This is a genomic window from Flavobacterium circumlabens, from assembly GCF_004345565.1.
Classification (GTDB): domain Bacteria; phylum Bacteroidota; class Bacteroidia; order Flavobacteriales; family Flavobacteriaceae; genus Flavobacterium; species Flavobacterium circumlabens.
The window spans coordinates 173,015-230,685 of the sequence record NZ_SLWA01000003.1 but is presented as its reverse complement, the minus strand read 5'-3'; the positions used below and the strand labels follow the sequence as shown (position 1 = coordinate 230,685).

43 protein-coding genes and 1 tRNA gene (2 of these 44 running past the window's edge) are annotated in these 57,671 nt (G+C 34.7%); 16 read left to right on the top strand and 28 right to left on the bottom strand.

All coding sequences use genetic code 11. The features are described from left to right. Nucleotides 1-413: the start of a chorismate-binding protein gene (locus EV142_RS09295; RefSeq protein WP_132035548.1), read on the bottom strand. The gene continues 652 nt to the left of window position 1, outside the view; only the first 413 of its 1,065 coding nucleotides appear in the window; the start codon lies at nucleotides 411-413; its stop codon lies off the left edge, out of view. 7 nt (nucleotides 414-420) lie between these two features. Beyond that, nucleotides 421-849: a PaaI family thioesterase gene (locus EV142_RS09290; protein ID WP_127338604.1), complete on the bottom strand. Its 429-nt coding sequence runs from the start codon at nucleotides 847-849 to the stop codon at nucleotides 421-423. A gap of 246 nt (nucleotides 850-1,095) precedes the next feature. Between EV142_RS09290 and EV142_RS09285 the strand changes: the two genes are divergently transcribed. The 3 genes from EV142_RS09285 (at nucleotide 1,096) to purL (ending at nucleotide 9,101) form a co-directional block, all read left to right on the top strand. Further along, entirely contained in the window at nucleotides 1,096-2,610 is a 1,515-nt protein-coding gene (locus EV142_RS09285) for a hypothetical protein (protein ID WP_132035545.1), read from the top strand. Nucleotides 2,611-2,967: 357 nt separating this feature from the next. Next, nucleotides 2,968-4,815 (top strand): endonuclease, encoded by a 1,848-nt coding sequence (locus tag EV142_RS09280; protein WP_132034780.1) that lies wholly within the window; start codon nucleotides 2,968-2,970, stop codon nucleotides 4,813-4,815. A 620-nt stretch (nucleotides 4,816-5,435) separates the two neighbouring features. Beyond that, nucleotides 5,436-9,101, top strand: a complete 3,666-nt coding sequence (purL, locus tag EV142_RS09275; protein WP_132034778.1) for a phosphoribosylformylglycinamidine synthase — start codon at nucleotides 5,436-5,438, stop codon at nucleotides 9,099-9,101. A gap of 295 nt (nucleotides 9,102-9,396) precedes the next feature. Here purL and EV142_RS09270 read toward each other — a convergent pair whose 3' ends face one another. Then, a complete protein-coding gene (locus EV142_RS09270) occupies nucleotides 9,397-9,684 on the bottom strand; it encodes a hypothetical protein (RefSeq protein WP_132034776.1) in 288 nt (95 codons plus the stop codon). Between the two features lie 234 nt (nucleotides 9,685-9,918). Here EV142_RS09270 and EV142_RS09265 point away from each other — a divergent pair, with 234 nt between their 5' ends. The 3 genes from EV142_RS09265 to EV142_RS09255 all read left to right on the top strand — a co-directional run bounded on the left by EV142_RS09265 (nucleotide 9,919) and on the right by EV142_RS09255 (nucleotide 14,856). Further along, nucleotides 9,919-12,324: a TonB-dependent receptor domain-containing protein gene (locus EV142_RS09265; protein ID WP_132034774.1), complete on the top strand. Its 2,406-nt coding sequence runs from the start codon at nucleotides 9,919-9,921 to the stop codon at nucleotides 12,322-12,324. A gap of 144 nt (nucleotides 12,325-12,468) precedes the next feature. Continuing rightward, complete coding sequence (locus tag EV142_RS09260) at nucleotides 12,469-12,903, top strand: hypothetical protein (protein ID WP_132034772.1); 435 nt, start codon at nucleotides 12,469-12,471, stop codon at nucleotides 12,901-12,903. Between the two features lie 171 nt (nucleotides 12,904-13,074). Beyond that, a complete protein-coding gene (locus tag EV142_RS09255) occupies nucleotides 13,075-14,856 on the top strand; it encodes an AMP-dependent synthetase/ligase (RefSeq protein ID WP_132034770.1) in 1,782 nt (593 codons plus the stop codon). Between the two features lie 72 nt (nucleotides 14,857-14,928). On the opposite strand, the gene EV142_RS09250 is transcribed toward EV142_RS09255, so the two are convergent. From EV142_RS09250 to EV142_RS09225, 6 genes are all read right to left on the bottom strand, one after another. Continuing rightward, nucleotides 14,929-20,004: a DUF4132 domain-containing protein gene (locus tag EV142_RS09250; protein WP_132034768.1), complete on the bottom strand. Its 5,076-nt coding sequence runs from the start codon at nucleotides 20,002-20,004 to the stop codon at nucleotides 14,929-14,931. 84 nt (nucleotides 20,005-20,088) lie between these two features. Then, entirely contained in the window at nucleotides 20,089-20,523 is a 435-nt protein-coding gene (locus EV142_RS09245; protein ID WP_132034766.1) for a hypothetical protein, read from the bottom strand. A 168-nt stretch (nucleotides 20,524-20,691) separates the two neighbouring features. After that, nucleotides 20,692-21,318 carry a putative polyvalent protein kinase domain-containing protein gene (locus EV142_RS09240; RefSeq protein WP_132034764.1) on the bottom strand — a complete coding sequence of 209 codons (627 nt, stop codon included), beginning with the start codon at nucleotides 21,316-21,318 and terminating at the stop codon, nucleotides 20,692-20,694. 527 nt (nucleotides 21,319-21,845) lie between these two features. Next, nucleotides 21,846-23,312, bottom strand: coding sequence for a tyrosinase family protein (locus EV142_RS09235; RefSeq protein WP_132034762.1), 1,467 nt, complete (start codon nucleotides 23,310-23,312; stop codon nucleotides 21,846-21,848). A 39-nt stretch (nucleotides 23,313-23,351) separates the two neighbouring features. After that, nucleotides 23,352-23,780, bottom strand: a complete 429-nt coding sequence (locus tag EV142_RS09230; protein WP_132034760.1) for a hypothetical protein — start codon at nucleotides 23,778-23,780, stop codon at nucleotides 23,352-23,354. Nucleotides 23,781-23,797: 17 nt separating this feature from the next. Further along, nucleotides 23,798-24,739, bottom strand: coding sequence for a multicopper oxidase domain-containing protein (locus tag EV142_RS09225; RefSeq protein WP_238698683.1), 942 nt, complete (start codon nucleotides 24,737-24,739; stop codon nucleotides 23,798-23,800). Nucleotides 24,740-25,352: 613 nt separating this feature from the next. On the opposite strand from EV142_RS09225, the gene EV142_RS09220 reads away from it, so the two are divergent. Next, the gene (locus tag EV142_RS09220; protein WP_132034758.1) at nucleotides 25,353-25,889 is read left to right on the top strand and encodes a hypothetical protein; all 537 of its coding nucleotides are present in this window, start codon (nucleotides 25,353-25,355) and stop codon (nucleotides 25,887-25,889) included. Between the two features lie 162 nt (nucleotides 25,890-26,051). Beyond that, nucleotides 26,052-26,453: a helix-turn-helix domain-containing protein gene (locus EV142_RS09215; RefSeq protein ID WP_132034756.1), complete on the top strand. Its 402-nt coding sequence runs from the start codon at nucleotides 26,052-26,054 to the stop codon at nucleotides 26,451-26,453. A gap of 93 nt (nucleotides 26,454-26,546) precedes the next feature. On the opposite strand, the gene EV142_RS09210 is transcribed toward EV142_RS09215, so the two are convergent. From EV142_RS09210 to EV142_RS09195, 4 genes are all read right to left on the bottom strand, one after another. Continuing rightward, the gene (locus EV142_RS09210) at nucleotides 26,547-29,522 is read right to left on the bottom strand and encodes a TrlF family AAA-like ATPase (RefSeq protein ID WP_132034754.1); all 2,976 of its coding nucleotides are present in this window, start codon (nucleotides 29,520-29,522) and stop codon (nucleotides 26,547-26,549) included. Between the two features lie 338 nt (nucleotides 29,523-29,860). Further along, the gene (locus tag EV142_RS09205) at nucleotides 29,861-31,045 is read right to left on the bottom strand and encodes a hypothetical protein (RefSeq protein ID WP_132034752.1); all 1,185 of its coding nucleotides are present in this window, start codon (nucleotides 31,043-31,045) and stop codon (nucleotides 29,861-29,863) included. Nucleotides 31,046-31,056: 11 nt separating this feature from the next. Beyond that, entirely contained in the window at nucleotides 31,057-31,353 is a 297-nt protein-coding gene (locus EV142_RS09200) for a hypothetical protein (RefSeq protein WP_132034750.1), read from the bottom strand. Nucleotides 31,354-31,613: 260 nt separating this feature from the next. Further along, nucleotides 31,614-32,234, bottom strand: a complete 621-nt coding sequence (locus tag EV142_RS09195; protein ID WP_132034748.1) for a hypothetical protein — start codon at nucleotides 32,232-32,234, stop codon at nucleotides 31,614-31,616. Nucleotides 32,235-32,459: 225 nt separating this feature from the next. Here EV142_RS09195 and EV142_RS09190 point away from each other — a divergent pair, with 225 nt between their 5' ends. The 4 genes from EV142_RS09190 (at nucleotide 32,460) to EV142_RS09175 (ending at nucleotide 35,183) form a co-directional block, all read left to right on the top strand. Then, entirely contained in the window at nucleotides 32,460-33,089 is a 630-nt protein-coding gene (locus tag EV142_RS09190) for a response regulator transcription factor (protein WP_132034746.1), read from the top strand. 5 nt (nucleotides 33,090-33,094) lie between these two features. Continuing rightward, a complete protein-coding gene (locus EV142_RS09185; RefSeq protein WP_132034744.1) occupies nucleotides 33,095-33,751 on the top strand; it encodes a hypothetical protein in 657 nt (218 codons plus the stop codon). A gap of 266 nt (nucleotides 33,752-34,017) precedes the next feature. Then, nucleotides 34,018-34,392 carry a hypothetical protein gene (locus EV142_RS09180; protein WP_132034742.1) on the top strand — a complete coding sequence of 125 codons (375 nt, stop codon included), beginning with the start codon at nucleotides 34,018-34,020 and terminating at the stop codon, nucleotides 34,390-34,392. After that, entirely contained in the window at nucleotides 34,389-35,183 is a 795-nt protein-coding gene (locus tag EV142_RS09175; protein WP_132034740.1) for a sensor histidine kinase, read from the top strand. Before EV142_RS09180 ends, EV142_RS09175 begins: the two co-directional genes overlap by 4 nt. Nucleotides 35,184-35,289: 106 nt before the next feature. Here the strand turns inward: EV142_RS09175 and EV142_RS09170 are convergent, their stop codons facing one another. The 12 genes from EV142_RS09170 to EV142_RS09120 all read right to left on the bottom strand — a co-directional run bounded on the left by EV142_RS09170 (nucleotide 35,290) and on the right by EV142_RS09120 (nucleotide 48,318). Then, a complete protein-coding gene (locus EV142_RS09170; RefSeq protein ID WP_132034738.1) occupies nucleotides 35,290-36,348 on the bottom strand; it encodes a nucleotidyltransferase domain-containing protein in 1,059 nt (352 codons plus the stop codon). Next, complete coding sequence (locus EV142_RS09165; RefSeq protein ID WP_132034736.1) at nucleotides 36,345-38,336, bottom strand: AAA family ATPase; 1,992 nt, start codon at nucleotides 38,334-38,336, stop codon at nucleotides 36,345-36,347. Before EV142_RS09165 ends, EV142_RS09170 begins: the two co-directional genes overlap by 4 nt. Further along, nucleotides 38,333-39,085 carry a nucleotidyltransferase domain-containing protein gene (locus tag EV142_RS09160; protein WP_132034734.1) on the bottom strand — a complete coding sequence of 251 codons (753 nt, stop codon included), beginning with the start codon at nucleotides 39,083-39,085 and terminating at the stop codon, nucleotides 38,333-38,335. The genes EV142_RS09165 and EV142_RS09160 overlap by 4 nt, the downstream gene beginning before the upstream one ends. 150 nt (nucleotides 39,086-39,235) lie before the next feature. Continuing rightward, on the bottom strand, nucleotides 39,236-40,036 hold the full coding sequence (locus EV142_RS09155; protein WP_132034732.1) for a TatD family hydrolase: 801 nt from the start codon (nucleotides 40,034-40,036) through the stop codon (nucleotides 39,236-39,238). Between the two features lie 561 nt (nucleotides 40,037-40,597). Further along, nucleotides 40,598-41,470 (bottom strand): phosphatase domain-containing protein, encoded by an 873-nt coding sequence (locus EV142_RS09150; RefSeq protein WP_132034730.1) that lies wholly within the window; start codon nucleotides 41,468-41,470, stop codon nucleotides 40,598-40,600. A 1-nt stretch (nucleotide 41,471) separates the two neighbouring features. Continuing rightward, nucleotides 41,472-42,488, bottom strand: a complete 1,017-nt coding sequence (locus EV142_RS09145) for an RNA ligase (RefSeq protein ID WP_132034728.1) — start codon at nucleotides 42,486-42,488, stop codon at nucleotides 41,472-41,474. 42 nt (nucleotides 42,489-42,530) lie between these two features. Then, nucleotides 42,531-43,271, bottom strand: a complete 741-nt coding sequence (locus EV142_RS09140; protein WP_132034726.1) for a hypothetical protein — start codon at nucleotides 43,269-43,271, stop codon at nucleotides 42,531-42,533. A 2-nt stretch (nucleotides 43,272-43,273) separates the two neighbouring features. After that, a complete protein-coding gene (locus tag EV142_RS09135; protein ID WP_132034724.1) occupies nucleotides 43,274-43,810 on the bottom strand; it encodes a hypothetical protein in 537 nt (178 codons plus the stop codon). Between the two features lie 107 nt (nucleotides 43,811-43,917). Then, nucleotides 43,918-44,487, bottom strand: a complete 570-nt coding sequence (locus EV142_RS09130) for a hypothetical protein (protein WP_132034722.1) — start codon at nucleotides 44,485-44,487, stop codon at nucleotides 43,918-43,920. Between the two features lie 422 nt (nucleotides 44,488-44,909). Further along, complete coding sequence (locus tag EV142_RS09125; RefSeq protein WP_132034720.1) at nucleotides 44,910-47,150, bottom strand: hypothetical protein; 2,241 nt, start codon at nucleotides 47,148-47,150, stop codon at nucleotides 44,910-44,912. Between the two features lie 244 nt (nucleotides 47,151-47,394). Further along, nucleotides 47,395-47,512: transfer RNA gene (locus EV142_RS24030), tRNA-OTHER, on the bottom strand. 260 nt (nucleotides 47,513-47,772) lie between these two features. After that, entirely contained in the window at nucleotides 47,773-48,318 is a 546-nt protein-coding gene (locus EV142_RS09120) for a hypothetical protein (RefSeq protein ID WP_132034718.1), read from the bottom strand. 93 nt (nucleotides 48,319-48,411) lie between these two features. Here EV142_RS09120 and EV142_RS09115 point away from each other — a divergent pair, with 93 nt between their 5' ends. Next, nucleotides 48,412-49,026: an HD domain-containing protein gene (locus EV142_RS09115; RefSeq protein WP_132034716.1), complete on the top strand. Its 615-nt coding sequence runs from the start codon at nucleotides 48,412-48,414 to the stop codon at nucleotides 49,024-49,026. 87 nt (nucleotides 49,027-49,113) lie between these two features. On the opposite strand, the gene EV142_RS09110 is transcribed toward EV142_RS09115, so the two are convergent. From EV142_RS09110 to EV142_RS24235, 3 genes are all read right to left on the bottom strand, one after another. After that, complete coding sequence (locus EV142_RS09110; RefSeq protein ID WP_132034714.1) at nucleotides 49,114-50,115, bottom strand: PorP/SprF family type IX secretion system membrane protein; 1,002 nt, start codon at nucleotides 50,113-50,115, stop codon at nucleotides 49,114-49,116. A 17-nt stretch (nucleotides 50,116-50,132) separates the two neighbouring features. Continuing rightward, nucleotides 50,133-52,832, bottom strand: coding sequence for a PKD domain-containing protein (locus tag EV142_RS24240; protein ID WP_194100207.1), 2,700 nt, complete (start codon nucleotides 52,830-52,832; stop codon nucleotides 50,133-50,135). Nucleotides 52,833-53,146: 314 nt separating this feature from the next. After that, entirely contained in the window at nucleotides 53,147-54,529 is a 1,383-nt protein-coding gene (locus EV142_RS24235) for a PKD domain-containing protein (protein ID WP_194100205.1), read from the bottom strand. Nucleotides 54,530-54,781: 252 nt separating this feature from the next. Here EV142_RS24235 and EV142_RS09100 point away from each other — a divergent pair, with 252 nt between their 5' ends. The 3 genes from EV142_RS09100 to EV142_RS09090 form a co-directional block, all read left to right on the top strand. Beyond that, on the top strand, nucleotides 54,782-55,795 hold the full coding sequence (locus EV142_RS09100) for a helix-turn-helix transcriptional regulator (RefSeq protein WP_132034712.1): 1,014 nt from the start codon (nucleotides 54,782-54,784) through the stop codon (nucleotides 55,793-55,795). A gap of 245 nt (nucleotides 55,796-56,040) precedes the next feature. Continuing rightward, nucleotides 56,041-56,499, top strand: coding sequence for a MarR family winged helix-turn-helix transcriptional regulator (locus EV142_RS09095; RefSeq protein WP_132034710.1), 459 nt, complete (start codon nucleotides 56,041-56,043; stop codon nucleotides 56,497-56,499). A 55-nt stretch (nucleotides 56,500-56,554) separates the two neighbouring features. Then, nucleotides 56,555-57,671, top strand: the beginning of a protein-coding gene (locus EV142_RS09090) for a 3-hydroxyacyl-CoA dehydrogenase/enoyl-CoA hydratase family protein (protein WP_132034708.1). It continues 1,274 nt past the right edge of the window; the window shows 1,117 of its 2,391 coding nt (coding positions 1-1,117); its start codon is at nucleotides 56,555-56,557; its stop codon lies beyond the right edge, outside the window.

Genomic DNA, 57,671 nt, shown 5'->3' with positions numbered 1-57,671 from the left:
TGCTGAAAAGTCGTTATAAAATCAAAATCCGTTACCACCACACTTTCGCTTCTTGATAAGACCACTTTTTTGAACTCTTCGTTTTTAATCGCCTGAATTCCTTTGGCAACTAAATCTTCATATTGTTTTTTAGCAACCGGATCAAAACCGGAATCACTCCTTTCAATCAGACTGAATTCTATATTTTCCTGTTCGGAAGTAATTATTTCAGATTCGTTTTCCGGAATCAGAATCAGTTGCTTTTCATCAAAAGAAGCAAAGACAAATCCCTTTTCGGTAAAATCGGAAACGGTATACAAAACATTATTTTGTTGTAAAAGCCCAATCATTTTAGTTGAATTGGGTTTGGAATAAAGTACAAATGGTAAATTTTGTTCTTTATGCAGTTTTATTTTAGAAAAGAAATTATTCATCATTCCACTAGCTTTTCTTTCGGTCCAGAACCATATTCGTCAATTTGCAAAGTGAAATCAGATTGCCTTCTTCATCGGTAATTTTAATTTCCCAAAGATGGATGCTTCTTCCTTTATGAATGATGCGTGCGGTTCCGAAAACATAACCTTCGCGAATACTTTTCAGGTGATTGGCAGAAATCTCGATGCCCCGGACTTCCTGCTCTTTCGGATCTATAAAGAAAAAGGAGGCTGCACTTCCAACGCTTTCAGCCAAAGCGACTGAAGCGCCTCCGTGTAACAGTCCCATCGGTTGGTGAACCGCTGGATTTACAGGCATTTTTGCAGTCAGAAAATCTTCGCCGGCATCTATATATTCTATTTTCAGGGTTTCCATCAGTGTGTTTTTAGTGAACTGATTGCAACGCTCTAATATTTGTTCTTTTGTGTAATTCATTAAAATGGAATTTAAAGCCGTAAAATTAAAGAAAAGAAGAGATACAAATTATAAAATACAATTGTATTATTAAAATGATCTTCGAACCTGTCAGTTTTTTGTTATTTTTACACAAACAATCAATATTCATCTTTGGCTGAAATTATTTTTTTGCCACAGATTATCACCGATTAAAAATTTATTTATTTAAAGTAGAAAATCATTTAAATCTTTAAATCTGTGGCAAAAAACAACAAACATATTCAGATGCGTCATTACTATATACTCTTCATTTTCGGAATATTTTTAACTGCCAGTTCCTGTCGAACTGATTTTGACACCGTAGCCAGTTCCGGAAATTTAAAGTTTTCAAAAGATACCGTTTACCTGGATACGGTTTTTAAAAACATAGGTTCAAGTACGTATCAGCTTAAAGTGTACAACAAAAGCAAAGATGATATTTCAATTCCCGTTATTCAGCTTAAAAAAGGATTAAACTCCAAATACCGAATGACGGTAGACGGAACAAGCGGAAACAATGGTAAAATTTTCAATAATATTACCCTTTTGGCCAAAGACAGCCTGTATATTTTTATAGAAACAACAGCAGATATCACCGATGCCGATCCGACTGATTTTTTATATACCGACGAAATTCAATTTGACAGCGGAGCCAATCTTCAAAAAGTAGCTTTGGTTACCTTAATTCAGGATGCCGTTTTTTTATTTCCCAAACAAAATCCGGACGGAAGCAAGGAAAAAATCCAGATCGATGGTAAACCTGTGGATGGTTTTTATCTGGATCAAAATGATGCTGCAAACGGAAATGAGCTTCTTTTTACGAACAAAAAACCGTATGTCATTTACGGGTATGCAGGAGTGCCTGAAAATAAGACTGTCACTTTCGAAGCCGGTTCCAAAGTGTTTTTTCATGCTAATTCAGGGCTTTTCGTGGACAAAAATGCTTCCCTGCAAATTAACGGAACGATTTCTACAACTGAAAAATTAGAAAATGAAGTCTTTTTTGAAGGCGATAGGTTAGAATCCCTGTATTCGGATATTCCCGGACAATGGGGCGCCATTATTCTGGCTGACGGAAGTACCAATCATTCCATCAATCACCTGACACTAAAAAATGCAACCATTGGTTTATCGATCAGGAATCAGGATGCTACGACGGTTCAGATCAAAAACACACAGATTTACAACTGTTCCCAATATGGCATTTTAGCGCAGCATGCACGAATCAAAGCAGAGAATATCGTTATTAATTATGCCGGTTTGGCTAGTTTATCCTGTATTTATGGCGGAGATTATAGCTTTACGCATGCTACTTTTTATAACAACTGGCAAAGTAGCGACCATTTTGCCGTTAACTTAAGCAACCGCCTGTCCGGAGCAACTCCGGAAACGAAAGACCTGACTCAGGCTACGTTTAACAATTGTATTATTTATGGTTCCAGTACCAATGAATTTAATCTGGACAAAAGTACAAACGCGCAATTCGTCTATCAATTGAATAGTTGTTTGTTAAAATTCAGCAGTACCAGCAAGAATCCGGATTATCAGTTTAAGGACGATGCCGTTCATTACAACCAGATCATTCTGAATGAAAATCCAAAGTTTTATAAAGTTTCTCAGAACAAATTTAATATTGATAAAACTTCTGCCGCTTTCGCGAAAGGAAATCAGGCGTATGCAATTCCGCTGGACATTCTGGGAACTACAAGAACTTCTCCACCGGATTTGGGTGCTTATCAGAGTGCTGACTTTCCAAAATAAAGATTTGCTACAAGGCGTAAAGATGACGCTTTTTACCATATAAGTGATGTAAGTACATTTAAGTTTGCGTCAAAATTTGCTCTCAAAGACGCAAAGTCCCAAAGTTTTTTATTTGTAAGGATTAAGTTCAAACTTTGTCACTTTGCACCTTTGCACCTTTGCACCTTTGCACCTTTGTCCCTTTGAACCTTTGAATCTTTGAACACTTATATAGTAAAAAAAACAACCGTAAGAAAATATATCTAAAAATAATCATTCCTTAACCCAGCGTATTCATAAAAATAGTAGATTTGGTACAACAATAAATTAAAACACTATTAATCAATTTATTACCAACCAAACATTAAACAAATTTTTATGAAAAAAATCTACTCTTATCTATTACTGTTATTTTTTACAGTCAGTTTTGCCCAAATTCCATCGGGTTATTACAGCACTGCCACCGGAACCGGCTACACTTTAAAAACACAATTATACAACATCATTAAAGGGCATACCGATAACGGATATGCAGGTTTATATACCACCTATCAAACCTCTGATGTGGATAATTTCTATGAAAATGACGGAACCGTTTTAGACATGTATTCTGAAAATCCTTCCGGAACAGATCCTTACAACTATACTACAGGCAGCACACAAAGATGTGGCAGTTATTCCGTAGAAGGTGATTGTTACAACAGGGAACACATCATTCCGCAATCTGTCTTTAACGAACAATCCCCAATGGTTGCAGATGCTCATTTTATCACACCAACCGATGGAAAAGTAAACGGAATCCGTTCCAATTATCCGCATGGAACGGTGAGTTCAGTAACTTATACTTCTCAAAACGGAAGCAAATTGGGATCAAGTTCGGTATCCGGATATTCAGGAACTGTTTTTGAACCTGTAAATGCTTTTAAAGGAGATATTGCAAGAATGTATTTCTATTTTGCAACACGTTATGAAAATACGGTTGCAGGATATTCTTATCCTATGTTTGACGGATCAAGCAATAAAGTGTTTACAGCTGCTTTTTTAAGTACTCTTTTGGCCTGGAACGCACAAGATCCGGTAAGTGCAAGAGAAATTGCCCGAAATAATGCTATTTATGCCCGTCAGAACAACAGGAATCCGTATATCGATCATCCGGAATATGTAAATCAAATCTGGGGAGGTACACCACCCTCCGGAGATACTACTGCTCCAACCGCTCCGACAAGTTTAGCATCAACAACCAAAACTTCAACATCCATTACACTTTCCTGGACTGCTTCTACAGATAATACTGCCGTTACCGGATATGATGTTTATGCCAACAGTGTTCTGAAAACAACTGTTTCAGGAGTAACAGCAACTATTACGGGTTTAACGGCATCAACAAGTTATTCTATTTATGTAAAAGCCAAAGATGCCGCCGGAAACATTTCTTCGTCAAGCAATACCATTGCTGTTACCACAAACAGCGGCGGAACAGGAACAGCTTCCGAACTGCTTTTCTCTGAATACATTGAAGGTTCAGGAAACAATAAAGCTTTAGAGATTGCCAACAATACCGGAAGTTCTGTTAGTTTATCGGCCTATACGGTTAAAAAACAAACGAATGGTGCAGGTGCCTGGAGTACCGGTTTAGCCCTGAGCGGAACTTTAACGACAGGAAGTAAATTTGTAATTGTAAACAGTTCTATTTCTTCGACTTGTTTTTCTACAGGTGCAGCCAATATTTCGACAAGCGGAACGGAGTTAATGTTTAACGGAAATGACGCTGTGGGATTATTCAAAAATGGCGTTTTAATAGACATCATCGGAACTTTCAATGGCGGAACTGCAAACTTTGCCGCAGATGTTACTTTAAGAAGAAAATCAACAGTAACTTCTCCGAGCACAACCTTCAACTTAAGTTCACAATGGGATTCGTACACTACCGATACCTGTAATAACTTAGCCAGCAAAACAGCCATTGCATCTAAAGAAGAAGCTGAATCCGTTTCTGATGAAATTATAATTTACCCGAATCCTTCCAATGGAAATTTCAATATCGGCTATAATAACTCAGACGCTCCATATTCGATTGAAATCATTTCATTTTCGGGACAAAAAGTTTTCGAAAAACAAAATGCAACCAATCCGGAAATAGCCGTGAGTCATCTTGCGAAAGGAATATATATTGTTGTCATCACGAAAGATCAAAAAACAGTGTATAAAAAAATCATCATCAACTAATTTAAAATTAGATTCTCATAAACTAAAAGCGGCAAATTGCCGCTTTTTTTGTTTTAGTTTCCCGCAGATTTTGCAGATTGAGCGGATTTATTGAATTACGGTATTATAAATCTGTGAAAACTTTTACTAATCCTTGTATCTGCTCAATCTGCAAAATCTGCGGGAGATTAAAAAACAAAACACAATCGAACTTCTAAAATGAACTTACATCACTTACATGGTCAAAAAAATAGCGTCAATTTTGCAGGCAAAGTCACAAAGTCGCAAAGTTTTTTTATTTGTCACGCTTAAATTCAAACTTTGTCCTTATGTCCCTTTGCCCCTTTAAAATTAAAACACAGCAAACAGATTTATTCCCACTTCTTAAATGAACTTACATCACTTACATGGTCAAAAAAAGTGTAAATTTTGCACGCAAAGACGCAAAGTCGCAAAGTTTTTTTATTTGTCACGCTTAAATTCCAACTTTGTTCCCTTGGCCCTTTGAAACTTTGAACCTTTGAACACTTATATGGTAAAAAAAGTACCCTTCCATTTTTTTTAAAAAGACTTCGTTTTCAAATTTGCGCTTACTATTTATTTACACTAAATTTGCACCTCAATACAACAAACTACACAAAATGATCCATTTCTTTGAAAACCAAAGCAAAACTGTTTTTGCAGTACAAACGCAAAACGAAATTTCGGCTCAAGACATTTCAAAACTAAACTGGCTTTTTGCCAACTCCAATAAGATCGAAAAATCCGCACTGACGGATTTTTTTGTTGGTCCACGTGCCACGATGATCACACCCTGGAGTACAAATGCTGTAGAGATTACTCAGAATATGGGTATTCCGGGCATTATCAGAATTGAAGAATTTCATCCGGCAACGGAAGACTTTACCGATTTTGATCCGATGCTTTCTCAAAAATTCAGCCAGCTGGATCAGGAAATTTTCACGATCAACGTACAGCCGGAACCTATTCTGGAAATCGATGATATTGCCACATACAATAAAGTAGAAGGTTTGGCTTTAAGCCAGGAAGAAGTAGATTATTTAGACAATCTTGCAACAAAACTGGGAAGAAAACTAACCGATTCTGAGATTTTTGCTTTCTCACAAGCCAATTCAGAGCACTGTCGTCACAAGATTTTCAACGGAACATTTGTTATTGACGGTGAAGAAAAAGAAACTTCTTTATTCAAATTAATCAAGAAAACATCACAGCAAAACCCTAACGATATTGTTTCTGCTTACAAAGACAACGTTGCTTTTGTAAAAGGACCAAAAGTGCAGCAGTTTGCACCAAAATCAGCTGACAAACCAGACTTTTATGAAGTAAAAGAATTTGATTCGGTTATTTCATTAAAAGCAGAAACACACAATTTCCCAACCACTGTAGAGCCTTTCAACGGAGCAGCAACAGGTTCAGGAGGAGAAATTCGTGACCGTTTAGCAGGTGGCCAGGGTTCTTTGCCATTGGCAGGAACTGCAGTTTATATGACTTCCTATTCCCGTTTGAAAGAAGACAGAAAATGGGAAAATGCAGTGGAAGAAAGAAAATGGCTGTACCAGACGCCAATGGATATTTTAATCAAAGCTTCCAACGGAGCTTCTGATTTTGGAAATAAATTCGGGCAACCGTTAATTACAGGTTCGGTTTTAACTTTCGAACACCAGGAAAACGACCGTAAAATTGGTTACGATAAAGTAATCATGCAGGCGGGCGGAATTGGTTACGGAAAACTGGATCAATCCATCAAAAAGAAACCACAGGAAGGCGACAAAATCGTCATCTTAGGTGGAGAAAATTACAGAATCGGAATGGGTGGTGCTGCGGTTTCCTCTGCAGATACCGGAGCTTTTGGTTCAGGAATTGAGTTAAATGCGATTCAACGTTCCAATCCCGAAATGCAAAAACGTGCGGCTAACGCCATTCGTGGTCTGGTGGAAAGCGATCATAACCCGATTGTATCAATTCACGATCACGGTGCAGGTGGACACTTAAACTGTCTTTCTGAATTGGTGGAAGAAACCGGAGGCTTGATCGATTTAGATAAATTGCCTGTTGGGGACCCGACACTTTCGGCAAAAGAAATTATCGGAAACGAGTCTCAGGAAAGAATGGGACTGGTGATCGGCCAGAAAGATATTGATATTTTACAAAGAATTGCCGACAGAGAGCGTTCGCCAATGTATCAGGTTGGAGATGTAACGGGAGACCACCGTTTTACTTTCGAATCAAAATCAAATGGTTCAAAACCGATGGATTATGCTTTGGAAGATTTCTTCGGAAGTTCTCCAAAAACGGTAATGACCGATAAAACAATCGATAGAAAATATGCGGATGTTTCTTATGACAGTGCCCATTTTGAAAAATATTTACAAGACGTTTTACGTTTAGAAGCCGTTGGTTCCAAAGACTGGTTAACGAATAAAGTTGACCGTTGTGTGGGTGGAAAAGTTGCCAAACAACAAAATGCAGGACCGTTACAATTGCCTTTGAATAATGTGGGTGTAATGGCTTTGGATTATTTAGGAAAAGAAGGAATTGCTACTTCTATTGGCCACGCTCCTATCGCCGCTTTGATTGATCCGGTGGCAGGAAGCCGAAATGCTATTGCAGAATCGTTATCCAACATTGTCTGGGCTCCGATTAAAGACGGAATGAAAGGAATTTCATTATCGGCCAACTGGATGTGGGCTTGTAAAAACGAAGGGGAAGACGCCCGTTTGTATGCTGCGGTTGAAGGCTGTTCAGAATTTGCAATCGAATTGGGAATCAATATTCCGACAGGAAAAGATTCACTTTCGATGAAACAAAAATATCCAAATGACGAAGTAATTGCACCGGGAACGGTTATTATTTCTGCGGGAGGAAATTGTATCGACATCAAAAAAGTAGTAGAACCTGTTTTACAGAAAAACGGAGATTCTATTTATTATATCAATTTGTCTCAGGATGCTTTCCAGTTAGGAGGTTCGTCTTTTGCTCAAATCAGAAACACTATCGGAAAAGAAACGTCAACTATAAAAGATGCTTCTTTCTTTAAAACTGCCTTCAATACGATTCAGGAATTAATCTTAGACGATCAGATCCTGGCAGGACACGATATCGGAAGCGGTGGTTTAATCACCACTTTATTGGAAATGTGTTTTGCGGATGTAAATTTGGGTGCTAAAATTGATTTTTCTGCTTTCGCCGAAAAAGATCTGTTGAAAATCCTTTTCGCAGAAAACATCGGAATCGTTTTCCAGGCGAAATCAGATGCAGCTGTTGAAGCTAAATTAAAAGGAAACAATGTTGAATTTTTTAAAATTGGTTCGGTAACTTCTACAGAAACTTTACAAGTTGGTACTGAAGCTTCGGGATGGAATTTGGATATTACGAAGTACAGAGATATCTGGTTTGAAACTTCTTATTTACTAGACCAGAAACAATCTAAAAACGGAAGAGCTCAGGCACGTTTCGAAAACTATAAAAATCAGGTTTTAAACTATACTTTCCCAACTCACTTTACAGGAAAAAAACCAGTAATCGACGCTTCAAAACCAAAACCTAAGGCAGCTATTATCCGTGAAAAAGGAAGTAATTCCGAGCGTGAAATGGCAAACGCCATGTACTTAGCTGGTTTTGATGTAAAAGACGTTCACATGACCGATTTGATTTCAGGTCGTGAAACTTTGGAAGACATTCAGTTTATCGGTGCTGTCGGAGGATTCTCCAATTCAGATGTTTTAGGTTCTGCCAAAGGCTGGGCGGGTGCTTTCTTATACAACGAAAAAGCAAAAACAGCTTTGGATAATTTCTTCAAAAGAGAAGACACTTTATCTGTCGGAATCTGTAACGGCTGTCAGTTGTTTATGGAATTGGAAGTAATCAATCCGGAGCATGAAGTACACGGAAAATTATTGCATAACGAAAGCCAGAAACACGAAAGTATCTTTACTTCTGTAAAAGTTCAGGAGAATAATTCGGTAATGTTATCGACATTGGCCGGAAGTACTTTAGGAGTGTGGGTTTCTCACGGAGAAGGAAAATTCAATTTGCCTTTAGCCGAAGAAAACTATAACATTGTTTCTAAATATGCGTATGAAGGGTATCCGGTAAATCCAAATGGTTCTGATTACAACACAGCAATGATGTGTGATAAAACCGGAAGACATTTAGTGATGATGCCTCATATCGAGCGTTCGACTTTCCAATGGAACTGGGCACATTACCCGAAAGACAGAAATGACGAGGTTTCTCCTTGGCATGAAGCTTTTGTCAATGCCAGAAAATGGATTGAGAAAATCTAAAAAATATAAAACGCTCGATAATTCGAGCGTTTTTTTTTTGCCACAGATTAAATGATTTATAACGATTTTTTTTGCCACTAATTTCACGAATTATTAATTGTTTTAATTGTTTGCTAATTGCAAACAATTAAAACAATATTAAAATTATTTTTAATCCTGTATCCAGATAGCTATCGGGAGTGGCAGGTTTTTCGCACTACAAATTAATTAATTCGTGAAATTAGTGGCAAAAAAACTCTATATTTCACCATAAAAAAATGCCTCAGCACTATCCCTATAGCTGAGGCATTTTTTTTTAACGTTTCAGTGATAAAGCGATTACGGTGGCAACATTTGATGCTCCGAAAGCAAACAGTCCGGCAGCAATTGTACGCTGACCTGCAAAAAACTGATTTTCTGCAATGGCATTACTAAAGAAATGTCCGCCAACTAATCCTGCGACTAATCCCAAAACAATAATGCTGATATGACGCCATGGTTCCGGATCCGGCGGCGGCGGTGGCCATTTTTTCAATAAATCCCTTAACCATCCGGGATAACCTGTACCGCACCATCCCATTATCAAAAAGAAAGCTGTTTCCATTTTGTATTTTTTAAAATAATGCCTACTCATTTGCTTTTCGGCTTACGCATTTAATTCATTTCAAAACTACCCTGTACAGAATTTATAACGCTTATGTCATTTCCTGTTTTTTACAGGGTAAAAAGCCCCTTTTTTCTTCTCTGCACTTAATCCTTAAAACATTCTAAGATTAATTTAATACTATCTTAAGCCAGTTTATTTCAGTGTATTTCCTCTGATAAATATCTTTGTCTTATGAAAAAACACCTGCAAAAGATAACGCTGCTGATCACTTTACTTATGATAAGCCCCTATGCTTTTAGTCAAAATTCAGCCGCTGTAAAAGGAACTGTTACCGACGGGAAACTTCCTGTAGAATTTGTGGATGTTATCCTAAAAAACAGCCAGGACTCCACCAAAGTCGCTTCTTATGCAGTGACGGATGCTTCAGGAAATTTTTCATTAGAAAATATTGTTTCAGGCGATTATCAGTTGCAATTCAAATTAATCGGATTTAAAACCGTCTTTCAAAAAATAAAATTTACCGGTAGTCCAGTAAATCTCGGAATCCTGGTTTTACAAAATGACAGTCAATTATTAAATACGGTTACCGTAAATTCAAAGAAAAAACAAATTCAGAAAACAGACGAAGGCTTTATTTTTAATGCGGCTTCGAATATATCACAAACGGGCGGAACTGCCACAGATATGCTAAAAAGCATTCCGACTGTTGCTGTTGATGCGGATGGCGCTATTTCGCTCAGAGGAAAAACACCCATGATTTTAATTAACGGAAAAAACTCTGCCCTTACCAATATGGATCAGATTGCGGCAAGCAGCATAGAAAGTATTGAAATCATTAGTAATCCGACAGCAAAATACGATGCCAATGCAGAAAGCGGCATCATAAATATCAAACTTAAAAAGAACAACCAAGACGGTCTTAATGGTGCTGTTGTTTTGGGTGGTGGTTTTGGAGCCAAAGGAAGAATGAACAGTTCTGTCCAATTGAACCAGAAAACAGAAAAATGGAATTTTGGTCTGGCCTATGACAATCGTTTTGCAGGAAGGACTAAAAAAATAAAAGGAGACCGAACCAATTATTTGATTGATGACGAACATTTTATCACTCAAAACAGAAACGACGAACGCACGGAAGGATTGCAAAATTTGAAATTCAATATTGATTTTGCTCCAAATGAAAGGAATACTTTTTCTTTTGAAGCACTTGGCAATTTAGAAAGTCAGGATAATGACGAAACTTTGCAAACCAAAATCAATACCAATACCAATGCCTTTTTTTCGGACAATACCAGACATTCCCTGGAATTAGAACGTTCAAAAGTAGCCGAACTGGCTTTTCATTACGACCGAAAATTTTCTGATGACCGAAAAAACCTGAATGCGGGTATTACTTCTTCTTTCAATTTCCACAGGGAAAATACCAATATTGACACCAATACTTACGATGAAAATGAAATGGTGACCGGAAATCCTTTGCTGCAAAGAACCCGTAATTATGAAAAAGAAAATATCTCGAATGCTTTTTTAAACTATACTTTTCCGGTTGCAGAAAAATCGATAATCGAAACGGGGTACAAAGGAACCTTTCGCTTTTTTAATTCCGATTTTCAAAGTGCAGATCAAATCAATTCGGAGTATGTAATTAATCCGTTGGCCACGAATATTTTTGATTTCAATGAACAAATAAATGCGGTTTACGGAATGCTGAATTCCTTTATTGGAAATACGGAAAATCCAAAGTGGCAATACAATTTAGGAATTCGTGCCGAGCAGGTTTCCAATAACGGAAAGACGCAAAACAACAGTGACACTTTTTCCAATCATTATGCAAAACTTTTTCCGTCGGCCTCTTTACAGCTCAACTTACAATCCAGTGAATTTTTAAAATTCGGTTACAGCAAACGCATCAATCGTCCCGATTTAGACGATCTGAATCCCTTTGTCGACATTACCGATGCCCTGAATCCGCATGGTGGAAATCCTTATTTAAAACCCGAGATCGTTCATATTGTCGAAATGAGTTACAATGCAGCATGGGAGAACTATTCATTTTCAACCAATGCTTTTTACAGAAATGCCAATAACACGATCAAACAATATGCAGTGCTTCAGGACAATGGCGTTGTTTTACTGCAGCCTCAAAACATTGGAAATACGATTACCTATGGTTTAGAAACTATTTTCAGCGTTAAACCATCTCCTTTTTATGATACCAACATTAGTGTAACGGCTTTTCAGCAAAATATAAATGCCGGTAATCTGGCTCAGGATGTGGTTCAGAATGCTTTTAGCTGGTATGGAAAAATGATTCATAATTTTATTCCGTGGAAAGGTGCCAAACTGCAGCTAATTGGCAATTACAATTCGGCATTGGCCACTCCGCAGGGAAAAAGAATTCCGGTTTATAATGCTGACCTCGGTTTTCAGCAAAAATTAGGAAAAGGAAATGCGCGTCTAGGCCTCGTGGTTACCGATATGTTTAACACCCTGAAAAGCGGGTATAAAAACACTACTTCTCTCTTTAGCAGCAACCGGACTTCAAAATCAGATACGAGGGCTTTACTGCTTACTTTTGCCTATACTTTCAAATCTGATTTCAAAGAAAAACTACTCGAAAATCAATTTTCAACCGAGTAATTTCCCTTTGGAAATGAATTGTTTAAAAAAAATCTCATTCTTGTAATTTGGATTCATTTTTTTATTAAAATTTGAACTATATTCGCCTAAAAAATCCTGCCACGGGATTTTTTGAAGCTCCAAAAACACTAAAACCTACTAGAAATGAAAATTTTAAAAGCATACCTTTTTGCATTATTTTTTATAGCTACGCAATCCTATTCACAAGAAATTAATATAGATAAAATTGTATTTAAAGGCCGCGAACGTTATATCACTACTACTATTGCTTATCCGATACAGGGAACTTTTTTACCTATCGGACAAAAAGAGCCCAGCACTGTATTAAATCCTGACGGAACAGGAGTTATTCAGGACGAAGATTTAAGCAAAAAAAAGATCAACTGGGGAATTGAATGTACGGAAGAAGGTGTTCCGGTTTTTAAAGAAGGTTTCAATAGTAAATCCTACACATTCTGGTACAGAACCAATGATAGCGATGAGTGGAATTACACCCAGCTTTCTATTCACTTCGCCAAAAAGAAAATGTTCCTGATGGGAGAAAGGGTAAAAAGCTACGAGGATTTTAACGTGCAATAAATTGCGGTCCTGAAATTAAACAATTCTTGCTTTTTTCGAAAATTTACTATAAAAAAGAAAACGTTTTCGTTGATTTTTAATAGTACCTATAATTTTTGCCATAAAATTTCATAAAACTAAAAATTATACCCATTTTTTATTTAATTTGCGGTAAAATTCAATATATTAAACATGGTTTCAATCACACGCCTTTTTGATTTCCCTTATTATCAACAAGAAACTTACGATCTTCCGGTTGCTCTGGCAACCAAAAAAAATGGAGCCTGGGAAAAAACATCCACTCAGGAATATATTGCTAAAGCAAATGCCGTTTCAAGGGCATTATTGCGCATGGGCGTTCAGAAAGAGGATAAAATTGCATTAATCACTTCAAATAACCGCACGGAATGGAATATCATGGATATTGGTATTTTACAGACCGGGGCACAAAACGTTCCGATTTATCCAACGATTGCTGAAGAAGATTACGAATATATTTTAAATCACAGCGGAAGCATTTTCTGCTTCGTTTCAGATGATGAAGTATTTCAGAAAGTACTTGCCATCAAAGCCAACGTTCCCACTTTAAAAGAGGTGTATTCTTTTAATGAAATTGCAGGCTGCAAACACTGGTCAGAATTACTGACTTTAGGGGCAGACGAAAGCAATCAGTCTGAGGTTGAGGCCAGAAAAGACAGCATTAAGGAAGATGATTTAGCTACTATTATTTATACTTCAGGAACTACAGGGCGACCAAAAGGAGTGATGCTTTCACACAAAAACATTGTTTCGAATGTTTTAGACAGTGCACCGAGAATTCCGTTTGATCCGGGAAAAAGTACGGCACTGAGCTTCCTTCCTATTTGTCATATTTTTGAAAGAATGATTTTATACATTTATCAGTATTATGGCGTTTCTGTTTATTTTGGAGAATCTATTGACAAAATCAGTGATAACCTGAAAGAAGTAAGACCAACCGTGATTACGGCTGTTCCAAGACTTCTGGAAAAGGTTTATGATAAAATTTACGCAAAAGGTGCCGAATTAACCGGCATCAAGAAAAAATTATTCTTCTGGGCTATTGACCTCGGTTTAAAATATGAGCCTTACGGAGCCAATGGCTTCTGGTACGAATTTCAGTTAAAAATCGCCAGAAAACTTATTTTCAGCAAATGGAAAGAAGGTTTGGGAGGTAATTTAGATTTAATGGTTTCCGGAAGTGCTGCTTTACAGCCGCGTTTAACAAGAGTTTTTGCTGCTGCCGAAATTCCGGTTATGGAAGGTTACGGTTTATCTGAAACATCACCTGTAATAGCTGTAAACGACGAAAGAAATAAAGGTTTCAAAATTGGAACCGTTGGAAAAGTAATCCGTAACGTTGAAGTGAAAATTGCCCAGGACGGCGAAATCCTTTGCAAAGGACCAAACGTAATGTTAGGCTACTTCAAAGACCCTGAAAAAACAGCAGAAGCTTTACAGGATGGATATTTCCACACCGGAGATATCGGAGAAATTGACAGCGAAGGTTTCCTTAAAATTACAGACCGTAAGAAAGAAATGTTCAAAACCTCAGGCGGAAAATACATCGCTCCGCAATTGATCGAAAATGCCATGAAACAATCCCGTTTTATCGAGCAGATCATGGTGATTGGTGAAGGCGAAAAAATGCCGGCTGCTTTTATTCAGCCTAACTTTGAATTCGTAAAAGAATGGGCTAAAATCCATAAAATTACTTTAGGAAGTTCCAATGCTGAAATCGCTTCGAATCCGGATGTAATCAAACGCATCGACGAAGAAATCGAAGGAATCAACGAAAAATTCGGTCACTGGGAAAAAATCAAACGTTTTGAGCTGACTCCCGATGTCTGGTCTATCGATGGCGGACAATTGACTCCTACATTAAAATTGAAACGTAAAATCATCAAGGAAATCTACAAAGATCTTTACGCTAAAATTTACGGACAAAATTCATAATCAAAATAATATAACCAACGAAAAACGGCTGTCATCTGACAGCCGTTTTTTTATTTCTTTTAGGAATAGTCCTTAGACAAACACCTTATCAATCTGACTTAAAATTGTCGGATCTTGTATTTCATTGTCTTTGGCTAACAAAAGAACTTTAGACATGACCTCAGCCGATTTAGGATCGTCATCTGCAAAAGGCAGGAACAAACGTCCCCTGTGTTGCGAATGAACCGGAAGTATTGACAAATATTTCCCTGGCATCTGATGTACAACTGCACTTCCCAAATGAACACTATAGTTAGCCATTTCTCCTTTAATCAACGCATGGCTTTGTTTAATCTCTACATTTTTGATTTTAAACAATCGTAATGTTTCTCTCAGTAAAACTGCTCTCATCTCAATTGATGAATGGCTTGCCTCAGGATCAACTCCGCCAACATGTGCGACACTTACTACTAAATCAATATCACGCATTACTTCTGAAAAAATGCGCGGATTAATATCTTCAAATGCAATGTTTTTATAATCTTTTAACGAATGAAATTCAATTGTTTCTAAAGTTGGACTTTCGACATCTGCCGGAGAAAACCAGTCAGCCATGGCGTACATTTTAACCTGATAGCCTTCTTTATGAAAAACTTTTTGCAATCCTTCTTCATAATCTACTTTCCATCCTCTGGTTTTCAACAAAGCCAAAGTCTGGCTGGGCTGTACCTGATGTCCGGCATAACGTCTTGAAATTGATTTTTCCTGTAATTCATCAGGTGTTGGAACATATAATTCCCTAAAAACCTGCTTAAAGGGCTGTTGCAATTTGTTGTCAAAACAATAGCTTTGAAAATCTGTCCAGACATTGTGTTTGTGCAGATCGTAACAATGTGCAATTCTAAAAGTCTGATTTTCATTTAGTGTATTCACTTCACCTAAAGCCGTAACCAGATTTCCATCAATATAAAAACCAATTTTAGCATCATTTGAGATAAAAACCAATTTTTCAAGATGTTTAGAAATAATTGGATGTTCGAAAAGGTTCTGCATTTCGGGATATAAAAATTCATCACCACGAATCATGCTTTCCTCCAGTCCTTTTCTCGAACGCGTCCATTGCTCACGCATCGTTTTTCTGTAATTCGTTAATTCCAGAATTCCCTTGTCTTTTTTATATTTTGGCGGAATCGCTTTTAATTCTTTATCCGCTTTAAAAGTAACCAGATCTGCTTTTCCTTCTTTATTAATGACCAGATTTACTCGTATATCATCTAAAACAACTTCGGTTTCTTTTGATAAAATATTCTGAACCTGTTTGGTTTCCATCGCCCACGTCAGTCGAACAGGATCCGGATAACCGGCATTTCTGGCCAGGTTTTCCAACGCCACACGAATTGCCAAAGCTTCACTTGCCTGCTTCATCGAACCAAATTCCCTGCTTTCTTTTTTAAACTGCTGCAAATATTCATAGCGTGCCAAAATATCTTTTTCAGGACTTGTTTTGCTTAAAGGCACTAGACCGTAAACTCTTAAATAATCCTGATCGCGTTTGTCTTTTACTTTGGCCGTAACTTCTCTAATTTTCAAATCGCCCGTAATCGTGTCTGCGTATAATCGCGCTCTGCGATGTCCGTTTCCGTCGGTTACATATTTTGCCGATTCATACAGCATTTCCCATTTCGCTTTTCCCAATTGTTTATAAGCCGATACAAACCAATTTTTATCCACTGCTCCATCTTTAAAATCCTGCAGATCGATAGAGGAGAATTTCGCCATTTCACTTTCTAACTCCGAATTTACAGCTCTGTAACTGGCTGTTTTGGTATGTGCATGAAACCACCAGATTCCTTCATCTAAACCGTTCCATTTTAAATAATTGCTGATAAACTTCTGCCATTGCGGTGCATAAATAGCGGCCTGAATCAATCTTTCTTCAGAGATTTTGGCTTTTGTAATGGCGTCGTTAAAAATTTCCTGAGTGTCAGTAGCCAACGGATAACATCTTTTCAATAAATAACTAAACAGTTTTTGCTTGGTTAATTCGGTGTAGCTCCACGAATAAATATAGCCTTTGTACAAACTTGCTTTCCCGAGAGCCGTCAGCATTTCGACCAAACGATTGATTCCGAAAATCTTCCGGAAACTCTGAACCAAATGTGTCACCGATGTATTGGAATCGCCTCTTTTTACTTCAATATCCAAAAAGGTTTCGCGAATTTTATCAATCATCGAAACTAAAAATGGAAATGTCTTAATTAAATCTTCACCTCCGGGATGTCTGTAGTGTTTCCCATCGCCTGTTAAAACAGAAATTCTTTCACTTTCTAAAATACCTTCGTACAATTCGCCTTCGGTAATTAAATTTTGCTCAAAAGCCACGCAATACAAATGAATTGGTGGTTTATTATAAGAAATATTTCTTTCTAATCCGTTTAACTGTCTCCATCTGTGCAGGTTCCAAACTTTATTATTTTGTTCTTCTGATAAATCCAGTAAATTGATTTTATTGAGATAAATATCAAAAAAGCCCTGATTCTGCCAGCCGTTTCCGTTATCTGAATTATAATAATATTCCTCTTTTGAAGGTTTGTATTCAAACTCTAAAACTGATTCCGGAAGATTTGCATACAAAGTGCTGCAGGCGTCAATTAAGAAATCTGCCTTTTCTTTAAAAGAATATTTAAGCTGTAGCGCATTTAAAATTTGTAAAATGGCATTGTCCCAATCATAACCTCTTTTGTTTTGGTGCGGCAATAATTCTTTATAATAAAAAACATATTTTTCCAGAAAATCGCGCCATACTTTCCGGTCACAACTGCTTACAAGTGTGAGTAGAAATAGATCTTTTTCAGTTAATCCCGAATTTTCAAACCAGCCCGACCAAACTTCGTACAACGGATAATTTGTCGCTGCAATTTCAGGATCTTTTTCATCTTTTAGATTTTTTACCTCTCTAAAAGTATTTCCAAGTAAAACAGTCGATTTGCTGTTATCGTAGTTTTCGATTTCATATTCGTGATTTCTGTTTTCTTCATATAATTTATAAAGTTTAGAAATTTCGGTTTGTATCTGAGACATTGATTTTGAGAAACCATATTGATGCTCCTTCACCGATTTAACATACAGGGAATCTGCCTGTGGTTTTGGCAAGGCATAGGGTGAAACTTCCTTTGGTGTATAAAAACCGAATCCGTTTTCGGCACTTATACTATCTTTCTTTTTTGAAGGTTCTAACTGCTCTATAAATTTGGTTTCTTTTTCGGTAATTTTGGGTCTTGTCGAATAAGCGGCGACCCAGTCATTAACTTTATCTGTCAGCTTCGCATTTTTCTGCAACTGCAGCATCAAATCCAAAACCGACATGCGTTGTTCCAAATCGCCATTTTCTAACGTCTTTTCTACAAAGGAGCTTATTTTCTGATCTTCCTGCTTGAGTAAAATTGCGGTTAGGTTTTTCTTTAAATTAGAATTTTTACGTTTGTATAATTCCTGAAAAATGGCCAGTTCATCTTCTGTTAAACTCAAATTATTTAAAGTATTGACCGCTGAAGCTACCAAAGATTCGCCTCTGTCTTTTAAGATGCGAAGTGCAAAATTTCTTTGAAAACTGGTTGGTTCTTTTTTGTCTTTACCTCCATCGTTTTTAAAGCTGTAAAAAGAAGAACAATAATAATCACCCAGAATTTCTCTGGCCAGTTTTTCTCTTAAATTAATTGCAAAACCTTCAAAATGATTCAGAATAATTTCTAATCTTTCGCTGTTATCGCCAATTAAATTTATCGCTGCAGCATACAAGGAATCTTTCTCGAACTTGGCATTGAGCCACGAAAATACTTTCCCTTCGAAAGTTTTTTCTTTTTCGGTTATATTTTGCGCGAGATTATAAACCTTATCAAAGAAGTTCGGATAAGCTTCATTTTCAGCATAATATCTCGATTTTGCATTAGCGTCTAAAAATGCATTTAGTCTCGGAAGTGTAAAGGCCAAAACCTGAAGATTTTCATCGTCCAGCGCTTTAAAATACAATGGCATTTCGATATAGGGATCGTTAGTCTCCCCGGCAAATTTTAAGGCGAGCGATTTCTTTTCGATCGAACCTTTCGCTAATAAATCATGCAGATACGGAACGGTTTTTTCGACATCGAAAACGCCCTGAACCCAAAGCGCCATATAAACTTCATTATTGTTTTTACTCTGAATTCCTGCCGGAATTGTTTCCGGATTCGAGAAATAACCATACGCCAGATTGATGATGTTCCGAACTGTAGTTTCTTTTTCAGATTCCCAACCCAAACCCGTCCAGGTATCAATGCCGCGCACGACAGATGAAAAGCGGGTTAATTTATTATCTATAATGACCTTAATCATATAGTGCAAAGCACCGATACTAGTTTCGTCCAATGCTTCCAAAACCGTCTGGCGTAAGCCTTCCTGACGCTGTGCGGCCAATAAAAGTTTTTCGACCAGTTCCCAGCTTTCTTTTTTCTCGCTGTTTAAAAGTGCTTTGATAATGTTTCGCGAAACTTTTCCTCTTGGGTCTTTGTTGAAAATAATATCTTCAAATAACTGAAAAAGATTTTCTTTGTTTAAATCAATCGCTGCCGACCAAATCATAAACTGATTCGCAGAACTGGAAATCTCGGTATCAAAGCGAATGTGGTCCTCAATACTTAAATCGTAATGTACGGTATTGTTGTCGTGGTAATTGTAAATCTTTGGACCATTAAGCAGCGAACGCAAAAAATTAACCTGGTTGACAAGCAAATATTTTTTATTGTTTGGCGCCCTGAAAGAGCGTCGCGTATAACCAATCTGATACATTTTTTGAGGAAGTTGGTTCCAGGCTTCTTTTATATAAACGGCATTTTCTTCACCAAAAAAGTAGACCAGGAGTTCATAGTAATTTTTGTCTTCCCATAAATCTTCTTTTATCCATTTTTCGAATTCGGTGCATTCTTTAGAACCAAAAGAAACATACGTGTTGTAATAATTATCTTTTAGTTTTAAAAGTTCCAGACCAAACTCGGCTACTTCTTTTTTCAACTTGTTTTTTGACAATAGCTTTGTTACCAAATTACTATTGACAATTTCTTCTAATTCTTTTTTAAACCTTTGTATAGGGTTTTCTATTATTTTACTTTTAAGAACATCTTCTATAGACATCATGTTATTATTTTAAAAATTATATATTGTATTTATTGTAAAAAGGTTTTTGAAAATGCAAAGTTTCATTGTCAGAAAATGCATTTCTTACCAGTAACTCCCCGCCAAAAAAGTCAGTCTGATAAAAGTGAGCGTTTTATTTTCTTCAAGATTTATTTCCTGACTTAAGTTCTCCAGTTCGTCATCGCCGTAAAAAACAGCATACATGCCATCTTCAAAAGCCAGAATTGCATTTTCCTGTGCTACCGCTAAATCAACTTTATTGTGGTTGTAAAGGGCACCAAAACCAACTTTTCCGGTATCTGTCAGAATGGGTAAATAATTTTCTTTCGGAAGGTGAATTTTATCTTCGTCATCAAATTCAAATGAGGAAGAATTGAAGAGCTGAACCTGATAATCGACCACTAATTCGATAAGCGTCCGGGTAGAAATTACAGGATTTTCGATAACCAAGGCTATACTTTTTTCCTGAAGAAGAGGATGTTTTTTCCCTAACTGCCTGACCGATATACTAACATTCATTTGATTCTGATTATTATTTTAAATACGTAAAGTAATAAATTATAAGATAAGATTGCATAAAAAGACCTGTTGTCTACATTAAAAAAACATTATTAATCAAAAATAATATGACCAACAAAAAACGGCTGTCATATGACAGCCGTTATATATATTCTTATTTTTAAGTCACTATGATTTATAAAATGCTGCTGTGAGATAAAAAACCGTATCGATAAAAAACAGATTACTATCAAAAGTCAGAACATTTTCGTCGTGCAAATCTTCAAGAATAATGCCTGCTTCAGGATTAAAATAATCGTTATTTCTGGTATTGATAAAACCGTTTGAAATTAAAAATTCCCCGACGTTTTCTAATTTTGTAGCACTATTAGATTCTACAAATTTCTGTTCGACAACAGCATAAAGTATATCCTTTTGTTCATAAAACCCGATTAACTGGTAAGCGGTATCCGGAAAGAAATAATTATGTAGTAGTAAATTATTCAAATAATCTTCCCAGGATTCGTAGTAGATAGTATCGTTAAGCTTGATTACTTTATGTTTGTTTTGAAGATACACTTTTTGCTCAGCACCCGAAGAGATAAAAGCATTGATATTTATATTCGTAATCCAAAAACTATTCCTGTTACAAAATTCTCTTATTAACGCTCTTTCTTCACTTTTGATTTGCTTTCCTGACTCAAACGTTCCGCCTGGGCTCTTGCTTTTTCTAAGGTAACGGGAGATTGTTTGGATAGTATTTCCATGCCTAACCTGGCTCTTTCCTGAAATGATATTTTGTAGTTCATCCTTCATGATTTTGTATACTGCAAATATAGAAATAAATAGTAATTACCGCGTTGGGTGGAATGTACAGAAACGCTGATGTGATCTAATAAACAAAAGGGCTTCGACTCCGCTCAGCCTGACACCAGTTTTGAATTACACCCCACGGGTTACTATTAAATATCTACTTACGGAAATTTGAATCAAATATTTTACTCTTATAGAAATAAATGTCACCCTGAGCGGAGTCGAAGGGCACCCTGAGCGGAGTCGAAGGCTTTTTTGCATGAAAAGGGCTTCGACTCCGCTCAGCCTGACACCAGTTTTGAATTACACCCAACGGGTTACTATTAAATATCTATTTACGGAAATTTCAATAAAACATTTTTACTCTTATAGAAATCAATGTCACCCTGAGCGAAGTCGAAGGCTTTTTGCATGAAAAGGGCTTCGACTCCGCTCAGCCTGACATCAGTTTTGAATTAGGCTCAACGGGTTAATGCAAAACGGCCGTCAGATGACAGCCGTTTTTTTGTTCGTTTAGTTTTCTTTTATGCTTAGTTTGCTTTCGTTACACTAATTTTTTCCAGTGTTACTTTAGCATCTCCGGCTCCGGATTTTTTAATGATAATTTCGAAGTTCTTGTCTGTATTGGCTAAGTCATCTGAAATATAGTAGGAGAAATTCACTTTTATCCCGTCTTCGCTTATCGGATGATCATCTTCCATGCCATGATCGTGGGCTACGCCAAAGAAAGTCATTGTGCCTACATACTGATCTGCTTTGCCCGGATATCTCAGAAAAACGGTATAGTAATCTTTCGGTTCTTTGTATACCGATACACTTAAATTTAGTACTAATTTAGAATTCGCACTTTTAAAAACTTTATTCGTGCTTTTGGCGAATGTACTGGTTACTTTGTGCGTAAAAGCACTAGTCCCAAGCACCTTCCCTATTTTCTGTTCCCAGACCACCTGCTCTTTTGAATCCTGAAAGGCAATTTTCTTTTTTGCAGTCGATTCATTAGAAGCTAAAACCGGAGTCTTGGATCCGTAAAGCAGGTTATCATATTTATAATCGAGATTAAAAACAATCTTGTATACTTCCTCCATCGTGTAAGTAATATGTTTGCCATCGGGAGTGATAAACTCATAAGGCCACGGATTCGCTTTTAGGTCTTCCAGGCTTGGACGCTGGCCATAAGCCGAAACATCCCAGGATTCCCAAATACGGTCAATCATACTATGATGTAACCAAAACACAGGATCAAACCCGGCAGACGGAACATTGGCCATTAAACCTGAATATTCCTTCTGGTAGATTTCATTATAATACGTTTCGCTCGGATTGGCGTATTCTCCTCCTATAAGATCGTGCATATACCCGTGAGGAGCGATTTCGAGACTTTTGCTAAATCCGGCCTTTCCGCTAAAGGAAGGGTTGGTTTGCAATTCTCCCAGTGACGCCTGAATCTGATCGACCTGATCCTTAAGAATCGGCTTTCCGTTGTTCAGGATACTATATCGCGCTGCCGTATACAAAGAACCCGATTTGTCTGTTAATTGTGCCGGCATAATATTCTCGGCAACTACTTTACTGCCGTAATTCCAGTACGGAAGGGCAAAATCCTCTTTTCCGGATAATTCACGGACAATTTTTTCTAAGTACCAAATGTACATTCTGTGCCATAAAAGAAAATTTAAAGACGCACTGTCTGATCCGTTGTGCGTACAATCGGCCCATGCCCATAGTTTATCTTTACTGGTCTGATACTGCGGGCAAAGTACATTTTTGCCATTAATAACAGTCGGAATATTGTGTATGGCACCCTGATAATACCAGGCCAGCCCATTATCGCAGCCCATGGCGCGCATTTTTTCAAAAGCGGTATTCATGGCTACCAGATTGGCCTTTCCTTCAGGCGTATCAACATTCCAGCGCGTATATTTCGCATTGGCATTACCCTGACCGAAGGATAATCCCGTGATCAGCATAATAAAGAATAAGTTCGTAATTTTTTTCATTTTGTTTGTTTTTGGGTGAATATTGAATTATTAGTTTCCTTAAAGCACTTCGACTTCAAAGGTTAAAATCTTGGCATACTCAGGATTCGCTTTATCGTAAATCTTAAATTTTACAATACCATTGCCTTTTTTGTTCTCCGGAATGACATGTATGGCAATAAATCCCTGCTGATCTGCATTGAGTTTATTAAAAGCCGAAACTTTTGGAATTCCGATCTGGCAGGCGCCATGCTGGCACATCGAACAATCCCATTCTTTAGGAAAGGTATTCGACACTGTTTCCCAAACCAGATAGATGGGTTTACTGGAAATGTTTTCGACCTTAATTTTAGAAATATCCAGTCGTTTCGTTTTCAATACGCTCTCTTTATTGGTGGCATTGCCCACTACAGTAAAAGTAGGTTTGATTTGTGCAAAGGAGAACGAAAATGAAAAAAGGAGTATGAAATAAAATACTGTTGTTTTCATAAAGATTGGTTTTAATATTAATAAAATACCGGAATACCGGCGTTGTAGCTTATTTTTTTGGAAACCGGATCTATAAAGTGATAGCCGATTTTTTCCTGATCTGAAACATTTTCTAAAAAAACCTCCAGCTCCATGCATTCGCCCGGAGGAAGCTGTACTTTACACGATCCTGAAAATGTAGTCAGGTTCTTCTCATTTCCGGAAATTAATTTGACTTTTGCCTGAGGCGGAAACTGTATTTCGTTCCCGTACAGCCCTGCATTGACCAGACGCAGCAACACGGCCTCTTTTTTGTTCGCCAAAACTTGCACCCCTTTATTTTTAGTAGCGATCTTGCCATTAATCAAAAAGTACTGTGGTTTGAAATCCGGCAGTACTACAGGTTTATTACTTGTATCGTATGCTGTACCCATAATCGCATCGGTATGCCATTTCGGATCAATTTCAGTACTGCACCATAGTACCTCAGCCAGCGCTTTAGCGGGTAAAGCATCGGTTTCTTTCGGACGTATGATAATGACCCCAAACATGCCTGCCTGAAGATTAAACGGATAATTTTCGGGACTATAATACAGATACGTTCCTGCTTTTTGAGCCACAAAAGAATAAAACCCGTGTTCCATATGATGCACCGGCTCTTTTTTGGTCATGACTTCATTTTCGGCAGTACGCTGTACAAATTCAATATCCCGGCAATACAACGACACCGGATTTCCCTGCGAAATATTCCAGAAATCAATATTGATGCTATCTCCTACTTTCATATCAATCTCCGATCCCGGCAAAGTAACCTGTCCTGAAAGCGAGTTTGTAAAACCAAAAGTCCGAATCGGTGCCTTTTTTTCAATGAGCAGTTTTCCTGTGGTACGGCCAATAATTAATCGTTCGTTTTGAGAAAACAAAAAGGTACTGACGAATAAAAAAGAAAATACCAGTGTAATTTGATTCCGTTTTTTCATTTCTAAACTTCCATTAATGCAGACTGTACTGTATTTGCTACTTCAAATTTAGAACTATTGCGAATTAAAAAACTGCGTAAAAATACCTGATTTTGTAGTAAAAATCCCAGTTTAAGATTATCCTAATTTCCTGTATAGATGAGGATTCCCGGAATGAAGTTTTGTTTTTATAAGAAAAATATTTCTTTTTATTGGGGTGTTGGGGATTATAAAGTATAGGATTCCTGCTGTAGCCAAATCTGTCACAGGTTCTGATGAAAAAATATTTTTTACTACATTTGCTTAAAATGTAATCTTTTTATTACATTTGTTTCTGTCGAAAAATGCACATGAAAAAATTTCCGTTGTGAAACAAATTCAAAATGAAAAGCAAAATAATTGTGTTGTAAAAATTTCTGTTGAAATAATAATTACAACAGAAAATTTACAACAATTCTGTTGGAGAAACTCATGTTGAAATAATAATTACAACAGAAAATCTACAACAATTCTGTTGGAGAAACTTATGTTGAAATAATAATTACAACAGAAAATCTACAACAACCGTGTTGTAAAAAGAGAATAGAAATTAAATTGTAAACCATATTAAAATACAATAACCTTAAGCAAAGTGATGAAAGAGGAGAAACAATTTGGAGAACTATTTGGATTCAGGCACAATGAGATAGCCAACATAGTGGGTGTATCGCAAGGGCTCTGGTCGATGTATGCAATAGGAAGACGCAGTCTGCCAACAAGAGCCTACCTAAGACTGGCCAAAATGATCCTTTTTGAAGAACAACAAAAAAATAACCCTCCTGCTGTACGGCAGCTGCAACCAGAAGAAAGGAAGCACTGGGAAGACAAGCTGAACCTCAACCAAATCAGTCAGCATAACATTATCAAAAAACTCAGAGAGCATCAGGAAAAATACAAGCCTGCACGGAAAGGTTTGGAGCTTCTTGCTTTTGTAACAGACGAATCACAGGCTGCTGATTTTGTGGCAGATGAAATGGAAAAAAGACGCAAAGACACATTTTTCCCAGTCTTAAAAGCACGATTAGAAGGCGTTATCGAGAGAAACAGCCTGCACCTCCAGGAACAGTACGAAGTAAAACTCCAGGTCCTGCAATGCGAGGAAAAGTGCCTGAAAGAGAAACTGTCTTTTTAGAGTTGCAGTTTACAGTCGCAGTTTGCATTTTCACATCTAACGGCTAACCCATAACTCATAACTCAAAACTCATAACCCATAACTTCTAACATTTTCACATTATCTAATTATCTAATTACCAAATTATCTAATTTTTTTATTCATAATTATTATCTTTGAACTATGAGCACAGCAACCAAACCCAGACACATTGGCCGAAATATAAGCCGAATCAGAGAACTTCGTGGTATGAAACAAGAAATACTTGGAGAAGCTATTGGAACAAGCCAGAAAAATATTTCCGTTATTGAATCCAGCGAAACTGTTGATCCCGAAAAACTGAAAGAAATTGCAAAAGCACTTGGTGTTACGGTAGAAGCTATTGAAAACTTTTCGGAAGAATCTGTTTTTAATTTCTTTAATAGCTTTTACGATAATAGTTCTAATACTGGTGCTCAAGGAAATACTCATAACAATCATTGCACCTTCAATCCTCTTGATAAAGTGGTGGAACTTTACGAACGTTTGGTTCAGGCGGAGAAGGATAAGGTGGAGTATTTAGAAAAATTGATGAAAGGGAAATAGGATTTTCTTTTTCTTTTATATAAAATTGGAAAAGCGCAAATTTTTTATGGTTTGCGCTTTTTTAGGTTTTATTTTAATTGGACGAGAATGCATTTAAAATCCATACTTTTTCTCTCTTTTTTTGAATGCTTCTTTTCCTCCTTCAACAATTTCTGCAATATGTTCACGAATTCCCATTGATTTTAACAAATCGGTTTTGCCATTTTTTGGAAATGAATCTTCTAAAGCTCCGTTAATATAATCAAAATGATAATCACTTGTGCTTTCTTTTTCTGCTGTATCGTTTTGTCCTTTTTGATTTGCTACAATTATGTTTTCGGCATCTGCATTAACAACAATGTTCGGATTATGAGTTACTAAAATAATTTGTCTTTCTCTCTTTTTCTCTTTTAAAAATTCTACCAATTCATGAGAAACTGACCGATTATCAAGATTATCTTCAGGTTGATCAATTAAAATCGGTCCATCTTCTTTACTTAGTTTTATAATCAATTTTAGCAATACGAAGCTTGCTTTTCCTGTGGACATTTTATGAATATCATCTCCTTGCGATTTTACATCCCAATGATCAAAAAAGAAATCTGTAAATATTTTTTCACAAGCGTCTTTTTGTGAGTTCCCTCCTTTAGTTACTAATTGGTTATTTTCAATTTTTTCGAACATCACTCGTAATGCTTTTTCAATTTCTGTAAAATCTACTTCCGCAAGTGCCGATTTTGGATTATCATTCGCATATTGATATAAATAACCAAAACCTTGATTATTAAAACTTCTACCATTAAAAACTTCATCTGCTAATTCCCTAAACTTAGGAAAGTTATACTTTATCACTGGTAAGATTTCAATTTTATCAGTTTCATTCTGAATATTTGAAATACGGGGTTTTAAATTTTCAATAATACTTTCATATAGCTTCAAATTAGTAGCAAAATCGCTAAATATTTTTTCTCTTTGAGCAACGATAGCGATTTTTGTAGTTTCTATTTCTTTTAAAAATTGTTCAATAGCAGCAAGTTTAGATTCATCCTCTGCAATACTTTTCTGAAGTGCTGCTACTTGTTTCTGATCTTCTAACTTATTATTAAAAACTTTCAAGCCATTATCAACATTTTCTTTTGCAACATTAATTAGTATTGTTTCTTTGGCAAACGTTGAATCTTCAATAAATTTATTATTCTCGTCCTTCTGAAGTTGCCTAGTTATTTCATTTATACTTATTAATGCATCATCAACAAATTGTAATTTACTTGAATATTCATTTTTAATATTTTCATTTTGCAAGGAATCTAAAACTATTTTCTTTTTACTCGCAAATTCAATAAGGAAACGTGCTATATCAGCTCGAAAAATATCTAATTTTTCAAAATCTGTATTAATTTCATTCTCTTTAATATTTAATGAACTCAATTTTTCATTAAGTTCCTTATATTGACTTTGTTCTTCAGGTGTAAAATCTTTATTAAGTTGCGTGATCTTTTGCTTATTAAATTCAACACCTTCTTTTAATGCTTTTGTATCTCCTTTAGTTAGCAAATCATCTTCTTTTTTCTTTAATTCATTTTTTAAATTAAAGTAATAATCTATATCTTGACTTCTTTTTTCGTCATTCCTTTGTGCGTGAGCTACAAAATCATCATATTTAGTTTTATACTCAGGGTCTTCTAATATTAGATCTCGGATTAATTTTTTTAGCGTTGCACCATTTTTTCTACTCTTATCTACAAGGTTTGCAAGATGATTTTGAGGAATATATTTTATACTTGGTAAAATACTAGAATTGACAACACGGTCTTTTAATGTTTGGCTACTTCTTGAAAATAACTCTATTGTAAAATTATAATCTGCATCAATGACATCTTTCGAAATAAAACTTAAATCATATAAATCTTTTTCTTTATAATCTTCTATATCTGTATATTTTAAAACTTTATCCGAAACGTTAGAATATAGAGTTTTGGCTATTTCATATAATAAAATAGATTTTCCAGAGGATTTTCCTCCAATTATAACATTAAGATTTTTATTAAAATAAATTGGCTCTCTTGTAAATCTGAGATTTGAAGATGTAAAAGTAATTTTTTCAATCATCAAATGATCTAATTTTTCAGATTCAGGTTGCTCCTTTTGAATTTTAACCCTTTCTTCTGGTTCATAAATGATTTGTTTCAAACCTTCAAAAGTTGGATTAGCTTTTATCCATGTAAAGCAATGTCCCAATTCTTTGGAATTAGTATGATTAATATCTTTAGCAAAACCATGGGAGTCACTACAATGCATTAATCTACTGCTAACACCTTGTTTTTCTAAAGTTTCTTTCCCTTTATTTGCTTGCTCAAAAGTTGGAGAAGCTGAAAATACAAAATGGGCTCCATTAATTATACTCTTTTTTTCTAACGCAGAGGTATCCCACCTGAAATCTTCCCATTCTGCCTTTCCAATAGCTTTAAAATATTTATCTTTAAGAAATGTATTAGGTTCTGAGCCTTCTCCTAAGATTTCTTGAATTTTAGATAATTCAAAATTTAAGTTATTGAAACCAACTTCTATTGGACTAACGTTAGTTCTTTTATCAACAGGTGTGTTTTCAATTATATGATTACCTAAATCAATTAATGTCTCTCTTGTTATAACTCCTCCCCATGTAAAACCATCAGGACAAGTTGCTTCTAAATTTCCTTTTCCTTTCAAGTTTGATAGAAAATGAGTTTCTATTTGATCTATTGTCAATAGAGAATCATCAGCGAAAATCACATGATAATTTAATCTCCCTAATTCTTTACTCCCAACAAATTCTCTTAATCTAAATTCAACAACTGGTAAAATAAGTTCAACGGAACTAAGTCCACCATTTTTTTTATATTCTAATACTTTCTTATATCCATCAATAAATAGATAATCATTAATACCTATAACTTTAATATTTTTTTCAACTGCAAGTCTTTCTAATTCTTCAAAATACTTTTGCCAAATTACATCAGTATCACCGCCATAGTCTGAACATAATGTAGCTGGTGTATGAACATGTAAATCCCATTTTCTCCATTCTGAACCTCTATTGATAGTAGCCATAATTTTTAAATTTTTATTTTATAATCCTTAAATAAATCTAAATACCAATTAAGTTCATTACCAACTAATAAGCATTTTTCTAATCCTTGTTTACTTTAAAAAACATTTCATCAAAGATGACTTACATTTCAATTACAACTTTACGGATTTCCATAAAATTCAATTTAAATTTTAAAAAATCATCTCTGCCTCCAAATGTATATAAACAAAAAGCCTTTAAACCCAGTAAAAACACCTGATTTAAAAGCCTGCTTTTTCTCAAGTTCCAAAATAAAAACACTGCTACGCAATTATTTTGCGCAGCAGTGTTTTACTCAATGAAAAACTGTAAGATTTATTTATTTATTTTCGAGTTTATTTTTGTCCTCTTTTCCAAAATTATAAGTAACATTCAAAAAACCAAGAAAATTAGATTTCTCAATATCATACTTGATAGTTAAAGGAATCCAAATGTCTTTAGTTACACGAAGTCTGAAATCGGAACTCGCTAAAAAACTATTCTTTTTTTCATCAGGTAATTGATTTTTCAAAATCGAATTATACTCCATATATAATTTTATTTCAAATACACTTTGTTCATTTCTTTTATACATTTTATAGTTAAGACCAGCACAATTTCTCAATTCTAATCGTTGAACGCTCTTTTCTATTAAAGTGTCGGAGTAAATTAAATTTGATCTAATATCTAATTCCAGGCGTTTTAAACCTTGCAAAAAAACAGTCCCGAAAGTAAGTTTCTGATTATTTCCCTTATCGTTAGTAGTTCCATTTAAAGAAACCGTCCATAATGCCTTTTTTTCAAGATTGGAATATTCTTCTTTTCTTAATTTATTAATTTTCGTAATATAATCTTTCAAATTTATCGATTTGTTTCGGTTTTCAAACTCAGTAATGATTTTATCAAAATAAATATTTGATTTACTTAATTCCTCTATTTTATCAAATTCTTTATTTATAAGTATAGAGGCTGCTATGTTTATAGCTTCTATTTTTGCACTTAACTCCTTGTCACCTGTTTTAGTTAATTCATCAACAAAATCATCATGTATTTTAGTTAAATCATTAACAAAACCAAACTGTATTTCAGATGATTGATTATTAAAAAATTGTAAATTCTTGTATAGATCTGTATCTTTGAAATTGGCAACGTCTTTGTCTCTCTGATTAATCAAAGCGTAAGTAATTCCGCCAGAAAATCCTTTGTAATTAAATTGTTCATCGAAATTAAGCTTCGTATTGAACTCTAAATTTCTTGAAAATTTCTGTTCAGAAAAAACTTTATCTGTTGTGATACTATCGCAAAAAATAGATTTAATACCGTATAAAGTAGAATTAAATTCGACACTTTTGTTTGGCCCCGTTAAATTACTAGTTCCTAATTGAAATAAATTAGATAAAACTTCTTTGTAATTTCCTGATTTTGAATTATCCGTAGCTTCTCTGAATTTTTGTACTTCTTCATCTTGCGCTAACACAACATGAACAGACATTAAAAGTAGCAAGCTTATAAAATATTTTTTCATGATCTGTTTATTTAAATTTCGAAATAAAATAATTCAGTAATGAATGGCTTCGCTGTCACTCTTTTAGCATTATGAAATGGTCCTCTGGTAAAACTACCCGATACCTCAATTTCTGTTTTTCCATTTATAGGGTTCATTCCAAATAGTTGAAGGGTATATCGACCGCTTTCTATATTAAAATCTTGATTAAAAGAAGTTGGAGATTCATACTCAATTTCTTCACGAGTATCCACGTTTTTGATTTCAACTTTAATTGGCACGGGTGCTAATCCACCACTAATTCTAACTTTTACCTTAATTGTTTTCATGATTTCTAGTGTTTTTAGTTAACCTTTCAAATGTATCCTGACAACAGCATATCAATCAATTACCCGTTTGGGTGATATTCTTTCTTTTTTTTACAACTCTATTTGTTGTTAAATTTTATAGCTGGTTTAGCTTAATTTGTAATATAAAAATGCCCCCAACTAGTATTTTACTTTTTGAGGGCAGTTCAATTTATTTGCAAAATTTTGATTTATGAGGTCATTACGAAAGCAGAAGTTTTCGCATAACGCAGAGGCAGTACTTATACTTCTAAAAACGGAGGTAATTCTGTAGGAATACCTAAATCATTGAGTTCTTTTCTTGCTTGATTCAATTCATTAATTATAGTATTATCTACATAATTCTGATCATAAACAGCCTGAATGTCTACAAATGTATTACTTTTTTTATGTCCCCCAGTTCTCCATGTAATTGATGTTGGGTTGATTTCATTTGGACTCCAAACAGGCCCTCCTTTCCAATCTCCATTCAAAGTTCTTTTCAAAGTACCTGTCAGTAAATAAAAACCTGGTTGAACTGTTAAAGTTCTATTACTACTATTACCGGGTTTATTCCAATCTACTTTATAGTAGTAACATACTGTTTTTCTATATTCTTCTCTTCGAGCTTTCATAAAAGCCTGAAAAGTTTTAACTATTTCTTTTTGCAAATTTAAAGTTCTCTCTGCGTAAGTATCTCCTGCAGCCGGATCTTTGCTATACATATAATATTGATGTGCTGATCTAACCTGACTTGTAATTTTTCCTTTCATATTAACATCAAAGGGCGTTACTGCATTTTCGCATCTCGTAGGTTGGTCTTGTGCCTTTACTAAATTGTTACTAATTAAAAGGACAAACAGTGCTGTAATTAAGTTTTTCATGATTTTTATGTTTTAAAGTTATTGGTTCAAATGTATTTTGAGAACAGCATATCAATCAATTACCCGTTTGGGTGATATTTTATTTTTTGAATTTCTTATATATTTTTTTGTAAGTTTATTCGATATTTAACATTCGTCTTTCCATGTTAATTTCAAATATCACCCGAAAGGGTAATTGCGCTCAATGAGCTTATTGCACAACTTTGTAAAAGAAAATGTAACGCCATGAAAATAAGAGTAGCCATAGTAGAAGATGATAAGAATTACAATCAGGCCTTAAAGAATATCATCGACTTCCAGAAAGATATGGAATGTGTAGCTCAATTTTTTAATGGTAAAAATGCTTTGCAAAAATTGGAAGCCCTGGAACCAGACGTGGTTCTGATGGACATTCAACTGCAGGATTTATCGGGTATTGATATTGTTTTTAAACTAACAGAATTAATGCCGGGCACTACTTTCGTAATGTGCACCAGTTTTGAGAATGACGAAAAAATATTTTCGGCATTGCGTGCAGGTGCGAGCGGTTATCTTGTAAAAGGGGACCCGCTGACTAAAATTATTCAGGCCATTACAGAAGCTCACAATGGAGGTGCCCCGATGAGTTTTGCTATTGCTAAGCGTGTTTTACAACATTTTCAGGAAACAAAAGTGCAAGTACAAACTTTAGCATTACTTACGGTAACCGAAAAAGAAGTTCTTGAATTGCTGGCGCAAGGGCTTCTCTATAAAGAAATTGCCGATAAAAAAAGTGTCACTATTGATACCATTAAAAAACACATCGGTAATATTTACAGAAAATTACAGGTAAGTAACAAAATTGAAGCAATTAACAAGTTTAACACCAAAAACTAGAAATCATGGAATTAGAAAAATTACAACAAGAAAAAATTGATGGAATTCTTTTTAAAAAAAAGATTGACGAAGAAGTAGAAAATCATTTTACAAAAAGGTATAAAGATCTTAATATCGCTGGTCTAACTAAAAGCTTTTTAATTGATTTTCAAGAATTTAAAAACTTAATTTTAAGCAAAACTAAAAAAAACTGTAAATTTTATTATACCGAAAAAAATAGCTTATTAAGCTTAGGTTTATCATTTTCGGATAATGAAGGATGCGAGATTATATATGATACTACTAATAGTGATAGTGACGTTTTATATACTTTACAAGGAGACGTTTTTATAGAGCAAGATATTACAGGTATTGTAGGTGATTTTGACAAAGGTTTAGGATATAAATTATATAATCACACTAGATCAAAAGACACTTTGATTTTTTATACTTTAGATGAAATTGAAGCGTACATAGAAGAAATGGAAAGATTATACCCTACTATTACTTCGTTAAGATTTACTATGATTCAATATAGTTCTACTAATCCAGAGAATGAAATATTAGCCGATTTTACAGACAGAAATAATAGAATTGCCTTTAGTGTTCATGCACTTTATAATAAAAGCAATAACTTATATGATGAAAGTATTGGTTATGACCTAGGCAACTTAAGGCCTTAATGATATATGTTTATGAGATAATATTACTTATAACACTATTAAAATCAATAGTTTTGGCTGGAAAATTTAATCTTTCTAGTCAAAACTATTTATTGATATATCTTTTTATTACTTTTCTTGTAGAACTATTTTCCTGGATAATTCTTTTAATAGATAAAAATTCGAAATGGAGTTTCCAGTATAATGTGTATTGTGTATTCTGTATTTTGTTTTTTTCGTTTTATTACTCCATACAATTCCATAAAAATCTAAAAAAGATAGCTAGTTTGTTTTCTTTTATTCTCATGATTTATATTTTAGTATCTACAAACTTTCTGGTTGAAAATTTAGATTCAAAATTAGTCATCGCTTTACCTATCTTTTATATTTTAAATACAATGCTGTGGTTTTATCAAAAAATTGCTTTGCCATCAGAAGGTAAAATTACGGATGATCCTATTTTTTGGATTTCAGCTGCTTTGCTGCTTTGGGGCTGTTTTTTTATTTTTAGAGTAATTCCAAGATATCTTTTTGATAGTACCGATCAGGGTTTTTTAATTTTACTAAGAGAATTGGTATACATCGTAAATAGCATTATGTATCTTTTATTTTTTAAGGGTTTAATGAAATATGAAACAATTGCAAAAAATAAAAATAAATGAAAGAGCTTCCACAAGAAATAAAAGTCACTTATATCATTGCCATTATTGTGATGTTACTTTTTGTCGGTTTCATTGTGATGGTCGTATTTATTTACAATAAAAAACAATTAATTCAGCAGCAAGAAGATCAGATAAAAGAAAGTGAATTCAAAAACCGATTGTTGCAGAAAGAATTAGAGCGTCAAAAAGCGATTCAGTTAGAAAGAGAACGCATTTCTCAAGATATGCATGATGATTTAGGTGCCGGAATTTCTGCTATAAAACTTCAGGCTGAGTTTTTAAAATATAAAATGCCAATGGAAACTTATTCAGAAGATCTGGAAGCAATTATAAATACTTCTGAGGATATGAATTTAGCCATGCGGGAAATTCTTTGGAGTTTGAATTCGCAAAATGATACTATTGGCAATTTTATTGAATATACCGGTTTGTATGTCAAACGCTTTTTGGATAAAACTACAGTTGATTCAAAATTGGATTCAAGCATTCTTGAAAAGGAAACTAATTTATCTGCAAAAGCAAGACGAAACCTTTTTCTAGTGATTAAGGAAGCCGTTCATAATGTTTATAAACATAGCCAGGCAAAGAACATTCATATTCAGTTTGAACAAACGGATTCTTCCTTTAAAATTGCAATCATCGATGATGGTATTGGATTATCAGATACAATTCAAAAAGGAAATGGTTTAACTAATATGTCTTTACGAATGGAAGCTATCAACGGAACTTTTAGGATTGTTCCTGTACAAAAAGGTTCTTACTTATTGTTTGTTTATCCATTACAATTATAATCTCCTAAAGTCTCTCTACAAAAGGCGGTATAAAATAGTTGCTTTTAGAACTGATAGATCTTACGTTAAATTAAAAATCGCCCTAAGTGAGTGCGATTTTTATCTTTTATTGATATAATTCTTCTCTGATTTTGATTAAAGTCTGAATTACCTTTTCTTCATCCGGTTTTTCAGGTAAAATTGATGTCAGATAATGGTTTTCTATCGACACGATCAAATTATCTGCCATCTCCAGTAAATCATCGTATTCTTTATTTCCGGCTTTTATATCCAGTAATTCTTCGCGATTAGGAACTCTAATATTTAATTTCCCTGTTGATAGAATTTGTTCAGCAGTTTGCAAAAGGCGAATCGTATGCATCATGTTTTTGCTATCGTAATTTTTACCGTGTTGCTGATTCGTATTGTAACGATCTTCGTTTCGTTTCTCTATCCAACTCCAGTACTCCGTATATTCTTTGCAATATTTAGAATATCCATCCTGATTACAGGATAAATAACCAATTAATTTTTCGTTTTTAGGAATTGAAGAAAGTGAAACTTCATTCGAGCTTTCTTTTTGAATTATTCCTTTATAACCTAACGTTTTATCCTGATCGTAAAACAACGCAAACATTCCTTTTGAATTAGGCAAATTCACCAAACCGCATTGTTCCTGCTTTAAATTATTTTCTGCTAAAAAAGTATTGGCCCCAACAGTTTCATAACCTTTAAGAATATAACAGAAATCCAAAAGACTTTTCTTTTCCTTTGCCATTGGGTTTACAATTTTCTTATTTAAACCTCTCGCCTTTTTGATTTGCGTTACGGCATAACCGGCAAAAGAGTCTTTGCAGAGTTTAGATAAAAAATCTTCTATCTGTAAATGCTCCATTAACGGATGTTTGTACAAAACACAATCTTCCGGCGAAGCCAGAATCTCGAGTATATTAGGATTATTTTTAAGCAGTAATTCTACAAAACGACCAATCTCATAATAAACCTCATCGTTGGTGTCATTACTGATCTGCGGAATATACTCTAACCCAAAAAACTTTTCTTTGGGCAGATAATAAACGCCTTTTATATCGGTATCTGATGTTGGTGTATTTAACCCAAAAGATTTACTTCCTGAAATAACTTCGAAGAGGATTAGGGTTTGGGATTTTAAATCGTAAATGGTCATTTTTTTTGCGTAATGAAATTATAAATTTCGATTGTTAATTTTTCAATTTCTTTGTTTTTAGATAAGATTTCCCATGAAAAATTTTTATTAAAAACTAACTCACTTAATTCTCGCTTGTTAATTATTGTCCCAAATGAACCATCTGACTTTACTTCATAAGCAGATTGATTAACTATAAACGTTGAAGAAATCTTTCCCATTTTATTTCTTATTTCTTCAAGAAATTCTCCAACATATTTTTTTGCAAAACCTGAATAATCGACTTCGGAAAATGCTTTATCAATTTTTAATAAAATATCCGCTTCATTTGACTTAACTAAAGTTTTATTACAAAACTCAATGAGAATTTCTTTCCACATTTCATTAGTTAAAAGATTTTCAACCTCTCTTGTATTCCAAATAACTTTAGGAATAAAATTATCAACTTTTGCATCTTCAAGTTCTTTTAATCTTAGACCTTTTTTACTATTTTGTTTAGAAGCATCAGAATCTGCTAAAAGAAATATTCTATTACTAATTGCCAAAGCTTTTATGTCATTTAAAACAATCTCCACATCTTCCTTTTCTACTTTGTCATTAAAAATATAATGATCAATATTTGAGCCTGCGTATTCAAAAAATGCAAAATCTATATCTTCTTTAGGATAAGATTTTCCAACTGAATGACAATATGATTTTAAAAATGCTTTTATATAATTTCTATCAGATATTCCTTCAACCCAAATACTACAATTCGCCATGAAAACTGATGAATTATTAACTCCTAAATCTTGAAGCAATTTATTATCTCCTCGATTTACATTTTTAATTATAAATTGTTTATCTCCATTTATAATTTTCTTTGGAGAAAATGAATATATAGAAACATTTTCTTTTTCAATAGTTAAATCTAAAAAATGATTAGAATGTGTAGTAATTATGTAAGTTAGATTTTTCTTTTCTAAGTCCTTATTTTCAGTTATTTGTTCTAAAAACAATCTCTGCATTCCTGGATGTAAATTTATTTCAGGTTCGTCAATAAAAATGAAAGAATCAGATTCAGCCATATAAATTTTATACATTAATATAATTATTGCCTGGATTCCATCTCCTAACTCATAAAGCTCTCTAGTTTCTTTATCACCTTCAATATAAACACTAATATTTTCTAAATTATTGTTTCCAATTAAACTCTCATCCTTATTAAATTCGGCAACAATATCAATCTTTTTATTATCAAAAAAATATTTCCCAATAAAATTTTCAAATTTTTCAAATGACTGTCTTATTTCTCTTTTTGAATTTCTTGCATTTAAAATTTCTTTGTATAGATGAATTCCGGTAAAAACTTCTACATCAATTTTATCCAATTTGTAATAATTGTTAAGTGTTTTTAAAAAAACATCAGTCTCAATTTTAGAATACTTCTCTAAATCAAAATTAAACAAGGAATGAGCTGTTCTTAAAGTTGGTATGTAATACCTTTTAATACTTTTATATTCCTTCAAAAATAAGTTATCGATTTCATTAAAATCTCTTAAATATAAATTTTTAACACCGAGATGACTTAAATTATTTATACTGTTTTTATTAGCATTTATTATTGATGAAAATTCCTTAAATAAATCAATATCTAAAGTCTTTAAATAATTATTAGATAGTAATTTTACATTTTGTAAATCAGGATTTGTTCCGCCTGAATAATATGTATTGTCCGATCGATACTGATATGTTGTAATATTTGATTCTATTAATTTATTTGCTTCAGCGACTTGTTCATTATATAAAGGAACAAAAACTCTAATTTTAGCTAAATCAATAACACCTTCCAAATTTTGAAAAGACATTAAATTTCTAATAAATCTGCTTTTCCCACTATTATTTGCTCCGACAATGATATTAATCTTATTGAATTTTGGTAAGAAAGACATAGGTTCTTCTTCTTCATTCAAGAAATAATCTTTAAATCCAGTACTTTTAAAAAAAATTAAATCGTAAAAACTTTTCATATTTTATTAATTAAATTTCTAAAAAACAAATCCAACTGTTCACTCAACTTCTTCCCACTTCCCAACTTACTGGCATTTTCCTGATTAAATTGTACTGTTTCCAATAAAAAATCAGTTATTAAAACTTCTTTTGGATGCAGGTATTTTTCGTCCTGATTGGCCTTTATATTTTGTAATTCTATTATTTTCTCTTGTATATTTTGTGGCGCAATTGGCAATAAATCAGCAAAAGCAACTGGAGGAAAAGTATCATTTTCTATAATCCATTTTCCTGCTAAAGCAGTGCGTAAGGCGTAAAAATAACTTTTTAGTTTTACTTCTTCCATTTCACAAACCTCCATAAAGTTTTTTGTCGTTCCCAAATAATGATGTAAAACTGCTATTGGCGAAAAACAGGCTACGGCTACCTCCTGCATTTGTTTGACGAAATCATCATTTTGATAATACACCACAGATGAAAACAACCACTCGATCAAAGGTGCGTTAGATTTTGCTAACAACTTTAAGGCTTTCCGTAAGTCCCAACCGGAACCGTCAAGATCGTCTTCGGTCATGAATTCTATTACATCCGGTTTTTCCCAAAGCGATAAATAATACTCCGGTTTGTGTTTGTATATAAAACGGATGTCATAATCGCTGTCCGGAGAAGCAAATCCCCAGGCACGACTTCCTGATTCTACAGCCAAAAGTATTTCTACATTCTTGCTTTTTTCTATTTCTTTTAATTTCTCTAGTATTTTTTCTTTCATGATTATTTTCAAATGTAATTAAACAAAAAGCCTTTTAAACCCAGTAAAAATACCTGATTTAAAAGCCTGCTTCTTTTTACCACCAAGGCGTTAAAACACAAAGTTTTTTAGTTTTACACTTTGTACATCTGCACCTTTGCCTCTCTGAACCTAAATCCCAAAAAACTCCTTAGCATTCCTCGTAGTTTCCTCCGCCACTTTATCTAAAGAAATCCTTTTAAACTGCGCCACCGTTCCCGCCACAAAAAGCAGAAAAGCAGGTTCGCAACGGCGTTCGTGGTATTTTTTCAGGAGGCTGTTCGCTACATTTTTCGGGAGCATGAAGGGCGCATCGGTTTCGATCATCATTCGGTCGAGCGGTACGTATTGAATCACCTCTTTTAAATGCTCAAAACGTTTACTGTCGGATATCGCTCCGGTAAAACCCAGATAGAATCCGTTATCGAGATAGGTTTTGGCTTCGGGCAGACTTCCGGTAAAACAATGCACGACTGCTTTTGGCAATTGCGGCAAATAGTTTTTGGTAATGTCCATAAACTTTGCAAAAGCGGCTCTTTCGTGCAGGAACAACGGTTTCTGGACTTCAATCGCCAGTTCTAACTGGGCTTTGTAGCAGCTTTCCTGTACATTTCTGGGCGAAAAGTCACGATCAAAATCGAGTCCGCACTCGCCTACTGAAACTACGTGTTTCTGCTTTAATAAATGGCGCAGTTTTGAAATGCTCTGCGCATCAAAACTCTTCGCATCATGCGGGTGAATTCCGGCTGTTGCGTACAGTATTCCGGGATATTGCCTAGCGATTTCAGCCGAGGCTTCACTGTTTCGGACGCTGGTGCCGGTGAGTATCATTTTTGCTACATCGGCATCGAGTGCGTCTTGTACGACATCGTCTATGTCGTTTTGGAATTGTTTATTGGTTAAATTAATTCCTATGTCTATGTATGTATTCATTTTTTTTAAGTTGCAAAGGCTCAAAGGGGCAAAGGTTCAGAGTTTTATCCGCTTTGAGTCTTTAATTATTATTTATTTTTTGCCTTGAAGGCGTTAAGTGACAAGTTCTTTTTTTTTTGAAACGTATAACTGTGCTTCTTTATTCCTTTAAAAAAACCAACTGTTTTCCCTTGCTAAACTACCGCGACTTATTAGCTGCGCAGGAAGGATTTGAACCCTCGTCTTTTGGATTTCTTTAATTATTAATCTCGTAATTCCGATGGTTGTCGGGAGCAGAGTCGCAAAGTTTTTTACACACAGTTTGTCATTTCGACGAAGGAGAAATCTTCGCAAGTAACTCCGCAATCAAAAACCATACTTTGTCGATCTTGCAACGAAGATTTCTCCTCCGTCGAAATGATATAAAATGGGGGTAAATCTTTGCAAATAATTCCCTAACGATAGTCCAATCTTTGTAGAGCTTCTCGCGAAGATTTCTCCTTCGTCGAAATGACATAAGATGAGAAATTAATACTTTAAAAACTTAGTTGCTTAGAAACTTAGCACCTTAGCATCTTCCAATCAAAAATCCCCATAATACACCTGGAAGCACGGCAATTTCAAGTCATTTCGCCACGTATCTACTACCTGGTTTCGGTCGTCTAAAACGAATTCTACAAAGTACTTGTCTTTTATAAACTCGTGATAGATTTCGGTTTTGATGATGGAATCTTTTCGGTTGTCCTGCGTTTTACGCATGATCAGGTCATCGTATTCGATTTCGTGTTTTTCGAGAAAACGCAAGGTCGGTGCTTTGTATCGGTCTTCTCTTCCCGAAACCAGCAATATCTGATATCCCAATTTCTTGTAATTTCTCAGAACATTCGCCACCGGAGTATTGATTTCGTCTTCGTCGCATTTGCTGGCGTCAAAAGGATTTCGTCCGTTCATTAAGGCTAAAGTTCCGTCAAGATCACAAATTATGGCTTTTGGCAGGTCGGGGTTTTGGGTGCAGTATTCCGGAGAATCTTTAAAAAATTGTCTGTGCATTTTTCGGATTACTTTTTCTCCCACAGGTTTTTCTCTTAAAGCATCTCTTTCAATACAAACCGCAACAGCTGTATCTACTTCTCTCACTTCAACTTCAACCTTTTGATTGAATTTTTCATTATATTCCTGAACCAATTGAGAAACGCGTCTAAGATTGGTTTCCGATAAATTGGTATCGTCTATCACAATGCTTTTTCCTTCTTCTAAAGCTTTTACGATTAATACATCACGTACTTTTTTAACAAACTTTTCATTGCTTTGAGAGGTAATTCCGTTATCAAACATCGCACGCAAATCATCTCTGTTGATTCGTTTGTAGGCTTCCGGGTTTTCTGCAATTATCTTTTTTGCCAAAGTCGATTTTCCACTTCCCGGCAATCCTTTCATTAAAATTACTTTTCTCATTTTATTCTTCTCCTTTATTAAACGGTTTTTCAAATGTCGGGCGGATCATTTTCCAGATAATCTCCGAATACTCCCTGTTGTCCAGCATCGCAAATAGTACTCCTGAATATTGACAAGTTAGAAAATACAAAGCAGTTTCCTTGCGCGATTCCAAAATTTTAAAATCGTTTTTACATTGATTTTCAATTACCGAATATTGATTCTCTAAATCGCCTTTGGTTTGTTTTACCCAGTCGAAAAACTCATCGGGAACACGTTCCAGAATCTCTTCCATGGGCTGATTGGTTTTTAAATATTCCCAGATGTTCACGTTGGAAACCTGAGTGACGATTCGGTGTAAACGAAGGTATTCTTCAAATTTAATTTTTACACGGAAATTGTTCGCGTATTTAATGATGAAACCTTCTTTGTTATTGACATCCAATCCTTTTAAAGTCATAATGTCTTTGATTCCGTCGTATTTTTCAACCACAGGGAAACCAATATCTTCTAATGGAAATTCTACTCCGGTTTTTATATCAACAATCGCCAATAAAACCAGTTCTTCCGCCACGCCGTAATCTAATACAATTCGGTTTTGAGGATAAATAATTTCGAACAAATAGGTTTTAGTTTTATCCAGAAATGACCACGAATTTCTGTATTTTCCGTGCAGCATCTCATTCGCTTTATCGGACTGGTCGCTTGCAAACGAACCTCTGCTCGCCATAAAAGGTACATCGTTGATCCAATACAAAATTCCTAATGAACCATCCATTTTGTCATATACTTCAAAAGTCGAATCCGGAAGCACCTGATTTTCCATTTCGCCTAAATTGAAAAACTTAGGAAAAGGTCTTGCAATTACGTTATCATTCTGATCTAAAATCAATCCTCTGCAGGCTAAGGTTACCTCATTCCAAACACGTTCGAATTGGGCATTTTGTGTATAATTATAAATGTATAAATCATGTTCAGGATGTTTGTTCACCTTTACATAATTTTTTGTAATCATTTCTTTTAAAAGCGTTGTATTCATTAGTTCTAATCTTTAAACAAAGATTCAATTTTTGGTGCGCAGTTATTTTGCGTAGTTAAAATCATTTTCATCTTCATATTTGTATTCTGATGTGTTTTTCATCAAAGAGAGTCTTGTTTTAAGGTTTTCTATAAATGTCGAAAGCCATTTCTGCAAATCATTCAAATCGACATTTTCTTCTCTGGAAAGATATTTTCTTAAATCCGGAAAAGAAGCTGCAATTTGATTTTTGGTATAAAATTCTTTTCCTTCCTGAAGCGCAATTGTTTGCCCTAATTGAAAAGCTATTGATTTTATACTATCGGGACTATTTTTTTCTTTCCCGAAGGAAGCTATAGCGCTTAGTTTTATAGTTTCTAAAGCCTGAATTTTTTCATTCAGATTTCCTTTTAAAGCTTTTTTTACTAAAACCCGATATTCGGTTTTGCTTACAAAAGACAAAATCATGCGACAGCTTCTCAAAAATTTTAAATCTACATCCCGTACCAAAAGTTTCGTTATTTGATTCTCCTGTTTTTGTTCGTGAAACCGATAAGTATAAAACAACGCATTATTTAATTCATCTGTCGTTCCTTTATAAACCCCAGTTAAATGACCATTTTTTAAAACAGCAATATTCGCATTAATTACTTTTTCCGGAAAAAATGAAGTTATGGTCTTACTGAATTCTTTTGATAATGTCAGTTTTTCTACTATTGTTTCCGGCATTTCTTTAACAAAGAAAACTACATCGACATCTAGCGAATTTTCAGAACCAAACATTTGATATATTGGTGTGTTCATAATTATATTCTTAAAAGTTCATTTTTTAAATATTCCCTTATATTATTTCCAAACATAATAATATCTGATCCCCAAACAGAAATGACTGGTGAGAGATATTTATCTTCAAAAACCACAAGAACCCGATGATGGTACGTAGGAATGAATCCAACTATTTTTGAAACATCAAAACCTGCTTCCGTAAGAACAGATTCTGCTTCAAATTTGTTTTCAGCAATTTCATTAATAATCCATCTTGATTTATCATAATCCTCAGGATAATTATAAAAAAAGTTCTCCTGATTATATTGAATATCGGATTTATCTTCAGGATTAATTGAAATTGTGGGAGTATCTAAATTTGAAAAAGTTAAGAGCATCTCTCTGTATTCCCAAGGAAATTTAAATCCAAAAAGAATTTCAAGCTGATCAATTTCTTTGCGGCTAATACCTTTTGTAAACTTTGTATTAGGCTGAATTTGGAATCCATACAGATAATCAATAAGCTGTATTTTTTTAAACCTTTTTTCAGCTTTGTATATTATTTCTTTGATTGTCATAATTTAAAATATTTTTTAATTATAAAAAGAGGTAATATTTAGGAATGGTTTAATTTTCTTTGGAACGAAGGAACCATTTCCTGACGACACTCTTTTTTTTAAGACATTTATCCTAATATAAATCGACCACCATTTTTTTGTTGCAGCAATAAAATTTCATGAATTCTCCTGATTTCAGCTATTATTGGTTTTATTTCGTATTCAACATTCAAAATCTTAAAAATAGACTTATCATAAAAATATGCTCTAAAAAATACTGTTGTATCAGATGAAAAAAATACTGGACCTACATATTTTGGCATCACTTTCCATGTAGTAAATTCTTTTAAAAAATCATCTAATCTTTCATCAAAATGTTCCAAAAGATTTCGCATATCTCTATTTTTTAAAATACTTGAATCATTAACATTATAAACTTCGCGCAGCTTTTCTCCTCTATTCTTATAATATAAATTACTCTTTGGAGGCCAAAAAAACCGAGAAATTCCTCCAACACTAAGAATAATATTCTCAAGTAAATCTAGAATTACATCATCGTTTTTACAATCATAATAGTCTTTTTTCCAAAAATCATTTAATGATTCAACATCATTCAAAATTGAACGTGTTTTGGTTAATAAAGCTTGACTATAAAAAGCTTGATTAAAAGGATGGATTTCAAATTCTGAATTTCTCATATCTATCAATTTATTTTTTTTCAAAGATTCAAACAGTAGTGTGTAGACATTTTGCGCAGATAAATTTAATTCTATTTTTTCATGATTAGCGAAGACATATTTATCGCAAAGTCACAGAGTCGCTAAGTTTTTTTTTAAGCCACAGATTAAAAGATTAAAAATGATTTTTCCTCATTTTATGTCATTTCGACGAAGGAGACTCGAGCGATAGCGAACAGACGAAGTAAATCTCCACAAGTAACTCCGCAACGAGAATCCAATCTTTGTAGAGCTTCTCACGAGGATTTCTCCTTCGTCGAAATGACAAACAATATGTATAAAACTTTGCGAAATTAAATTTACCAAACTATGCAAAGACGCACCGCAGTGCGTCTCTACAAAACCTTTGTACCTATGCCCCTATGAACCTTTGTACCTTTCTCCTAATCAATTAATAATTGTGTCACTGCTGCCGGATTCATCGCCCATTGTGCTGTATACATCTCATCAGCATTTTGATCTTCGGTGATTGCCAAGCCTTGTGCTTCCGCTTTAAGCTGTAACAGGCTACCAATATTCAATTTGCTGCTTAGTTTTGCCAGCAACGCCTGAACTCCTTTACAATCTAAACCTTGCACAACTTGTCCTCCGAAAGTCATCTCTAACCAAACGATTTCTCTTTTGGCTACATCTAAAATTCCAAAAACCAAACCTTTGGCAACGTTTTGCGTCACGCGAACCTGATGATCTACACATGACGGATCGTATGCCACACCGGTTTTTTCCGAAATTTTCATCGGATGTTTACTGTTCATCCAGCCTACCACAAGATTTGGCGTGATGCTTCCGTTACTGTAGGCGTTACAGGTAAAAGTTACAAATTTGGCATCGGCTTTGGCCAATTCTTCAATGTTGATATTGATATATTCGGCGGTTCCGATTTTATTCGGAATGCTTCTGATATCACCACTATGCTGACAACCCGTTGTGGTCAGTCGGCTGAAAGAACAAATATCTGTATTGTTTGCATACGCGATATGACAGCTTAAATCCATATCTAAATGCTGTGCCGGTAAATCCTTTCCCCATTGCATAAACAATCGCACTTGGTTACCTTCAATCGGGAAACGTGTTCCCATTAAAGCAACCGGTAAATCCTGAACGGTATCGCTTCGATCTCCTATGGAAACCGGAATATTAAACAATTGTGGATCGATATAGATCGTTTTGTTTGTATTGACAATAGCTGCAAATCGTTTTTTCATGGCCAAAAGACACAATTCTTCGATTTGATTTTTCATTGCTTCCAATTGCAGATCATCGTACAATTTCAATAAACCGTTTGGTTCAATTCGTTTGTTGGTTCCACCCAAAGGTTTCACACTTCTCTGCATGTTTTTATCAAAATAATTCTGAGCATACATATTTAAGGTAAACACCAGTCGGGCCGGAACTTTATCGATGATTTCTTCAAAATGTGCGATGGTCTCGTCTGCACCAAACCATAACATATTAGAGAATAACGAACGGGCAAACAATCCCGGACGCTGTTTTAGCAATGCAAATGTTTTATCGGCATCTAATTTTAATCTTGACGTGTTTACTTTGCTTTGCCAAACGTCATACACCTGGTTGTAAAACACATCCATTAAAAGGGCTAATTTTTCAAAACCTTTTCTCTTGCTGTATTCTGCCAGACGCAATGCCCGGATAAAACGAACCCACATTCCTCTTTTCGGATGCATGGTTTCGCACATGGCTTCTACTTCCATATCTATATTATTCAACCAATTGGCCACCATTAAACATTCTTTACGGGAATATTTTAATTTCAAATCTTTTTGAGAAGCAATTCTTGCCTGCGCACTTGTGTCTAAAACAAGGTGGAAATGCTGTGCGTTTTTTGACGCACGTTTCACAATTGTTTTCGGCTCGAAAATCTGCAGCATTCCTGTATTTTTGAACCATAAATATCTCAGGATATCGGTTGGTGTTTTAAAATACTGAGATACCTCATTTTCTTTTCCTTCTTCGATTAAAATATCAATCACTAACATCAAAGTTTCTTTGATAGCGATCTCGGTTTGTGGCAACGGAAAATATTTCAATGCCATTTTTAAACTTTCTACCTGCGTAGCGTCTAAAGCTGTTTTGGATTGTAATAACGATTTGTAAAAGTCTTCCAGCTCTTTTTCTGTCCATAAATCCAACACTTTCAATTTACTTCCTTGTCCGAAGTTTTCGATTGTACCGAATTCAAACGGAGTTCCGCAGAACGGACAACCATTGTATCTTTCTAATACAAAAGTATTCTGCGGGATTATATGTCCGCATGGTAAAGTGGTTCCATTTTGGGTTTTAAAAAAATTCGCTAAAAAGGCCGCAACATGATCTAAAATGGTTTCTCCTGTTGGGATATTCCATTCTTTCACCAAAGGTGTCCAGTTTTTATCGGTTCCTAAAACTTCATTCAGAATTTCTAAAACTTCTACTTTATAATTCGGGTTTACATTATTTAAAGCGTGTAATAACGATTCGGAAAATGTAAATCCGAGTTTTGAAACATTGGCCATTAAAACCGATGTTGTTCCTGATAAATTTTTGACCTCATTCGCTATCATTTCTGATGGAATGAAAATGGCATTTTGACGCAAACTGATTTTTAATACTTCTTTTGTTTTCATTTTTTTTTAATTTTTAAAATTTAGATAATGGTGTTTCTGGTTCTACCTAAAAGATTTGAAGTAAGAAACACTTGACCTTAAATTCGAGTGTAATGGATTAACTGATTCAAAGTGACAGTTTGGTGGGGTTCCCCCGAAGTAAGTTAATCTTGACCCTCATTTTATTACTGATAATTTAAAAACTCGCCGGACTCGAACCGGAAATGCCGATTTTCTGAAGTAAGTTTTAATTGACCTGTAATAGTGAAGCAGATGGGATTCGAACCCACGACCCGGACATTAAAAGTGTACGAAGTAAGTTTTGATTGACCTTTTGAGGATAATTTCAAAACTACCTGCTCTAACCGCTGAGCTACTGCCTCCTTCTAAATTGTGTTAACCGGTAATGGTGTAAGTGTGTACGTGGAAAGTTTTTCGAAGTAACTCAAACTTGACCCTGTTAACGCAATTTTTTATTTCAATGAACTTGTTTTATTTCCTGAGCAAAGATTTCAGAAGTAGTACGCAGTTATTTTGCGCAGTTAAAAAAAACCTGTTTTTCTAACCATTTTAGATTTGGGACTTATATTCCGGCCATGCATTTTTCCCTATTAATATGTTTTCCTTACTTTATTATTTAATCTTATCTTTTTGTTCCAAATTCATTGATTAAATAATCTTTCAAATCATTTCCATAGATTATTATATCGTTATCATAAATAGAAATTACGGGAGATAATGCCTTATTTTTAAATACAACTAATACTCTGTGGCTATAGATTGGAATAAAACCTTCAATTTCAGAATCATCAAATCCATTTTCTTTAATTACAGATTTAATTTCGCCGATATATTGATATATTTGATTAACTAACCATCGAACTTCTTTGAGATCGCTTGGGTAATCATACAATCTGCATATTTTTATAATTTCTTCATTACCTTTTAAATCGATAGAAATAGTTTCCCTATAAAAATTCCTGAAACTGGATAACATTTGTCTATAAAGTTTCGGAAATTTAAAATCAAATAACTTCTCCAAATTATCAATTTCATCGCTATTTAATCCGTCATAAAATTTATAATTAACTTTATATTCATAAGATTTTTTTTTAAAATTTCTACTAATAAATATTTCTTCTTTTTTATTTTCGGATCTTCTTTCTAATGTCATTCTTAATTCATTCATGCTTAACCTTTTTGATGATACAAAGATTTCAGAAGTAGTACGCATTTATTTTGCGCAGTAAAAAAAGAATTCTATATTTGAGTAAAAAAGGAAATGAATCTAAAGCAAAAGTTTACGGAATTGCTCACCAATATTGGTTTTGAAGAAAAAGAAAGCCAGCGAAACTGGTCTGATTTAGAAAAAGCATATTCCTGGAAATCAAGGCATTATCATAACTTAACTCATATAAGGGATATGGTTGAATGTTTTGAAAAGTACGCTGATCAGCTTCAATTTCCTAACGAAGTATTATTTGCTGTTTTTTATCACGATTACATTTATAAGAGCAGCAAAAAAGATAATGAACTCAAAAGTGCTGAATTTGCTTTGTCGATCTTACATGAAAATATTTCATTTGACAAACAATTAGTTTTTGATGCTATTTGCGCCACGCAACAACATCAGCATAATGCAATTGAAGATATCAACTGGTTAATTGATTTTGATCTGAAGATTCTTGCCCGGGATTGGAACGAATATCAAATTTACTTTGAGCAGATACGAAAGGAATACCGCATTTATCCTGATTTTCTATACAAACCCGGAAGGGCGAAGGCTTTGAAACATTTTCTGGAAAATGACTTTATCTTTCAGACTGATGAATTCAGGCATTTATATGAAGAGAAAGCCAGAAAGAATATTGAAAAAGAAATTTCATTATTAACGTAGATGTACGGTTGTTAACCCGACAGGTTTAAAAAACCTGTCGGGTTTGTAGTACTGGTAACACCTCAACAAAAATACTTTCTGCTTAATTTATTTCCCGGAATAATTCGGGCAACCGAAACATTTTTTTCTCAAGTCGAATTGGTACGTTAACGAAAGTTCATAAATCCCTCCCGTTTTTCCAATTTTGGTGGTGTTTAAATCGTATGATAATCCTAGTCGCAAATTTTCATATTGCAATCCGGTAAATAAGTTTACAGATGTTAGCAGATTACCGTTCGCACCATTTTTTGCAGGATTTGTAACCGCTGTGGCTCCAAAAAATATTTTTTCGAATAATATAGAAGCTCCCAAATCAAATCGGTTATAACGGCCTTGCTGCATGTAATTTGAGGTCACAAAAAACTTGGTTTCGTACGGTAACAATACTGCATCTATATAATCGGCAATTAGAAATTCATAACCGGCACTTAAAGAGAAAAAAGTATTTAGAGGTACATTTCCTTCTGAGCTAAATGCAATGTTTGGTTTGTTTAGATGTTTCATTGAAAGACCAATCCAAACTTCATCTGTATTGAAAACCATTCCCGCCGAAACATCAAAAAAGTTGACTTTCCTATTTAGTAAGATAGGATCCATCGAGCTTGGGTTTATTACGCCGGTTCCTATATTGATCTGATCTTCCAGTAATAAATTCTGAAATGAAAACGATTTCATTCCGTAACCCACTTCAATCCCCGGCCTAAAATCCCAATAATCATTTAGTCGCACTTTGTAAGCGTAATTAGCATTGATTTCAGAAAAATTATAGTTTGATATATTTTCTCTTTGGTTCAAAAAACTGATTCCAAACCCACTGTTTATGTCTTCGCTCCATGTATTTACGAAGGCATAATCGGTATCTATTCTTAAATCAAGATCCGGCCATTGTTCACGGTGAATAATACCTGCATAAGTAGTTTCCATAAAACCGGAGAATCCCGGATTTAAAGTTTCAGGAATTAAAAAATATTGTGTAAAAACAGGATCCTGCGCTCTTGCCTGCGAAAAAAAGCAACATGTTATAATTATAAAAAATAGTTTTAATTTCATTGTAAATCGTTGTTGCTTTATTTAATTAATGTAAATGCGCCTTTTTCTATCACCGTATGGTTGTAAAAGGTCTTTAAGGTAATTCTGTAATAATAGTTACCATTTTCGGCTTCTAAATCTTTTACCTTTCCATTCCATCCTCTAATATTTGTCCCGGTTTCTGAATATACAACTGCTCCCCAAGTATCGAAAATATCCAGTGTAATGTCTGACAATCCTAAAAATACCGGTGCAAAAGTGTCGTTAAATCCATCATTATTTGGTGTAAACGCATTTGGTATGATAATGCTATATCCTTTTTCTACTTTTATTGTAGCACTATAACTGTATTGGCATCCAAAAGGATAGGTTACCGTTTGTTTTATTGTATAGGTTCCTACTCGGGTATAAATATGCTCGGGGTTTTCTTCATCTGAAAAATTACCGTCTCCAAAATCCCAGGAAACTAAAGTAAAATCTCCTGTCGCTAAATTTGTAAATTTTACGGGATCATAAATAGAATATAAGCCAAACATATCTTTAGCATAAGAACCATTAATGAAATTGGCCTGACCTAAAACGGGAGTTTCTACATTAAGCGCATAGTCTGCTTTACAGCCAAAACTATCTATAACGCTAAAGATTATTAAACCGTCATTTTCAGTATTCATAATTTCGTTGTTCGCTCCGGTAACAACGCCATCTGACCAGCTTAACGTATACGGCGGAATTCCTCCTTTTACGTGCCCGACAAAAGTTTGTTTGACGTATTTAGTATCACAATTAAAGTCGGTTACAATTTCTACTGTTGGCGTAAGTTGGTCAAATCGGATAATTTTCCAGGTCTCTGACTGTTTACAGTCATTGGCATCTGTCACAACAACAGTATAATTTCCGGGTACAAGATTTTCTAAATCTTCGGTTTTTTGTCCATTAGACCAACTGTATGTATACGGCTGGGTACCACCTGTTACAACCAAATTGATCTGACCCGTATCGGCTTTAACGCAATCTAACGGATTAGATACTTCTGCTCTTATCTCCAGCAACAAAGGCTCTACAATGGTAAAAGTTTCATGTATTTCGCAATTTTTGGCATCAGTAATTGTTACTGAATATTTTCCCGGACCAATATTATTTCTTTCGATTCCTGCTGTTGCATCATCATCCCAAACGAGTTTAACCGGTACTTTACCACCTACAAGATTTAAACGGATATGAGCATCTTTCTGACCAAAACATGATATTTGTCTGACATCCGGATTTATGGTAAAAACAGGTGCATTATCTATCACTATAGGAAATTCTTTTGGACAACCCTCGGAATCTGTAATAGTGATTACATAAGTTCCTGCAGATAAATTATTTTGTACCATTCCTGTCCCTAAATTACTCCATTTTATAGTATATGGATCTCCGGTTGCAAAGGGAACTCCGCCTGTAATACTATTTATAGTAATTGATGCATTGGCATAATTGTAACATTCTATTTCGGTTTTGGTATAATTTAATTTTATCTCATCGTTTTGAAGTAAAACAACTTGTAAATTATCGGTACAACCGGAATCATCCGTAACGGTTAAGTCATAAGTTCCGGCAAATAAATCCCTTGGATTTTGAACTGAACTTGTATATCCGTTTGGTCCCGTCCATCTGTATGCGTAATTGAAAACGCCCGGAGAAGTTTCTGTAAATCTTCCGCCGCTTGTTTTTACATTAATTTCTCCTGTAGAATATCCATAACACAAGATGTTGACCTGACTTACAAAACTTACCTCCAGTACCGGAGGCTCAATAATGGTGTAGCTTCTCTTTAGAATATCGCAGCTGTTTACTTCTGTAATGGTTACATCGTAAACACCTGGGGCCAAATTGCTAAGATTACCAGCATTAACCGGATATGCAACTCCATCTTTTAACCATTCATATTTATAGGGCACTGTTCCTCCGGTTACGGTAACATTAATATTTCCATTATTAAAACCAAAACAACTTATATCAGTTTTAGATTCCTGTATAATTTCAAATTTACCCGGTCCATTTACATAATAGCTTTTTATAAACGGACATTTGCCATTATCAGTAACCGTTAAAGTATAACTTCCTGTTTTTAAATTAGTAAGATTTTGATCTGAACTCGTAAAATTATCAGGTCCTGTCCATGAAAATGTATATGGATTTCCTGTCGGGAACGGAATTCCTCCGGCAGCTGTTATTGTTATTGCTCCGTCGCTTAAACCAAAACAGGTAACCGTTTTTATCGTTTCAACCACTTTTATTAAAGGGTCTACCGTAACTGTAATTGTAAAATCAGGTCCCGGACAAACTTTCGATATAGGCGATATTTTATAAGTTACTGTAGCAGGCTTATTAGTCTCATTTGTTAAATACTGACTAATTGTCGTTACGGGACTTAACTGCGCATTGGCGCCACTTACAGCACCAGGAGGACAAACTACTGGTGTAGACCATACATAAGTTGTTCCTGCAGGCACATTGTCTATGCCATTCGTAACAGGTGTAACCTGAAAAGAAGAACCACTACAAATTTGTAACGTTTTTGGCGTTATAATAGGTGAAAGAACTGTATTTACTGAAAACTTCCTTCTTACTTCGGTAGCTCCACAACTATTGGTAACTTTAAAAATGGCTTCGTAATCCCCACTAGTGGTATAGTTTATCGGGCCCGGATTAAGAGACGTAGATGATGAGGGTGTTCCTCCCGGAAAAGTCCACAAATAACTTATCTCACTGGCTGGAGAACAAGTTTGTTCTACTTTCCCGACAGGCAGTATTGTTGCCGATTTACAAAAATCTGAAATTGGATCTAATGTTATAACGGGGGCTTTTTTACTTGTATTGCTTTTTCAATATATCTTGGAGTTATTCCACACGAATTCCATGCCGTTAACCTTACATAATAAGTACCCGGTGTCACAAAATTAAAAACCGGATTTTTAGAAGAATAATTAGTTCCATTTGCATAATTCCATTGTCCTCTCCCTGGTGATGTTTCTTTACCGCAGAATCCTTCGGAATAATAGGATACCTCCTAATTGTAATTTTCCTTACCACAGCTTAAACTTGTGTCAGTAGTATTAGTCATTTGAAGATTATTTGAAGCACAAGCATTACCAAAAGTAAAGTCGGGCTGTAATATTGGCTCTACACAGATATATTGTGGTGGTGGTGTTATTCCAACTCCACATGGTGTAGTAGCACTCAGTGTAACTGCATATTTACCCGGTTTTGTATATACGTGATAAGGATTAACATCTCTGGATGTTGTTCCGTCACCAAAATCCCAGGTATAAACATTAATAGTGCTGCAACCATTAATATACCCTGCATAAGTTGAATTATTGAAAGATACTGCGTAGTTAACACATGCTACAGTGGGCACATAATAACTTATCACTGGCACATCTAAAATAATAATAGGTCCGGCATTAAGATAGGTGCTGCCACAGGAGGTAGTTATCGTTAAATTGACTGTACTACCATTTGTATCGCAATTGGCTCTTGTGTATTTATGAGGAATTGGAAAATTTTGAGAAGCCTGCGGATTTAATTTATTATAATATACAGAACTTTCTAATTGTGCCTGAGTGTAACTTTGATAAGTACCATCTCCGTAATCAACCTGATAATTGGTATCTGAAGGATTTAACCCCCATGAGCCAATAGCAAAATCCATTGGAGCGACAGGCACACATAAATTCGTTGTATTCCCGGGAGCAATAAGTGCACCAATTGGATTATTGGAGTTTTTAACCACATAGGTAATTGAATTACTGCAGGTGTTAGTTCCGTTTGCGGTTATCACCATATTAAAAGAACCCAATTTTTGGTATTGATGCGATTTAGGAAAAGTAACATTTGCTTCTGAATTTCCATCTCCCCAATCTACACTATAAGCCTTAATACAACCCGCTGAACTGGAATTATTTCCAACAGTAATCGTATATTTAGGATTTGAGTTATTATCACCACATCTTTCAAAAGGTTTGTTTGATCCCGGATTATTTTGGTCTACAAACTTTAAATCCGGTTTCTGTAATACACTCACAGTTTTTGTAACTGAATTTACTCCTCCATTCGCATCGGTCACGGTAAGTGTTACCGAAAAATTTTGAGAGCCACAACCTAACGCTGTAAAACTATGGTTCGGCTTGCTGTTTGTAGCATTTGGGGTTCCGTCTCCAAAATTCCATACATATTTAAAAGGACCAACACCGGCAATAACAGGATTAAATGTAACCGGAGTTCCGGAACAAGCCCCTCCATTGCTAAAATTAAAGTCAACAGTCGGTGGTACAATAAGATTTACTTCGGTTTTATCGGCCAGCTTATCTTCTTCGGTTTTATTAAAACTATAAACGGATGTACTAAGTATTAAGAGAATATAGAGTGGTAATGAGTAGAGTTTCCTCATAGAAAAGATTTTATTTTGAGGCGTAAAAGTATACGTTTTTTTTTAACAAAAAAATAGTACAACGACTCGCTTTAAAAAGAAATTGAAAACCAAATACGCAACTATTTTGCGCAGTACAATAAAAAGTGTATTTTTAGAACTGAAGCTTTCAAATGAAAGTTATATTTATTAAAAAAAAGATTTATTTACACAGCAATATTTAGACAAATAAAACCTAAAACTCCAAATTGATACTACGATTAAAAAAATACTATGTCACAAAACAAAAACGCCTTAATCCGTTACAAAACCATTGACAAATGTCTGCAGAATAAATACCGGCAATGGACTCTCGAAGATTTAATCGAATGTTGTTCTGAAGCCTTGTTTGAATATGAAGGCCGCGAGAACCCCATCAGCAAACGAACGATCCAGATGGATATTCAATTGATGCGGAGTGAAAAACTGGGCTACAACGCCCCTATCGTCGTGTATGACAAGAAGTTCTATAAATATGAAGACGACGATTTTACGATCACCGATATTCCGCTGACGGAAACGGATATGAATGTTCTGACCGAAACCGTTTCGATGCTGAAACAGTTTAAGGATTTCTCTTTGTTTAATGATGTCTCTGATATTTTGCAGCGTCTGGAGGATAAAATCTATTCTGAAAAGTCGCATACCAAACCCGTTATCTACCTGGATAAAAACGAAAATCTGAAAGGTTTGCATTATCTGGATGAAATTTATCAGGCGATCATCAAAAAAGTGCCGCTTGTCATTACGTATAAATCTTTTAAATCAAAAGAAGAAAACAAATTTCATTTTCATCCGTTTATTCTAAAGGAATTCAATAACAGATGGTTTTTAATTGGAAAGAAAAAAGGCTCCCAACCCATTACCAATCTCGCACTGGACAGAATCATTGCAATTGATTACGATTTTAATTTACCTTATTTAGAAGAAGATTTTAATGCCGATTTGTATTATAAAAATATAATTGGCGTAACGGTAAATTCGGGTTTGCAGCCCCGAAAAATAGAACTCTGGATAGATGCCATAAATGCTCCTTATGTACTGACCAAACCCCTGCACCCGACTCAAAGACTGATAACGCAAAATGATGACGGAACCATTATAATTCATTTACTTATTATTCCCAATTATGAAATGGAACGTCTTTTATTAGGTTTTGGCTGCGGCATCGAAGTCCTGAAACCGGAAAGCCTGCGAAACCGGATGAAGAAAAATCTTCAGATGGCTCTGGAAAAATATAATGACTAATTTTATTTCGCATTAAAATCACATTTTTTTATAAAATGCAGAATTAAAAGGTGATTTAAAATCATAAAAGAATTTTCACGCTATGAATTTTGTTAAAATCTCAAAAAAAATAGTATATTTCAATTTAAAAAACAACCCTAAACCACTCTGTTTCAGAGACATTTTTTCACTAACCAAAAATTTATTAAAAAATTATATGCGTGCATAGTATTTTTTGATTATATTTGAAATCGATATAGTTACTTATGAAAGACAAAACAATAGATTATATTTTAAGAGCAACTTGGCAGGCTGTATCAAGAATGTACAACGAAGAAGCTGCAAAATACGATGCCACCATGGCGACAGGATTTGCGCTTTTGAGCATAGACAAAGAAGACGGAACTCCTTCTACGGCTTTAGGCCCAAGAATGGGAATGGAAGCGACCAGCTTAACCAGAACATTAAAATCAATGGAAGACAAAGGTTTGATCGTTCGCAAAAAGAACCCCAGTGACGGACGTGGTGTTTTGATCTACCTTACCGAATTTGGAAAAGAAAAGAGAGATTTATCTAAAAATACAGTACTGAAATTCAATGAAACCGTTAGAAAACATGTTTCTGACGAAAAATTAAAACATTTTATTGAGGTTTCGGAAATTATCAATGAGTTGATTCAGGACAAAAACATATTTAATCAAACAGAAAAACTAGAAAATGAATAACCTTAATTCGTAAGGAAACTTCAAATTCAAAACAAAAAACAAATATTAACGACTTATGAAACGCACAATTAAAAAAGTTGCTGTAATCGGATCCGGAATTATGGGTTCAGGAATAGCTTGTCATTTTGCCAATATTGGTGTTGAAGTTTTACTACTTGACATCGTACCCCGCGAATTGACAGAAGCTGAAACTAAAAAAGGATTAACGCTTGAAAGTAAAGTTGTTCGCAACCGTGTGGTAAACGAGCACTTGGCGAATTCATTAAAATCAAAACCCTCTCCTATTTACAGTCAGAAATTCGCAAGCCGAATCACTACTGGAAATACAACTGATGATATGGCAAAAATTGCCAACGTGGACTGGATTATTGAAGTTGTAGTGGAACGTCTGGATATTAAGAAATTAGTATTCGAACAAATCGAAAAATTCCGCACACCGGGAACTTTGGTTACTTCTAATACTTCCGGTATTCCGATTCACTTTATGAGCGAAGGAAGAAGCGAAGATTTTCAACAACACTTCTGCGGGACACACTTTTTTAACCCTGCGCGTTACTTAAAATTATTTGAAATCATTCCTGGTCCAAAAACTTCAACTGAAGTATTGGATTTCCTAAACGAATACGGTTCTAAATTCTTAGGAAAAACTTCGGTTGTTGCCAAAGATACTCCGGCATTTATTGGAAACAGAATTGGTATTTACGGCATTCAGAGTTTGTTCCACTTGGTAAAAGAAATGGGATTAACAATTGAAGAGGTTGATAAATTGACCGGTCCGGTAATTGGCCGTCCAAAATCAGCTACTTTCCGTACGGTTGACGTGGTTGGTCTGGATACTTTGGTACACGTTGCCAACGGTATTTACGAAAACTGTCCGAATGACGAACAACACGAATTGTTTAAACTTCCTGATTTTGTTAACAAAATGATGGAGAACAAATGGTTTGGAAGCAAAACCGGACAAGGTTTTTATAAAAAAGTAGATAAAGATATTCTTTCCTTAGACTTAGATACATTAGAATACCGCGCTGCAAAAAAAGCAAATTTTGCTACACTTGAATTAACAAAAACTATCGATAAACCAATCAATCGTTTTAAAGTTTTAGTGAAAGGAACAGACAAAGCGGGTGAATTTTACCGTAAGAGTTTCGCCGGAATGTTTGCGTATGTAT

What these genes read in the sequence shown, in the direction of transcription:
- EV142_RS09290 (WP_127338604.1), bottom strand. Translation starts at nt 849, where the DNA reads ATGAATTACACAAAAGAACAAATATTAGAGCGTTGCAATCAGTTCACT.
- EV142_RS09285 (WP_132035545.1), top strand. Translation starts at nt 1,096, where the DNA reads ATGCGTCATTACTATATACTCTTCATTTTCGGAATATTTTTAACTGCC.
- EV142_RS09280 (WP_132034780.1), top strand. Translation starts at nt 2,968, where the DNA reads ATGAAAAAAATCTACTCTTATCTATTACTGTTATTTTTTACAGTCAGT.
- purL (WP_132034778.1), top strand. Translation starts at nt 5,436, where the DNA reads ATGATCCATTTCTTTGAAAACCAAAGCAAAACTGTTTTTGCAGTACAA.
- EV142_RS09270 (WP_132034776.1), bottom strand. Translation starts at nt 9,684, where the DNA reads ATGGAAACAGCTTTCTTTTTGATAATGGGATGGTGCGGTACAGGTTAT.
- EV142_RS09265 (WP_132034774.1), top strand. Translation starts at nt 9,919, where the DNA reads ATGAAAAAACACCTGCAAAAGATAACGCTGCTGATCACTTTACTTATG.
- EV142_RS09260 (WP_132034772.1), top strand. Translation starts at nt 12,469, where the DNA reads ATGAAAATTTTAAAAGCATACCTTTTTGCATTATTTTTTATAGCTACG.
- EV142_RS09255 (WP_132034770.1), top strand. Translation starts at nt 13,075, where the DNA reads ATGGTTTCAATCACACGCCTTTTTGATTTCCCTTATTATCAACAAGAA.
- EV142_RS09250 (WP_132034768.1), bottom strand. Translation starts at nt 20,004, where the DNA reads ATGATGTCTATAGAAGATGTTCTTAAAAGTAAAATAATAGAAAACCCT.
- EV142_RS09245 (WP_132034766.1), bottom strand. Translation starts at nt 20,523, where the DNA reads ATGAATGTTAGTATATCGGTCAGGCAGTTAGGGAAAAAACATCCTCTT.
- EV142_RS09240 (WP_132034764.1), bottom strand. Translation starts at nt 21,318, where the DNA reads ATGAAGGATGAACTACAAAATATCATTTCAGGAAAGAGCCAGGTTAGG.
- EV142_RS09235 (WP_132034762.1), bottom strand. Translation starts at nt 23,312, where the DNA reads ATGAAAAAAATTACGAACTTATTCTTTATTATGCTGATCACGGGATTA.
- EV142_RS09230 (WP_132034760.1), bottom strand. Translation starts at nt 23,780, where the DNA reads ATGAAAACAACAGTATTTTATTTCATACTCCTTTTTTCATTTTCGTTC.
- EV142_RS09225 (WP_238698683.1), bottom strand. Translation starts at nt 24,739, where the DNA reads ATGAAAAAACGGAATCAAATTACACTGGTATTTTCTTTTTTATTCGTC.
- EV142_RS09220 (WP_132034758.1), top strand. Translation starts at nt 25,353, where the DNA reads ATGAAAGAGGAGAAACAATTTGGAGAACTATTTGGATTCAGGCACAAT.
- EV142_RS09215 (WP_132034756.1), top strand. Translation starts at nt 26,052, where the DNA reads ATGAGCACAGCAACCAAACCCAGACACATTGGCCGAAATATAAGCCGA.
- EV142_RS09210 (WP_132034754.1), bottom strand. Translation starts at nt 29,522, where the DNA reads ATGGCTACTATCAATAGAGGTTCAGAATGGAGAAAATGGGATTTACAT.
- EV142_RS09205 (WP_132034752.1), bottom strand. Translation starts at nt 31,045, where the DNA reads ATGAAAAAATATTTTATAAGCTTGCTACTTTTAATGTCTGTTCATGTT.
- EV142_RS09200 (WP_132034750.1), bottom strand. Translation starts at nt 31,353, where the DNA reads ATGAAAACAATTAAGGTAAAAGTTAGAATTAGTGGTGGATTAGCACCC.
- EV142_RS09195 (WP_132034748.1), bottom strand. Translation starts at nt 32,234, where the DNA reads ATGAAAAACTTAATTACAGCACTGTTTGTCCTTTTAATTAGTAACAAT.
- EV142_RS09190 (WP_132034746.1), top strand. Translation starts at nt 32,460, where the DNA reads ATGAAAATAAGAGTAGCCATAGTAGAAGATGATAAGAATTACAATCAG.
- EV142_RS09185 (WP_132034744.1), top strand. Translation starts at nt 33,095, where the DNA reads ATGGAATTAGAAAAATTACAACAAGAAAAAATTGATGGAATTCTTTTT.
- EV142_RS09175 (WP_132034740.1), top strand. Translation starts at nt 34,389, where the DNA reads ATGAAAGAGCTTCCACAAGAAATAAAAGTCACTTATATCATTGCCATT.
- EV142_RS09170 (WP_132034738.1), bottom strand. Translation starts at nt 36,348, where the DNA reads ATGACCATTTACGATTTAAAATCCCAAACCCTAATCCTCTTCGAAGTT.
- EV142_RS09165 (WP_132034736.1), bottom strand. Translation starts at nt 38,336, where the DNA reads ATGAAAAGTTTTTACGATTTAATTTTTTTTAAAAGTACTGGATTTAAA.
- EV142_RS09160 (WP_132034734.1), bottom strand. Translation starts at nt 39,085, where the DNA reads ATGAAAGAAAAAATACTAGAGAAATTAAAAGAAATAGAAAAAAGCAAG.
- EV142_RS09155 (WP_132034732.1), bottom strand. Translation starts at nt 40,036, where the DNA reads ATGAATACATACATAGACATAGGAATTAATTTAACCAATAAACAATTC.
- EV142_RS09150 (WP_132034730.1), bottom strand. Translation starts at nt 41,470, where the DNA reads ATGAGAAAAGTAATTTTAATGAAAGGATTGCCGGGAAGTGGAAAATCG.
- EV142_RS09145 (WP_132034728.1), bottom strand. Translation starts at nt 42,488, where the DNA reads ATGAATACAACGCTTTTAAAAGAAATGATTACAAAAAATTATGTAAAG.
- EV142_RS09140 (WP_132034726.1), bottom strand. Translation starts at nt 43,271, where the DNA reads ATGAACACACCAATATATCAAATGTTTGGTTCTGAAAATTCGCTAGAT.
- EV142_RS09135 (WP_132034724.1), bottom strand. Translation starts at nt 43,810, where the DNA reads ATGACAATCAAAGAAATAATATACAAAGCTGAAAAAAGGTTTAAAAAA.
- EV142_RS09130 (WP_132034722.1), bottom strand. Translation starts at nt 44,487, where the DNA reads ATGAGAAATTCAGAATTTGAAATCCATCCTTTTAATCAAGCTTTTTAT.
- EV142_RS09125 (WP_132034720.1), bottom strand. Translation starts at nt 47,150, where the DNA reads ATGAAAACAAAAGAAGTATTAAAAATCAGTTTGCGTCAAAATGCCATT.
- EV142_RS09120 (WP_132034718.1), bottom strand. Translation starts at nt 48,318, where the DNA reads ATGAATGAATTAAGAATGACATTAGAAAGAAGATCCGAAAATAAAAAA.
- EV142_RS09115 (WP_132034716.1), top strand. Translation starts at nt 48,412, where the DNA reads ATGAATCTAAAGCAAAAGTTTACGGAATTGCTCACCAATATTGGTTTT.
- EV142_RS09110 (WP_132034714.1), bottom strand. Translation starts at nt 50,115, where the DNA reads ATGAAATTAAAACTATTTTTTATAATTATAACATGTTGCTTTTTTTCG.
- EV142_RS24235 (WP_194100205.1), bottom strand. Translation starts at nt 54,529, where the DNA reads ATGAGGAAACTCTACTCATTACCACTCTATATTCTCTTAATACTTAGT.
- EV142_RS09100 (WP_132034712.1), top strand. Translation starts at nt 54,782, where the DNA reads ATGTCACAAAACAAAAACGCCTTAATCCGTTACAAAACCATTGACAAA.
- EV142_RS09095 (WP_132034710.1), top strand. Translation starts at nt 56,041, where the DNA reads ATGAAAGACAAAACAATAGATTATATTTTAAGAGCAACTTGGCAGGCT.